Annotated in this window: 43 protein-coding genes (1 of these 43 running past the window's edge); 15 read left to right on the top strand and 28 right to left on the bottom strand. The window is 65.1% G+C overall.

Going from position 1 to position 57671, the window contains the following annotated elements; genetic code table 11:
* From ROY82_00215 to ROY82_00195, 5 genes are all read right to left on the bottom strand, one after another.
* Window positions 1–1036, bottom strand: partial view of a glycosyl hydrolase gene (locus tag ROY82_00215; GenBank protein ID MDT3680885.1) — the 5' portion only. The gene continues 416 nt to the left of window position 1, outside the view; the window shows 1036 of its 1452 coding nt (coding positions 1–1036); its start codon is at window positions 1034–1036; the stop codon falls past the left edge of the window.
* A gap of 939 nt (window positions 1037–1975) precedes the next feature.
* Entirely contained in the window at window positions 1976–5173 is a 3198-nt protein-coding gene (locus ROY82_00210; GenBank protein ID MDT3680884.1) for an NACHT domain-containing protein, read from the bottom strand.
* Window positions 5174–5424: 251 nt separating this feature from the next.
* Window positions 5425–7164: an ABC transporter substrate-binding protein gene (locus tag ROY82_00205; GenBank protein ID MDT3680883.1), complete on the bottom strand. Its 1740-nt coding sequence runs from the start codon at window positions 7162–7164 to the stop codon at window positions 5425–5427.
* A 180-nt stretch (window positions 7165–7344) separates the two neighbouring features.
* Complete coding sequence (locus ROY82_00200) at window positions 7345–8454, bottom strand: hypothetical protein (GenBank protein ID MDT3680882.1); 1110 nt, start codon at window positions 8452–8454, stop codon at window positions 7345–7347.
* Window positions 8455–8778: 324 nt separating this feature from the next.
* A complete protein-coding gene (locus ROY82_00195; protein MDT3680881.1) occupies window positions 8779–10158 on the bottom strand; it encodes an FAD-dependent oxidoreductase in 1380 nt (459 codons plus the stop codon).
* A 145-nt stretch (window positions 10159–10303) separates the two neighbouring features.
* Here ROY82_00195 and thpR point away from each other — a divergent pair, with 145 nt between their 5' ends.
* The 3 genes from thpR (at window position 10304) to ROY82_00180 (ending at window position 14292) form a co-directional block, all read left to right on the top strand.
* Window positions 10304–10852 carry an RNA 2',3'-cyclic phosphodiesterase gene (gene thpR, locus ROY82_00190; GenBank protein ID MDT3680880.1) on the top strand — a complete coding sequence of 183 codons (549 nt, stop codon included), beginning with the start codon at window positions 10304–10306 and terminating at the stop codon, window positions 10850–10852.
* Window positions 10853–11020: 168 nt separating this feature from the next.
* A complete protein-coding gene (locus tag ROY82_00185) occupies window positions 11021–13486 on the top strand; it encodes a hypothetical protein (protein ID MDT3680879.1) in 2466 nt (821 codons plus the stop codon).
* Between the two features lie 305 nt (window positions 13487–13791).
* Window positions 13792–14292, top strand: a complete 501-nt coding sequence (locus ROY82_00180) for a hypothetical protein (GenBank protein MDT3680878.1) — start codon at window positions 13792–13794, stop codon at window positions 14290–14292.
* 39 nt (window positions 14293–14331) lie between these two features.
* Here the strand turns inward: ROY82_00180 and ROY82_00175 are convergent, their stop codons facing one another.
* Window positions 14332–15252 (bottom strand): NmrA family NAD(P)-binding protein, encoded by a 921-nt coding sequence (locus ROY82_00175; protein MDT3680877.1) that lies wholly within the window; start codon window positions 15250–15252, stop codon window positions 14332–14334.
* Window positions 15253–15392: 140 nt separating this feature from the next.
* Between ROY82_00175 and ROY82_00170 the strand changes: the two genes are divergently transcribed.
* From ROY82_00170 to ROY82_00160, 3 genes are read left to right on the top strand one after another with little or no spacing between them, the layout of a single operon-like run.
* The gene (locus ROY82_00170; protein MDT3680876.1) at window positions 15393–15782 is read left to right on the top strand and encodes a response regulator; all 390 of its coding nucleotides are present in this window, start codon (window positions 15393–15395) and stop codon (window positions 15780–15782) included.
* Window positions 15783–17084 (top strand): HEAT repeat domain-containing protein, encoded by a 1302-nt coding sequence (locus ROY82_00165; protein MDT3680875.1) that lies wholly within the window; start codon window positions 15783–15785, stop codon window positions 17082–17084. It abuts the gene before it with no gap.
* 3 nt (window positions 17085–17087) lie between these two features.
* Window positions 17088–18476 carry a glycosyltransferase gene (locus ROY82_00160; protein ID MDT3680874.1) on the top strand — a complete coding sequence of 463 codons (1389 nt, stop codon included), beginning with the start codon at window positions 17088–17090 and terminating at the stop codon, window positions 18474–18476.
* A gap of 51 nt (window positions 18477–18527) precedes the next feature.
* Here ROY82_00160 and ROY82_00155 read toward each other — a convergent pair whose 3' ends face one another.
* The 6 genes from ROY82_00155 to ROY82_00130 all read right to left on the bottom strand — a co-directional run bounded on the left by ROY82_00155 (window position 18528) and on the right by ROY82_00130 (window position 21564).
* Window positions 18528–19136 (bottom strand): plasmid pRiA4b ORF-3 family protein, encoded by a 609-nt coding sequence (locus ROY82_00155; GenBank protein ID MDT3680873.1) that lies wholly within the window; start codon window positions 19134–19136, stop codon window positions 18528–18530.
* A gap of 83 nt (window positions 19137–19219) precedes the next feature.
* Entirely contained in the window at window positions 19220–19519 is a 300-nt protein-coding gene (locus ROY82_00150) for a hypothetical protein (protein ID MDT3680872.1), read from the bottom strand.
* 210 nt (window positions 19520–19729) lie between these two features.
* Window positions 19730–20137 carry a type II toxin-antitoxin system VapC family toxin gene (locus tag ROY82_00145; GenBank protein ID MDT3680871.1) on the bottom strand — a complete coding sequence of 136 codons (408 nt, stop codon included), beginning with the start codon at window positions 20135–20137 and terminating at the stop codon, window positions 19730–19732.
* A complete protein-coding gene (locus ROY82_00140; protein MDT3680870.1) occupies window positions 20134–20397 on the bottom strand; it encodes a hypothetical protein in 264 nt (87 codons plus the stop codon). Before ROY82_00140 ends, ROY82_00145 begins: the two co-directional genes overlap by 4 nt.
* A gap of 181 nt (window positions 20398–20578) precedes the next feature.
* Window positions 20579–21061, bottom strand: coding sequence for an RES family NAD+ phosphorylase (locus tag ROY82_00135; GenBank protein ID MDT3680869.1), 483 nt, complete (start codon window positions 21059–21061; stop codon window positions 20579–20581).
* Window positions 21058–21564, bottom strand: coding sequence for an MbcA/ParS/Xre antitoxin family protein (locus tag ROY82_00130; GenBank protein MDT3680868.1), 507 nt, complete (start codon window positions 21562–21564; stop codon window positions 21058–21060). The genes ROY82_00135 and ROY82_00130 overlap by 4 nt, the downstream gene beginning before the upstream one ends.
* Before the next feature lie 219 nt (window positions 21565–21783).
* Here ROY82_00130 and ROY82_00125 point away from each other — a divergent pair, with 219 nt between their 5' ends.
* The 3 genes from ROY82_00125 (at window position 21784) to ROY82_00115 (ending at window position 25592) form a co-directional block, all read left to right on the top strand.
* Window positions 21784–22512 carry a hypothetical protein gene (locus tag ROY82_00125; protein MDT3680867.1) on the top strand — a complete coding sequence of 243 codons (729 nt, stop codon included), beginning with the start codon at window positions 21784–21786 and terminating at the stop codon, window positions 22510–22512.
* Window positions 22513–22638: 126 nt separating this feature from the next.
* Window positions 22639–24132: an AAA family ATPase gene (locus ROY82_00120; protein MDT3680866.1), complete on the top strand. Its 1494-nt coding sequence runs from the start codon at window positions 22639–22641 to the stop codon at window positions 24130–24132.
* Window positions 24129–25592 carry a hypothetical protein gene (locus tag ROY82_00115; GenBank protein MDT3680865.1) on the top strand — a complete coding sequence of 488 codons (1464 nt, stop codon included), beginning with the start codon at window positions 24129–24131 and terminating at the stop codon, window positions 25590–25592. Before ROY82_00120 ends, ROY82_00115 begins: the two co-directional genes overlap by 4 nt.
* A 73-nt stretch (window positions 25593–25665) precedes the next feature.
* On the opposite strand, the gene ROY82_00110 is transcribed toward ROY82_00115, so the two are convergent.
* The 4 genes from ROY82_00110 to ROY82_00095 all read right to left on the bottom strand — a co-directional run bounded on the left by ROY82_00110 (window position 25666) and on the right by ROY82_00095 (window position 29507).
* Window positions 25666–26196 carry an RES family NAD+ phosphorylase gene (locus tag ROY82_00110; GenBank protein MDT3680864.1) on the bottom strand — a complete coding sequence of 177 codons (531 nt, stop codon included), beginning with the start codon at window positions 26194–26196 and terminating at the stop codon, window positions 25666–25668.
* Window positions 26193–26723 carry a hypothetical protein gene (locus ROY82_00105; protein MDT3680863.1) on the bottom strand — a complete coding sequence of 177 codons (531 nt, stop codon included), beginning with the start codon at window positions 26721–26723 and terminating at the stop codon, window positions 26193–26195. Before ROY82_00105 ends, ROY82_00110 begins: the two co-directional genes overlap by 4 nt.
* A 254-nt stretch (window positions 26724–26977) precedes the next feature.
* On the bottom strand, window positions 26978–28456 hold the full coding sequence (locus ROY82_00100; GenBank protein MDT3680862.1) for a hypothetical protein: 1479 nt from the start codon (window positions 28454–28456) through the stop codon (window positions 26978–26980).
* Window positions 28457–29102: 646 nt separating this feature from the next.
* Window positions 29103–29507, bottom strand: a complete 405-nt coding sequence (locus ROY82_00095) for a toxin-antitoxin system HicB family antitoxin (GenBank protein MDT3680861.1) — start codon at window positions 29505–29507, stop codon at window positions 29103–29105.
* A gap of 544 nt (window positions 29508–30051) precedes the next feature.
* On the opposite strand from ROY82_00095, the gene ROY82_00090 reads away from it, so the two are divergent.
* Entirely contained in the window at window positions 30052–30318 is a 267-nt protein-coding gene (locus ROY82_00090) for a hypothetical protein (protein ID MDT3680860.1), read from the top strand.
* A gap of 195 nt (window positions 30319–30513) precedes the next feature.
* Here ROY82_00090 and ROY82_00085 read toward each other — a convergent pair whose 3' ends face one another.
* The 6 genes from ROY82_00085 to ROY82_00060 all read right to left on the bottom strand — a co-directional run bounded on the left by ROY82_00085 (window position 30514) and on the right by ROY82_00060 (window position 38043).
* Entirely contained in the window at window positions 30514–31713 is a 1200-nt protein-coding gene (locus ROY82_00085) for an aminotransferase class V-fold PLP-dependent enzyme (protein ID MDT3680859.1), read from the bottom strand.
* Between the two features lie 252 nt (window positions 31714–31965).
* Window positions 31966–32394, bottom strand: a complete 429-nt coding sequence (locus tag ROY82_00080) for a DUF1810 domain-containing protein (protein MDT3680858.1) — start codon at window positions 32392–32394, stop codon at window positions 31966–31968.
* Window positions 32395–32579: 185 nt separating this feature from the next.
* Window positions 32580–34160 carry an amidase gene (locus tag ROY82_00075; protein ID MDT3680857.1) on the bottom strand — a complete coding sequence of 527 codons (1581 nt, stop codon included), beginning with the start codon at window positions 34158–34160 and terminating at the stop codon, window positions 32580–32582.
* Between the two features lie 229 nt (window positions 34161–34389).
* A complete protein-coding gene (locus ROY82_00070) occupies window positions 34390–35121 on the bottom strand; it encodes a phosphoribosyltransferase (GenBank protein MDT3680856.1) in 732 nt (243 codons plus the stop codon).
* A gap of 165 nt (window positions 35122–35286) precedes the next feature.
* Window positions 35287–36075: an inositol monophosphatase family protein gene (locus tag ROY82_00065; GenBank protein ID MDT3680855.1), complete on the bottom strand. Its 789-nt coding sequence runs from the start codon at window positions 36073–36075 to the stop codon at window positions 35287–35289.
* Window positions 36076–36123: 48 nt separating this feature from the next.
* Window positions 36124–38043, bottom strand: coding sequence for an ATP-dependent helicase (locus ROY82_00060; GenBank protein MDT3680854.1), 1920 nt, complete (start codon window positions 38041–38043; stop codon window positions 36124–36126).
* A 657-nt stretch (window positions 38044–38700) separates the two neighbouring features.
* On the opposite strand from ROY82_00060, the gene ROY82_00055 reads away from it, so the two are divergent.
* A complete protein-coding gene (locus ROY82_00055; protein MDT3680853.1) occupies window positions 38701–39531 on the top strand; it encodes a Fic family protein in 831 nt (276 codons plus the stop codon).
* Between the two features lie 183 nt (window positions 39532–39714).
* Here ROY82_00055 and ROY82_00050 read toward each other — a convergent pair whose 3' ends face one another.
* Window positions 39715–40281: a plasmid pRiA4b ORF-3 family protein gene (locus ROY82_00050; GenBank protein MDT3680852.1), complete on the bottom strand. Its 567-nt coding sequence runs from the start codon at window positions 40279–40281 to the stop codon at window positions 39715–39717.
* A gap of 395 nt (window positions 40282–40676) precedes the next feature.
* On the opposite strand from ROY82_00050, the gene ROY82_00045 reads away from it, so the two are divergent.
* Window positions 40677–41624 carry an HNH endonuclease gene (locus ROY82_00045; protein MDT3680851.1) on the top strand — a complete coding sequence of 316 codons (948 nt, stop codon included), beginning with the start codon at window positions 40677–40679 and terminating at the stop codon, window positions 41622–41624.
* 194 nt (window positions 41625–41818) lie between these two features.
* On the opposite strand, the gene ROY82_00040 is transcribed toward ROY82_00045, so the two are convergent.
* From ROY82_00040 to ROY82_00020, 5 genes are all read right to left on the bottom strand, one after another.
* Window positions 41819–42295 carry a YbhB/YbcL family Raf kinase inhibitor-like protein gene (locus ROY82_00040; GenBank protein MDT3680850.1) on the bottom strand — a complete coding sequence of 159 codons (477 nt, stop codon included), beginning with the start codon at window positions 42293–42295 and terminating at the stop codon, window positions 41819–41821.
* A 148-nt stretch (window positions 42296–42443) separates the two neighbouring features.
* A complete protein-coding gene (locus ROY82_00035; protein MDT3680849.1) occupies window positions 42444–42911 on the bottom strand; it encodes a hypothetical protein in 468 nt (155 codons plus the stop codon).
* Window positions 42895–43524, bottom strand: a complete 630-nt coding sequence (locus ROY82_00030) for a DUF433 domain-containing protein (protein MDT3680848.1) — start codon at window positions 43522–43524, stop codon at window positions 42895–42897. The genes ROY82_00035 and ROY82_00030 overlap by 17 nt, the downstream gene beginning before the upstream one ends.
* Before the next feature lie 273 nt (window positions 43525–43797).
* A complete protein-coding gene (locus ROY82_00025; protein ID MDT3680847.1) occupies window positions 43798–44646 on the bottom strand; it encodes a hypothetical protein in 849 nt (282 codons plus the stop codon).
* Window positions 44647–44778: 132 nt separating this feature from the next.
* A complete protein-coding gene (locus tag ROY82_00020; GenBank protein ID MDT3680846.1) occupies window positions 44779–45756 on the bottom strand; it encodes a WYL domain-containing protein in 978 nt (325 codons plus the stop codon).
* Between the two features lie 350 nt (window positions 45757–46106).
* On the opposite strand from ROY82_00020, the gene ROY82_00015 reads away from it, so the two are divergent.
* From ROY82_00015 to ROY82_00005, 3 genes are all read left to right on the top strand, one after another.
* Window positions 46107–51323 carry a DEAD/DEAH box helicase gene (locus ROY82_00015; protein MDT3680845.1) on the top strand — a complete coding sequence of 1739 codons (5217 nt, stop codon included), beginning with the start codon at window positions 46107–46109 and terminating at the stop codon, window positions 51321–51323.
* 136 nt (window positions 51324–51459) lie between these two features.
* Window positions 51460–54288 carry a helicase-related protein gene (locus tag ROY82_00010; protein MDT3680844.1) on the top strand — a complete coding sequence of 943 codons (2829 nt, stop codon included), beginning with the start codon at window positions 51460–51462 and terminating at the stop codon, window positions 54286–54288.
* A 3-nt stretch (window positions 54289–54291) separates the two neighbouring features.
* On the top strand, window positions 54292–57671 hold a 3380-nt coding region (locus ROY82_00005), incomplete at its 3' end, for an N-6 DNA methylase (protein MDT3680843.1).

The raw sequence follows: 57671 nt of genomic DNA, 5'->3' as shown, positions 1-57671 counted from the left end.
GCAAGAGCTCGAACGCCCGGTACACGGGCTTGGCGATGCCGTGGATGCTCAGCAGACCGAAGCCACCCTCGAAGGCCGTGCCGGGCATCTGGTTCTCGTCGAAGATGTCCGAGAAGGTCCACCAGCTATAGCCGTCCACGGTGTCGTCCACGCTCATGAGGATATTGGTCGCAAATGCCGCCGCGAACGGCTCGTCGTGCAGCTTGTCACGCGGGTTGGACGAGGTGCTCCACTCGGTGTAGTAAAGCGGGCGTCCTGCCGCTTCGCGCCGAGCGTCCAGCGCCCTCTCGCGCATGAAGCCGCGCGTGCTCTTGGCCAACTGGTGCTCGGTGTCGTCTCCCGGGCTGCCGAAGGCGTCGGTGGGGTACTGGTGGGTGGTGATGAAATCGGCCGCCAGGTCGTGCTTCTGGGTGAAGGCGACGAAATCCGCGACCCACTCGCCGTTGGCGGTTGCCGGCCCCCCTACTCGCAGGGCTCCGTCGACGCTCTTCATGGCCTCTACGGTGAGGCGATAGAGCGCGAAATAGTCTTCCTGCAGACCGGTCCCGAAGACGGTCAGGTTCGGCTCGTTCCAGACCTCGAAGTACCAGCTTCTGACTTCCTCCGCACCGTAGCGCTCGATCCAGTGGCGCATCGCCTTTCGGATCAGCGCCGTCCATTGGCGCGGGTCCTTCGGGGCGGTCACGTTGGCCCTGTAACTGAAGGCCGTCTTGGTGCCCGAGGCCAGGGCGTCCGGCATGAAGCTCAGCTCGACGAAGGGCTTCATGCCGATAGACAGCAGGTAGTCGAAGATCTGGTCGGCGTTGAAGAAGGAGTAAAGCGCCTTGTCGTCGCGGTGAACCACGATGTCCATCGGGTGCGTAAGCAAGCCATGAAAACGTACGTGGCGAAAGCCCAGTTCACGCCGGCAGCGCTCCAGCTGCGCCCGCCAATCCGCGCGCAGCGCGAGTGCCGCGTGGCCGCTGCCCACGGTGTGTTCCCAGACGTGGTTCAGAGGAGTCGTCTCTTCGTTGAGGCTGCAGGCAAACGTGGGCATCGCGCTCAACCTCGCGCCGAGGTAAGGCCGCTAGCACGGGGAGAGTGAGGAGGGCGGGGAAGCCGCGTTGCTTGTGGACTTGCGGTTTCAGGCCCATACGCTCGTCTGGTCCCTGTCCACGGCGTGCGCCGGGCCATGACAAATCCCAGCGTACTCTTGAAATTGGGCATTTGATGATCAATAGGGAGGTTCATACTCTGAGGCAAGGGTAAGTCCGGCGGCAACAGCTATCCGTGCAAGTCGCACATCGCGCAGTACGCACAACTAGCCGTTATCGGCCTACCGAGTGGGCCGCGCTTGGCCCCGAGGCTTCAACGCTATGTAGTCTCCGTCCATCACTTCTCAGCGACCGCCAAAGGTCAGGCCTCTAGCTTCGACTTCTCCGAGCACTAGTATTGGGTACATGTTCGATGGCGTCCCTGCCCCAAGCGGAGGATACTGACTGGGCGAGGATAATGGAACGCGCTTGGTGTCGGAAGTACTGTAATGCCGACCAGTTCATACAAGTATCTGAACGCAGCCTGGAAGGCTCCAGCGGAACCTCCAAGCGACGCCCGCCTTACATCCTGAAAACTCGCTCCCTAGCCTCAGAATCGTATCTCGATGCCATGCTCTATTCGCTCCGAACGAGTGAGAGGAGCCTCCGCCAGACCCAGTACGGTTCAACTAAAGATCGCGTTGCGGTGGTCCAGTCACCGTTCGCCACGCAGCTGGAGCTACGGGAGCGAGTGGATGCTCGTCGCCACGCGACATCAGTCGCGCATGAGGTTGAGTCGAACCGCATACTTACCCATGCTGGTAAACGTTGGCGGGCGCTCCAGGGGCCTTACGTTCGGGCGTTCAAGAATGACGCCCGACACGGTGCGTTCACCACACCCTGAGACGGTGCAGATAACCTCTGCCTCCGAGCACGTGCCCGACTTCCGCTTCCCCCAGCGATCAAGCGGGTAGGGAGGGTGTCGCCTGCGCCGCAGTCAACCGCCACATCAGGTCGCGCGCCAGGTTCATGACTGCGTCGACCTCGAGGCGCTTAGCCGCGGAGGGGGCGGGGGCGGCGACCCCCTCCAACCGCACCGGCACCGGCGAGGGGTAGTGGTGCAGGAGCTCGGTCGCCCAGCGCCGACAGCCGTAATTGGCGGCCGGCTGCGTGGCCGCCAGCTCCAAGAGCTCCTTGTCCACGGCGGCGGGCGCCACCAGGTACGCGGTCACGAAGGCGTCGAACGCGGCCGGCACGAACGTCAGATCGATGATGATGCGCAAGGCCGCCAGCAGTTCGCCTACTCCCGGGTTCGCGGCGTGGGTGCTTGAGCCGGCGTTCATCAGTGCCGCCACGCCGGCGCTCAAGAGGTTGTCGGTGACATCACCCAAACGTTGGCTGCGGATACCCCAGGAACTGCTTCGTGCGTCGCGGAACTTCCCGAGGTGAAGCTGCAACGCCGCAGCGTCACCCTCCGCCAAGTCGGCCCAGGCTAGTTGCTCACACACGTCTCGGTCGCCCATCATGGAGGCTGCAACCCGGCGCGCGAGCCCCAACTCGCCTTGCACGTCGTGCACGACGAACTTCAGCCGGTCGTGCTCCAGGTAACTGCGGAACTTGTGATCCTCCCAGGGCTTGCGGGTCAAGAGCAGGCTTGCCGCCTCGGACTGGTGCGCCCTTAGAGCTACGTAGTCGCCGAGTCCCGCCAGGTACTCACCGACCGCGTTGTGGAACATGCCAAGCATGTAGGGTCTGCGGCCCGCCCTTTGCTCGATCAGTAGCGCTTCGCAGCCGAGCTCCAAGGCCGCGGCGTCATCGCCGTACGTGGAGGAGAGAACAACACCGTAGTTGTGCAGCACAGTCGCCAGGTAGTAGAGGTTCTCGCTCTTGCGACAGGCGGAGATGGCCTCGCTCAAGAGGCGCGCACTCTCCGAAGGATCCGCAGTAACGAGGGTGAGGTTCGAGTAGCAGCCGCCAAGCAGCCGCTCGGTATCGTGTCGTTCCAAGAGCGGTAAGGCCTCGCTCCATGCCTTGCCGGCTGACGTCTCCTCACCCCGGTACGCGTTGGCGATTCCGAGAACGTGCAGTGCTGCCCCGGCATCAGCCGGGCTGCCGAACTCGTGAGCCAGCGTAACGGCGCGCTCAAGGAGTAGCACTGCCTCGGCCGGTTTGCTCCTGGCCATGAGCCGCCCCTTGGCCCGCAATAGCCGTGCCGTCAGCAACGATTCGGGGTTCGAACGCGCCAATGCCGCCTCCATCAAGCCCGCACTCTCCTCCACCGTGCGGCGGTCGAACAAGAAGCGCGAGAACATGTGGGTCATCCGCTCCAGCAAGTCGAAGCGGTCGGCGGCGATGGCCCACTCCCACGCGGTCCGGAGGTTGTCGTACTCCAGCTCGAGCTCCTCGAAGGCGTCGAATTGCCCACCGGCCATGTCGAAGGCGAGTTTCGACTCGAGCAGTCCAGCGAAGTACTCGGCATGCCTGGCTCGCAACTCGTCGGCTGCGGGCATGGTTGCGAGCTTCTCGAGCGAATACTGCCGCACCAGTGGGTGCAACTCGTAACGCCTGCCGGTTCGCCACAGCAGTGACCTGTCGATGAGTGCAGTGAGCCGCCTCAGGTCCAAACCCAGCACGGCAGCACCTGCAGCCCGGCTGAAGCCGCCCCGGAACACACTGCAGCCGGCCAACGCGCCGCGCTGGACCTCGGAGAGCAGACCCCACGACCGCTCGAAAACCGCCCGCAGGCTTGCGTGTCTCTCGGTCACGGCGGAGTCGGTACTCACCAACTCGTCCATGTCGCCTTCCAGCAGCTGCAGTAGCTCCTCGGGCGCCACGGCGCGCGTGAGGCCCGCCGCCAACTGGATCCCGAGGGGAGCACCCACGACCAGCCGGCAGAGGCCGAGGGCTGTCTCCAGGCTCCCTTCGTCCTTTGCGAGGCGAGGGTCGAGGCGCCGCGCAGTGAGGAAGTACAGGTTCAGCGCGCCGAACTTCTCCGGTGAGGCGAGTGCCTCCGAGGCCGACTGCGGAAGGGCGAGTCCCGCGAGCGGATAGAGGGTTTCCGCCGAGAGCCCTAGCGGTTCGCGAGAAGTAACCACCAGGCTAGTGGTCGGCGAGGCTTCGAGGAGCTCCGCTATTCGCCCAGCTCCGGCGGTCAGGTGCTCGAAACCGTCGAGCACGAGCAGCGACCGCCCAACGCCAAGCCGCTCGCGCAGGGCCGTCAACGGGTCGTCGCCCGTGCTGGTCGGCATCAACACGGCGACCAGCCGCTCAAGTACCCGTTGAGGATCGCTCAGCGCCTCGAAGGGAACGAAGAAGACCTGCTCGAACGTGCTGTGCTCCTCCAGGCGGCGCGCCAAGGCGAGCGCCAGGCTGGTCTTGCCCATCCCGCCCAACCCAGTGATGGTGATCAGGCGCGCGCCCTCCGCGAGCAGCCGTTCCAGCTCCGCCAGTTCTCGTTCTCGCCCGACGAACGCCGCCGCGCTGGTGGGTAGGCCGAGGGCACCGGCGTTGATCGGCGCGGCTCCGGTAGTGGGCGAAGCCGCCAAGACGATTCCGAGCGCAGCCGCCTCCCTCTCGAGGGTGGCGGCAACCGGATCGCCTAGCGCGTGGGCCAACCCGTGCAGACGCTGCATGAGTTGTGCATCGTCCTCGCCCGTTGAGGCCCAGGCCACCAGGGCCCGTTCGAACAACCGAGCAGTAGCACGCGAGTCTCCCGCCGCAAGGGTCTCTTTCGCGACCTCTAGCAGCGCGCGGACGGCCTGAGCCGCCAGCCGCTCGCGCGTCGAGTAGAGCCACTCCTCCAGCTCCACGTTGCCGGTATCGGTCTCCATGCCCGCCAGGAACGGCCCGGCGTACAACTCGACCGCAGCACGCCAGTCATGCTCAGCAACCGCGTCCCTGAGCTGCTGTGCGTCGCACTCCACGGTGGCCCACAGGCGCACGTCGTCGCCCTCCACCGCACCCGGCAACGCCTGGCGTAACTGCGACAACGCGACCGAAAGGCTCTGGCGCGGCCGCCCCGCGCCGGGCCAGAACAACTCGGCCAGGTAGCGGCGCTCCTGGGGTCCTTCGAGCGTCAGGTACGTGAGCAGCAGTAGCGGTTTCGGACGGCTGAACCCGGCTTCCGGCATGGCCACGCCCCCGAGGGTGCGCAGAAGCATGCGCCGAGTATAGGGGTACTGCGAAGCGGAATGGAAGCTGCGGGGACCATGTCTCCGGGCCGCTGAAGGCGCCGCCGGCTCGAACGCCGTGGGCCCCTGGACTCCCGTGGGTGAGCTCCGTGCAGGGTGAACTCCGTGCGCGTGAACTCAGTGCGCGGTGGACTCAGTGCGCGGTGAACTCAGTGCGGGGTGAACTCTGGCGGGGGAGGGGCCGAGGAGGTTCCTCTCCCCCGCATGCAAGCGTCTTCGGGCTATTCGGCTTTGACGAGGTCGGCCCAGCGAACCTCGGAGAACATCGGGTTCCTGTAGGCGCCCGAGACCTTGTCACTCACCACTAGAGCGTAAGGGAAGCTGGGGAGCAGCACGAACGGCGCGTCCTCGTAGGCGAGCCGTCCGACCTGCCTATACAGGTCATCGCGTTTCGCACTATCGAACTCGGTGCGCGCCTGGGCGATGAGGCGATCTATCTCCTCGTTCGCGTAGCCGAAACGGGCGGAAATGGAAGTAGACGACTGGTACCAGTCCGCCATGAAAGCGTACGCGTCCGGGAAGGTTGCGGAGCCCGCCGGGGTAGCCCAGGGCATCTGCATCTCCGCCCACACGCGGTCGGCCTGCTCCGGCGTGATCTCTTTGAGCTCGATGGTGAACTTCGGGTTCATGGCCTCGAGGGTCGCCTTGTAGGTCGCGCCGACCCAGTCGTCGGCCGGCACGGCGAGGCGCATGCCGTTCTCCCACAAGCGGCCGCCCCAAGCAGCCCGGCAGTGCTCTTCGGCCTTCTTCAGGTCGAACTTGTAGTGGGGGATGCCGGGATCGTAAGCGGAGAAGGAGGGTAGGAGGATCATGTTCGGATAGAAGGTGCCGTCACCGGCGTACTGCGGATCGTCCTCACCCGTGTCCCAGGAGTAGGCGAAGCACTTGCGGACGTCGACGTCCGAGAAGAAGTCGCGTGGGACGCCCGAACCGTCGAGTTCTCCGCTGCCGATGAAGGGGTTCTCCTCCCCTCCCATCTGCTGGTTCAGGAAGATGGCGCCCACCACCCGGACCCCGGAAGGCAGCGTCGGGTCACGCGCCGGGTCGAGCACCTTGACACCGGGTTTGCCCTCGAGGTCCGACAGTGGCGTGAAGCGCACGTCGATCTGGTCTGCAGCGCCCGAGAGGAGAGCCTCGATGCGGGCGTCCTCGTCCGGCACCACCTCGTAGACGATGGTCTGAATCTGTGGCCTGGCGCCCCAGTACTCCGGGTTCCGCTCGGCTACCAAACGCACTCCAGGTTCCCAACTAACGACCCGGAAGGCTCCCGTGCCGCCATCGTGGTTCTGCAAGTACCCCTCACTAAGGTCGGAACCGATCGAGTCACGCCAGGTAGCCTGCGTGCCGTCCCAGCCGCCGTTCGCGATGACCAATGCGCTGTCGACGATGGCGAACTGCGGGCTCATCAGGCCAGCGAACAGGATAGGATCCGGCACCAGCGAATGGATCGCTACGGTGTATTCGCCCAGGCACTCGACGCTGCCCGAGATCCGCTTCCAGTAGTCCGCGTAGGCCGCGTCGGTCCCGGCCTCCCCCAGCTCCGTCAACGCGTCGGTGGCCGTGCCGATAAGCGACTGGCCCACGAAACCGGGGTCGACGATGAGCGCCCGCTTCAGCGAGTAATCGACGTCCTTGCAACTGAACCCGTTGCCGCTATGGAACTTCACCCCCTCACGGAGGCGGAAGGTGTGCGTGCGCCCGTCATCGGAGAGCTCGTGACCCGTGGCCAGCGCCGGCCTGAACAGGATGGTGGCGCCCTCGTAGCCATAGAGGGTCTCGTAGACGTTCTCGATGACGCTCTGACCCCACGGCGAGTCGTAGTTGAGCGGGTCCAGCGTCTCAGCGTCGAACAATCGCTGGAACACGTAGGTCTGACCCACTGCCAGGCCCAAGGACAGCAAGGCCACCAATGGAATGAGCTTCGCTAGAAGAGCCGCCCGTTGCTGAACTCTGGTAGTCATCATCATCCTTCCTCCTCGGACGGTTCGAACTTGGTAGGAACCGTGAGAGGAGGCTAGGAAATAGACTGCTAACACCTGCTAAACGCCAACTAAACGACCACGGTTTTCTCTCCCGCCGGTGAAGCCTTCGGCTCCTGGTCGGTCGGCGCAGCCCAGCCGCAGTACGGCAGCGTCTCATCGCTACGGCATGCCGAGCAGCTTCTTGACGGTCAGAACCAGCATGTTGCCCGTCTCACCCGTGAAGAATGGTGCGGGTCCAAGGTACCTGCCCTCACCATCGAACACCAGCACGCCGAAGTCCTTCTCGCCGTAACCCCACGTGGTGACCGGATCATCGGGTCCACCGACCTCGTAGCGAACGATGCTCACCCCATCGGCCCAACCATCGTCAGGCCACACGGTGGTAGGCACGAACATGCCCTTAGGGGGTTCCCCGGTACTCAAGTAGTTCATGATGTCAGCGCCAGCGGCTTCTTCACCGAAGAGCTCGGCGTACTCCGCGAAAACCGCGCGGGGACCGTAGTCAACGTAAGGCGCGAAACCGTAGAACCCCTCAGCGATCGACTCCAGGCTCGGCTCCAGAAGGTAGACGCCCATGTCCGGCTGCTCGTCGAGCAGTCTCTTGACCGCCTTCTGCAAACCGCTCGACACGATCTCCCGGCAGAAGCTGCAATAACCGTCCCCGACGATCACAAGGGCGGGCGCGCCGGTGCCGAGAGGAACCACTGGTGAGGAGCGCGCCACTCCGCCGATTACCGGCAAGACGACGGCGTTGTCGTCGACCGCTTGCCAGTCGCCGCTGTCGGCGCGCGCAAGCTGGTGATCGAAGTCAACCCACTGCCGGCGGGTTTTCGGGCGCACCTTGTCTCGAACCATGCCACTCTCGTCCAGGAGATACAGGAGCGTGAGGTTGGTCTCGAAGGCATCCTTGAAGCTCGAGTCGGCGTCGAAGACGATGGGAACGTCATGCTCCTGAGCCCACGCTTCCACCGTTACGCGCGGTGAACTGGTCTCGACCACGAAGACCTGCAGGTTCTGGTACTTCCGTATCCAGCTGGTCGCAATCTCGGGCACCGCCTCGCAGAGCGGACACCCCTTGACCTTCGCGAAGATGACCACCGTTGGCAGACCCTTCTTTATGGTCTCTCCAGTAACGGTTTGGACCAGTGGAAAGTCCACGAGGGTGCCGGGGGCCACCTTGGCGCCAACCCTGTAGGCTTGGCTACTAGCCGCCCCAAGAAGGAGCGAGGCGAACAGGAAGGCCGTTACGGTCCAGCTACGAACGCGCATATGCATCCCCCTCATTACTTGTAGTACTTCTTACGTTGGACGCATTATGTGGACGATTGGGTCGAATGTCAAGACTGCCCAACCCCGGTACGAACTACTTTTGTGTTGCCGTGGGCTGCGGCGCACCGCAGGTATGAACGGCTACGTTCAACGGAACCCTGTTACACGTTCCGGGGAGCGGCACACGATACGGTTACTGCCGTGTGCGGGCAACGGACGCTCGAACTTCCAACTCATACTGATGTGGCTAGAGGGCTCACACTCCGGGAAACCGCGCTATCAGTTCGTCGTCCAAGCCCTGGGCCAACGGCTCCAGGGCAGTGATTACAGCGTCGAAATCGGTCGCTCCGACTCCCACGCCTTCTCCCCCGCGAGCCTCGCGGCAATGAGGATGGCGTCCCAAACGGGCGCGAACGGCGGGGCGTACGCCAGGTCGAGACCGCTGAACTCGGCGGCCGTCATGCCGTTCCACACGCCCACGGCAAGCGCGTCGATGCGTTTGCCGGACTCTGCCCCGCCGACGATCTGCGCCCCGAGAAGCCGCCCGCTGCCCCGCTCCGCCACCACGCGCACCGCTAGCGACTCGCTGCCCGGGTAGTAGTGAGCGCGGGTTCCCGACTCTATGGTGTTAGCCACTGCCGCGAAGCCCGCGGCTTGCGCCTCGCGAGAACTGAGGCCCGTGCGCGCGATCTCGACGTCACCGACGCGCGTGATGGCGGTGCCTATGACGCCCTCGAAACGCGCCGGCGTCCCGCTCAAGTTCGTGCCGGCCGTCCGCCCCTGCTTGTTGGCGTGCGTGCCGAGCGCCACCCAGACGGGCGCGCCGCTCACGCGGTTCAGGCTCTCCACACAGTCGCCCGCCGCCCACACGTGAGGCGTGCGCGTGGCCATGCGGGCGTCCACCGCGATGGCGCCGCTGGGTCCGAGGGGAACGCCCGCCCCCACCGCCAGGCTCACGTTCGGCCGGAAGCCGAGCCCGAGCACCACCAACTCCGCTGGAATCTCGCCCGAGCTGGTGGCAACGGCGCGCACCCAACCCTCACCATCCACCTCGAAACCAGTCGCGGTGACACCCAGGTGCACGCACACGCCGAGTTCCCGCAACGCGTCGGCCACCCGCGCGCTCATGTCGGGGTCCAACGTCGCCATCGGCTGCTCCAGCATCTCGATGAGCGTGACCTCGAGGCCGCGACCCACCAGCGCCTCAGCCATCTCCAGGCCGATGTAGCCGCCGCCGATGACCACGGCGGCCGGCGGAGTGCGTTCGCGGATGAGCGCGTCCAGCGCGACGGCGTCGGGGATGGTCTTGATGGTCGTCACGCCCTTGGCGTTCACGTTGGGAAGCTTCGGCACGATGGGCGAGGCGCCCGTGGCGATGAGCAGCTCGTCGTAGCTCTCCTGGTAGGTGCGCCCATCGTCCAGGGAGCGCACCGTCACCGAGCGCTCCTCGGGGTCGATGCTCAAGACCTCCTGCCGCATGCGCACGTCTATGCCGCTGGCGCGGTGCTCCTCGGGCGTGCGCGCCACCAACGCCTGCGGGTCGGTGATGAGGCCGCTCACGTGGTACGGCAGGCCGCATGCCGCGTAGGACGTGTACTCGCCACGCTCGAACACCACCGTCTCGGGCGGCTCCGCGCCGCGGCTGGCGCGCGCGGCGGCCGACATGCCGGCGGCGTCACCGCCGATGACGACAAGCTTCTTCATGCGTGGCCCGCGGATTCGCGTCCGGTTTCAACGACGGGGTAGATCGATGTCCGAAACATGCCTCAGGCTACACGCACGTGACGGGAATCAAGTCGCGAGAGCGCGCGCGACACCGCCTCGCCCTGCTTTGCGCCATGGTGAACGGATGGCTCGACTGTTCATCGCTGTTTCCATCCCCGAGAGCGTGCGTGCGAACCTCGCCCGGGTGGGCACCGCCGCCGACGTCAGGGGCGTGAAGTGGGTTAAGCCCGAGAACTTCCACCTCACGCTGGCCTTCCTGGGCGAGGTGGAGGAGCGGCGAGTTGCGGACGCCGAGGAAGCCGCTTACGTGGCCACCGAGGGCTACGCGGAGCCGCTGCGCCTCATCGCCCAGGGCCTTGGCGCCTTCCCGAACGAGGAGCGCGCGAAGGTGCTATGGGCCGGCCTCACGGGCGACGTGCCCGCGCTGATCGCGATGCGGTCTTCCCTGGCCGCCGAACTAAAGCGTTCCGGCTTCACGCTTGAGGAGAAGCGCTTCCGGCCGCACATCACGCTGGCGAGGTTCCGCGTGCCGCAACGGATGCCCGAGCGACTGCCGCGGCTGCAGGTGTTCGGCGAGTGGCCCGTGACTGAACTGCAGCTCATCGAGAGCCACCTCCAGCCTGCCGGCGCGCGCTACGTCGTGCGGGCCGATATCCCCCTGCTGGACGAGTAGCCTCGCCAGAGAAGCAGGCGAGGTCGTCCGGCGGCCAAGCCAAGCGGTTGGTTGCTACCGCAGCAGTCCGGCATGCCCTGGCCGACCCGCCACGAGGGCGTAACGCCCGCGTAACGCCCGGCCCCCTACGATGCCTCGACCTAGCCGACACCGGTCAAGGAGGAAGCGATGAGGCGTTTCGCGGCCCTGTCATTACTAGCGCTTGTTCTAGCCGCCTGCACCCAGACCCAACCCCCGATGCCAACCGGCCGCATAGTGGTGAAGCCAGGTTACGCGCTGCTGACGTCGCCGGGTGACTCGATCGAACTGTCGGCCGTGGTGCTCGACGGCAGCGGCAACACCACCGAAGACGAGGTCACCTGGCACTCCGACGCCGATGTCATTAGCGTCGACGACGCCGGAAAAGTCACCGCAGCCGGCTCCTTGGGATCCGGCTACGTCGTCGCTCGCGCCAAGGGCCTTGAGTCGGCGCCCGTTCTGATAGTAGTCGCGCAGCCGGTGCCAGGCGCCGTGCTCGTCTCCGACGATCAGGTAGCCGGAGAGATCGAGCCCGTCGACCCCGAGGCCGAATACGACCTCGGCTGGCAATACCAGGTCACGCTCACCGGCGTCGACGCCCTGCAGGCTGGGGACCTGGTAGTGGGCACAGGTGAATTGCCCGTCGGCGGCCGAGTAATTGCCAGCACGAAACAACCAGAGTCCAAACAGCTCGTGACGCTCGAGATCGTGACGCTAGATGCGCTCTTCGTGGCACTCAAGGTAAGCGAGAGCCTCGACCTGAGCCAGGTCGAGGCCGTCATCAACGACGAGATCCAGGAGGCGTACGCAGTGCGCGAGTTGGCGGACGGCGCCATGGAGTTCGTCGCGATCCGCGCCCCGCAGCCGACGCTCACCACCACTGAGGTCACCGGCACCACCGCGCTTGGCTCGTTCGAATGCACGACCGACACGACGTTCAACGTCGAACTCGCCGCCGCACCCTCCTTCACCCTCAACCCGTCCTTCAGCTTCGACATCGACTACGACCTTTCCGAGGGTGGCCTCAAGAAGCTGGCCGCCAGCGGCAGCGTCGACGCCGCCTTCAAGTTCGAACCGACCATCACCGCTGCGTTCGAGGGCTCACTCAAGTGCGAAGTTGAACTCTTCGTGATCCCCATCCCCATCGGCGGACCCCTGGCCTTCATCATCGGCGGGCAAGTCCCTGTCGGCACCGGCTTCGAGTTGACGGGCAAACTCGCCCTCGCGCAACTCGGACTGCAGACCAGCGCCACGGGCAAGGCGAGCCTCGAGATGGGCCTCACCTGCCCCGCATCGGGCGGCGACTGCACCAACTACGCCACCGGTGACGCCAGCCTGGAAGCGCAGGTAACACCGAAGTTCCCCGCCATCGACGAGCAGTTCCGCGTCGAAGCCGAGTTCTCGGCCTACGCCTTCGCCGACGTCGCCATCGGCACGCGCTGGTCCAAGAGGTTGCGCGTCCAGGCGCTGCGCTTCACCGCCAGCGCCAAACAGAAGCTCGACCTGGCCACCACCTACGCCCAGGCAGCCAACCCCGCCTACGCGTCCACCTTCGACCTAAGCCTGCTCGCCCAAGCCAAGATCGGCAAGGACATCGAGAAGGTCATCAAGCTCCTCAAACTGAAGGTCAACGCACTGTCTTTCGACCTCGTCAACGAGCCGCTCGCCCAATCGCCAAGAGGCACCTTCATCATCACCCCAACCAGCGTCACACCAGGCAGCGACGACGAACTCGGCCAACTTGCCACCTTCCACATCCAACTCGACCCAGTCACCTACCTGGGCATCGACTCCGTAGAGAAGATCGAGATCTTGTGGAAGAAGGAAGGAGGAGCCGGCGATTTCACCCTCGAGAACGGCCGCCCGAACTGCGTCGACGTCACCGCCGGCAGCGGGCAGACCACCTTCGAGTGCCAGACCGACTTCCTGCCAGAACACGAAGGCGAACAGACCTTCTACGCCTTCGTACACGCCAAGCTCTTCGGCATGAGCCTACCCGTCCCACTAGAAGTCGCCATTGACGGGAAGGCGACCGTGAACGTAGGAGAGGGCACCGTCGACCCGAACCTTTGCGAGAAGATCCTGGGTGAGGAGAGCATCCGGCTTGACGAGTACGGCGACGGCGTGGCGAGCGCTCCTTCGTACCGCAAGGTCTCAGCCCAGTCCAACAACGGCGGCGCGAAAACGGAGACCCATGACTTCATCGCCGTGGTCCCTGAGGACCGTACGCTCGTCGGTCAGGATGGCTACCTGCGGGTCAGGTTCAGGTACCACCTCGAGTCGAACGGACCGTCGGAGACAAGCCCAGCCGCGCGAGTGGGGCTCTACCCGCGCGCGAAAAGCGGGTCGTACTACACCTTCGAGCTCCGGGCTGGCGCCGAACCGCTCTCCGTCACCGAGACTATCGAGCGTGACGTTTACATCACCTTTGCCGTTGAAACCCCTTCCTACCTAACCAGTTCGAGCTTGAACATAAGGGCGGATACCTTCAGGTCCGGCGGCGGCCTGGTCAAGGCAGAGGCTGAATTGCTAGGCATAGTGAGTGTACTCGACAAGAACAAGGACCCGGTAGCCGTCGACATCATCTGCACCGCTTCGGGGACCGACTACCGCTAACGCGCGCTGGCACCAAGAGGCATGGACGAGGCTCCCGGGAAGCATTCCGGCCGTTCCGGCGGCTGGATGACGTGAGTGCAGCGGCTACCTGAATCCGTCACAAGATCGGAAGCCACCTCCACCCTGCCGGCGCGCGCTACGTCGTGCGGGCCGATATCCCCCTGCTGGACGAGTAGCCTCTGAGAGAAGCGGGCGAGTTAGCCCTTGTGATACCTTCTTCGGGGACTTTCCGGAGGAAGACGATGCAGGATCATCTGGTTGCACTCAGAGCAGATTATGAGCGCCAGGCCGGACGCTCGCTTGCCTTGCCGATAGCAGGCGCCGTCGTCTGGACGATAGTCGGTATTGCGGCGCTGTTCCTGCCGCAGCGAACGGCGAACCTCGTTCTGCTGTTCGGATCCGGCACCATGTTTCCTCTCGCCATGCTTCTCTCCCAGCCTCTTGGCGAGTCACTGATCGGTAATACCAACCCGCTTGCGAAGCTCATGGGGATGTCCGTGTTGATGGTGAACCTCCTCTGGGCCGTGCACTTCACGGTGGTGTTCTTGGACCCGCAGTACCTGCCGCTCACTTTGGGCATCGGCTTGGGGCTTCATTGGATCGTGTTCTCATGGGTCATCGGTCACCCCATCGGAACCATCCACGCGATCCTGCGGACGGGGCTCGTGACCCTGTTCTGGTGGTTGTTCCCGGAGAGCAGGTTGACTATGGTGTCGCTCGGGGTAGTCATCGCCTACGCCACGTCGATCTTCGTGCTGGCCACGCGGAAGCGCGGGATTCGTCAACCCGAGGTGGAGCCGGCGTGAGGCCGCCGGCTCCGGTGGCTACACGCGGCTCGCGCTCGTCTAGGAGGGCGCCGCCGCGAGCATCCTCTGCAAGAAGTCGTCGATGGTCCGTGGCCTTATGCCGTAGCGCTGCGTCACCTCCGGCGGCAAGCTCTCAGCCGGCGGCGTCGCGGCGGCCACGGCCAGCAAGTGCGTGAGCGCCCCGGCGGCCGGCTCCGCCACGGTCGTTACCGGCTGACCGATAGGAAGCCGCTCGACGGTGAGCGGGACGCCCGAGATGCGCGCCATCCTTGCGATGATCTCGCCATGCGAAGCCCTGTCGGTGGCGTACTCCATCACGGTGGTCGACTCTCCCGAGTCAGGCGGCCCCGCCAAGAGGATCTCGGTGAGCAGCTTGACGACGTCGCCCTCGTCGACGAACCACTTGGCCGCGTCGTGCTCGCCCATGAGTTGGATGCGCGTGCCGCCCTGGAGTTGCGCCCCTAGCACGAAACCGATCCAATCCTGCATGAACATCGCCGGCCGCACGAACGTGGCCGTCTGGCCGGTCGCGCGGATGGCGTTCTCGCCTTCCCACTTCGCGCGGATCAGTTCGGGAGCGTCGGGGCCGGTGCCGCGCGCCGACATGTAGACGAAGTGCTCGACGCCTGCCAGCTTGGCGGCTGCAGCCAACCCCGCGGCGCCGTTAGCGTCGATGGCCGCGGTCGAATCCGGAGGCGCCCGTTTGGTTCCGGACGCCGTCATCAGCACCGACTTGACCCCCACTAGGTGCGAGTCGAACGACTCCGGTCGCTTGAGGTCCGCCTCGACCAGCTCCGCGCCCAGCGCCCTGAGTTCGCCGGGGTCGGTGAAGCGCCCCGTGCGCCGCAACGGTGAGCTCGACTCCGGCCTTACGACCGCCCTCACCCGCTCACCCCTGGCCAGGATGGCCTTGGCGACCTGCCCTCCGAGAGATCCGGTTGCTCCGACGATCAGGTACATGAGCCTCCTCCTTCGCAACGATGATGTACGGGGCGAGGCTACGGACTCAGGCGTGACGCCGCCGTTACGCGGAGGGGAGCGGGTAGCTCAGCGGCGTCGTCTTCTCGTTCGCGAGCACACGCTGTAACATGCAGCAATCAATGAGCGAGGGTTACGCGGTGCCAAAGCGCGGCTTGTGGGTCGTCGATGATAGTTTGGCGTTCCGGCTGATCGTGCAGCAGGTGTTCGGGCGCGCAGGTTGGTCGGTAACGGAGTTCTCCAACCTCAACTCGGCGCTTGCCGCGCTTGCGGTAAGTCCTGCGGCCGACGTCGTGCTGCTGGACATCCACTTGCCGGACGGTAACGGGCTCGACCGCGTAGCTGACTTCGGGAAGCACGGGTTGGCGGTCGTCGTCGTGTCCAACTTGGTGCGGGCCGAACAGACACGTCGGGCGTTCGCGGCGGGCGCCGTCGACATCATCACGAAACCGGTGGACGTCAGTGTGTTGATGGCCCGCGTAGAGCGCGCGGCCGGCGCTGCCGAGGGGTGAATGCAAAGGCCGAGAGTAGTCGCCGTGTTCCTCTCGACGGTGATCGCGGCGGTGGCCGTGATGGCGACGATGGGCGGCTTGGTGCTGTGGTTCGGCGAGACGCTCAACCCGGTGCGGGCTTGGTGGTCACTCGAACTCGCCCTCGGTGGCGTCGCCGTCGCATTGGCCATCATGGCCGTCCTCCACGTTGGCCTACTGGCCGGCGAAGCGTTCTCGGCCGCCGCGGTCAGGCGCAGGGCCGGGGAGTGGGAACTGGCCTGGGTGCGCGGAGCCAGCGGCGAGGCGCAACCAAGCGTGCGAAGACGCGATCTCGTGGCAGCGAGCGAGGCGGCGGCGGCCGTGCTGCGCGAGTTGACGGGCGAAGCTGCGGTGGCGGTGAGGCTAGCGCTACACGAAACCGGAATCACTGCTAACGACATCGCCGTCGCGAGCCGCGTCAGGGGGAGCCGCGGGTGGCGACGGGCGGTAAGTGTGCATGGCGGCGGCTGGCCGTCGCGGCGCGCAACGGCCGCGCTGCAGCGCCTCGCGTGGCAGGCCCCTGCGGAGGCCCTACCGCTCTTCCTGCAAGCTGCGACCAGCAACGAACTCGCGCACGCTCGTGCAGCACTCTTGGGCACGTGCAGATGCTTGGGCGAAGCGCCGCACGAAAGTGACCTGGTAAGCGCGGTTATCGAGGTCATCACGGCGCACGTCGGGATGGCCGAGCGCGCCGGCGTTGCGCGCCCGTTCCTGGCGGGGGTACTCACCAACGCCGGCGACGGCACGCTCGCCGTGTGCGAGGAGCTGCTGGCCAGCGACCTCCCCGAGCCGATCAAGGCGGCGGCGTTGGACGCGCTCGCCATCATGCAGCCCGAGGGCGCGGTCGCGGTGGTCAGCTCGGCGCTCCTCGAAGGCTTGACCGGCGAGGCCCTGGCCGCCGCGCTACGCACGCTCGCCGCCATCGGGGTAGCACCCGAGGAGTGCCAGACGGTCATCTTGGCGGCCACCCACCACGAGGACGAAGGGGTGCGCGTTCAGGCGGCTCACGCCCTCGCTAGCGTTCCGCCGGAGAGCGGCCTGCCCACGCTTTGGCGCTTGCTGGGGGACACTTCGTTCGAGGTGCGCCTTGCCGCAGCAAAGGCTGCGCGTGACAGTGGCACGAAGGGGTGGCAGATGCTGCTGGCCGCGATCGAGTTGCACCCCGACCGGTTCGCGCGCGACTCGGCGCGGATCGCGAGTTGGGGCGATGGCGACCCGGCCGCTGCAGCGTCCGGTACTCCGCTGTCTGCCGCCGCAACACTGCCGGCGCAGGCTCAGGCCTGACCCGTGGTTCTTCCGCTGGCTTTGAAGCTGTTCGCGCTGCTCGTGTTCTTCCTGGTGAACACCGTGAACATCGTCGCGATCGTGTTGGCGGCGCGCACCATGCTGCTCTTCGGCGGCCGCGAGCGGACCCTCTCCGAGACCGTGTTGACCAGGGCCGAGGCGTATTTGCCGGTGAGCTTCCTCATCCCGGCCTACAACGAGGAGGCCACCATCGTCAGCAGCCTGAAGAGCCTGCTCGCCATGCACTACCCGGAGTTCGAGGTGATCGTCGCCAACGACGGCTCCAAGGACGACACGTTGGCGGTGCTGACCGGCGCGTTCGAGCTCGTTAGGGCCGAGCCGAGCCCAAGGCGCTTCGCGCCGCACGCGGACGTGCGCGCCGCCTACCGGAGCCGCTCGTACCCGGACCTCTTGGTGGTCGACAAGGCAAACGGGGGCCGAGCCGACGCGCTCAACGCCGCCCTCGAGCAGGCCCGCTACCCGTTGGTCGTGCTTACCGACGCCGACAGCTTGATAGATCCCGCGGCCTTGATGAAGATCGGCGCGCGGTTCATGGACGCGCCCGAACTGCGGGGCGTCGGCGGAACGATCCGCGTCGTCAACGAGGCGGACGTCGTGGGCGGCGCCGTCACGCGCCCGCGCAGTCCACGGAACTTCATCGCGCGGTGGCAGCAACTCGAGTACATCCGCGCATTCATGGCCGCTCGCACGGCGATGAGCGCTGCCGGCTGCCTCATCTCGATCTCGGGCGCTTTCGGGATCTTCCGCCGCGCCTCGCTCATCGAGGTCGGCGGCCTGCGGGTCGACACGGTCGGCGAGGACCTCGAACTCACCTTCCGCTTGCACCGTCACTACCGCGACCGGCACGAGGCGTACCGCCTCGAGTTCTTGCCGGAACCCGTCTGCTGGACCCAGGTTCCCGAAACCGCCAAGGTGCTGGGCGGGCAGCGCGACCGCTGGCATCGCGGCTTGTGGGAGACGCTGTGGCGGCACCGCGACATGCTGTTCCGGCCGCGTTACGGCCGCATCGGCCTCGTGGCTGTTCCATACGTCTGGTTGGTCGAGGGCATAACGCCCATCATGGAAGTCCTTGGTTACCTCATCATCCTGGTGCTCGCGATCCTCGGCGCCCTCGACGCCGCCTTCGTCTTGGCGTTCCTCGGCCTCACGGTCTTCTACGGCATGGTCGTGGGCCTCGCGAGCGCCGCGCTGGATCAGGCGTTGCCGCACTCGCCGCGCGGCGCCGGCGATCGTTACCGCCTGATGGTGGCCATCCTCACGGAGAACCTCGGCTACCGGCAATGGCTGGCGGTGGTGCGCGTCGTAGCCATGTTCAAGATCCGCTCGAGCCGCGGGAAGTGGGGCGTGATGACGCGGCGGGGCTTCGAGTAGCGCTCCGGCCCTGGGCAGCAGTACCGGCAGACCGCGCCGTTACGTACCCGATCAGTCCGACTGGAACGCAATGAAGAACCGCTCATAAGGATCGTCGAAGACCACCGCGCCTGCGTCGAACCGCTCGGGGTCGAACGGCCGGTTCGCCGGCGCCTGACCGCCTAGCCAAGTCAGGTACTCATCGCGTTCCTCGTGTTTCGGGTCGCGGATGATCTTCAGCAGCTCCTCGTAGCCGTGGGGGCCGCCGCAATCTTCCGGCGGACACGCTCGCTCCCCAGCCAGACACGTTGGATACCTGACGGCGGACTCTGCTAGCAGCACGCCCTCCAGGAGGATCTCGTGTCGCCAACCATCCCCGAAGTCGTACTCGTAAAGCGCGGTCGCGCCCGGCTCGGTGAAGTAGTCCGCCACGGCGGTTCGCCATCCCGCCAGCGTTCCTTCCATGAACTCGTCCGGAATCCCGATCTCCCACACCTTCCGCCCTCGCGGCTTCTTGATGCGGAAAACGTGCAGGTGCGAGTCGAACCAGCCCATCGAGTCCTGGATGGCCACGTGGAGGTCCCAGAACGAATACCCAGCGGGCGTCTGGATCCGCCGCCACACGGTAGGTTCGACGTCTAGCAGTGTCACGCGGAACTGATGGACCAGGTGCTTAGCCATGGGGTTCATAGTAGCCCTGAGGTCGTGCAACTCCACGTCCGCCGCTCAGGCCAGCGAGCGGGTCCAACGCCTCCTCCACGTCATCAGTCTCGATCGAGATGTAGTGGTTGCTGCCGATGCTGAAGCCGGCCGCCCACGAGTAAGTCATGTCGCTGCCCATCGGGGACACGCCAGCAGTAAGTAAGGGGCAGCGCTACGTACCTCACCCAATCGAGTTCCGCTTCCGCGACTCCGGTGGTGTCGCCGCCGCCGTCACGGATGGTGGGCAGGTAGCTGAACTCGCAAGCCTCACGGGCGTCACCCCGAAAGTCGAGGTGCGGGTTGACGGTCTTCACCAGCCGGCTGCTGAAGAGGCGGCCGGCATCCGCCTCCGGTGGCGCCAACTCTGTCTGCTGCTCCGCCCGTTGGGCCGGACCCGTTGCCCACGAGCCTCATGGCCACGGGCCCGTTTCCCACGGGTCCATTTCCCCGTGCCCATCGCCCTCAAGTCCTGACCTTGAACCAATGAAACTAGGAACACGCTAAGCCTGCAACCCCGGCTCCTCAACACGGACTATGCTCCTGGGATGACTCGTTCGCGGCCAGGGCCCGGCCTAGCCGCCCGATCGCAACACCACGACCGTCGTCGTGCAACCCGGAACGCCCGCTAATGCCTCGTCACTGGTGAGGAGGCTACACTCGAGCGCCTCGGCAAGCGCGAGGTAGAGCGCGTCGTAGACGGTGACGTTGTCCATCAACTGAACGGCTCGAGGTAGGAGCGCGGCCTGCGGGAAGCGTTCGATCGGCAGGTCGATGAGGTCCTGGATGGCTGCCGACGACCGGGCGCGGGACATCGATCCGCGCAGTGTGAAGCGCCGCAATACTTGCCCGACCTCCGCGTCGATCAGGTGCGGAGCGCAGACGACTTCGCGCGCTTGGAACCTCGCAGCTAGCGCCTCTCCCGCAGGGCCCGCGTTCCCGAGCAGCAGATCTATGAGGGCCGAAGCGTCGGTGACTATCAACGCGCGGCTCGCTCAGCCACCGCAACCTCACGCTCGCTTTCTCGCTCGGCCCGCACGGCTTCGGCGGGGGTCTCCTCGAGCAGCGGCCGCCCTCTCGCCGCTATACGCGCCAGCACTACGTCCACCGGGGGCGTGGCGACCGTACGCTCAACCTCGCGCAGGAGGTAGTCTGACAAGCTCATTCCTGCTCGAGCCGCTCGCGCTTTCACCTCACGGTGGAGTTCGTCGGGCACGTTTCGGATCTGAATCATCTTGCTCATGTGCGGCACCATAACACATGTTCAGCACATGTCGCCGCGGTGACCGAGAGCCGACGCGCGCCGATTACTGGGGCTCGCCCGGCCGCCCGGCAGTTCATGGCCATGACGTGCCCCTCGCGCCCAACGGCCGGCCATGAACGTACTGCAGGACCCGCTGTTCACGGTAGGTTCGGTGTCGTTCCTACTTCTTACGCTGATTCGCCTTGGCTGCGGCAATCAGCCTGCCGATAGGTTCGTCCCAGTGGAGCTCACCTAGCTGCTCGATGTTCGTCTCGTTGAAGCTTCGATGGTCGGGGTTGATGAGGAAGTTGTTGCTGTACGGCAGTCGGACGCTGGGAACGCGTAACGCGAGTGAGCGCCCGGTGCGGATCCATTCGTCACCGAACCGTTGGGTGGCGACCTTGTCTCTGATGTCGAGTCTTGGGTCGGTGTCGAGGGCGGTCTCGACGTCGCCCTCTTCGAGATTGAACGCGAAGATGCTGTACCAGTTCAGGTCGGCGAATGCGGACCATTGGCAGAGGATCTCCAGGGCAGCGAGTGCCAGGTGTTCGCTGGCGTACGCGGCTGCGTAGTCGTGTGTCCAGCGGCCCAGGCGGTTGGGGCTCGGCTTGAAGGGTGGATTCTTCGCTAGTTCGAAAGCGTGAACGAGTCGGTAGGCTTTCAAACGTAAGTGCCTGCCAGGAGCGCTTCGACCAGATCGTTGACTAGATTCCGGCCGTATTGGGTCTTGAGGAGCCGGCTGGGGGGTTGGTCGTCGAGCGCTGGATGGGGTGTTTTGAACCAACGCGTGGCGTTGGGGGGACCGATGGCAGCGGCCACATGTACGTACGTGTCGATGATGGCGTGGGCGCGGTCGAGCATGTCTCGGTCCAGGTTGTCGTTGCGGCTGAAACGGCTCTCACTAGCACCGAGGAGCGTACCGGCGTCTACACGGCGACAGTCGAGCAGCGTGGCGAGCTGGTCTCGGAGGTGCTTAGCGCCGGTCAGCTCAGAAACTTCCTCGCCTCGAAGGAGGAGGCCTGGTAGATCGTACGAGTCTATTCCCGTGAAGTCTTGGAAGACCTGGTTCGTGATGCGTGCGGCGGACCGCGGGCCGTTCTCGGCCATGGAGCGTTCGACGATGTCGAGCGCGTTATCCGTAACAGGCGCTGCGCTGGAGCTTGCCATGAACCAGCATACCTTGTGTGAGCAAGCACGTGCCTTGCGATAGCACGTCTTGGGGTGCGGGTCCCTTTAGGAGTTGTCGTCGTCATTACCTGACGCACCGGCGGCGTACGCTCGAAGCAAGTCGGCGGCATCGCCGTTCGTGAACAACGCATTGGCGCCAACGTAGCCCCTTCCTGATAACTGGAGTGGGCCCAATTCAGCGCGGTGAGGAGACACTCCATGCGGAAAATCGGAGTCGCGAAACAAGTATCAGCCATACTCATCATGTGCGTCCTAGCCAGCGCGGCGGCCGAACAGATCCCACTGGTGGATCAGGACGGTCATTACATCGCCTACATCGACACCGCACGAGACGACACCATTTACCTTTGGTCCGGTGAGCCCACCGCATACCTATATGAGAGCGGCAGAGGCGTTCTGATCTACTCGTTCTCAGGACAGCACCTGGGCTGGTACGAGGAAGGCATACTCCGCGACCTGAACGGCAACGCGGTGGGCGCCAGAGACGGCGTCCTGATCACACCGTCCCGGGTCGAGCCGATCAAGAGCCTGCAACGCATAGCACCCATCCGCGGAGTTCGCCAGATGGCGCGCATCAAGCCCATATTCAGCAACTACTACTCCAACCAGTCGCTCTCGGGCTTCCTAGCCGGCGCCACCACTCCCTCACCCTCGCTGCGCCCGCCGGGAACGCCTGACGCCGGCACGTACGCCGGCACCAACATGAAATGGTGGGTGAGCAGCGTGGGGAATGCTGGCAGAACTGTGACGCTAAGCGACGGAAGCCGCTGGGAAATCTACGGCATTGACCAGATACATACGATGCTTTGGTTGCCGGTCGATAACGTGACAGTAAGGCTGGCCAGGGGACCGATAGGCGCCTATCGGTACACGCTGCGCCACGAGCGCACTGGGCAGGAAGTGCTCGGCGAGTACCTGGGCAGGTAGGGGCACCTGGCTTTCTGCCGGGTGGAGCGGAGCCACTACCACCGGACTTGAGCAGGCGCGAGGAACTCGACGCGCGCGCCTGATAGGCTCGAGGAGCAGCGATTAGCCACTCGATCGAGGAGCGCCATGGATTCCCTAGTCGACCTGGTCTACACTCCGCCCGAGGCCTGGGAGGAAGCGGCGCGGCCCGCGTTCGCCGGCTCCCTCGCTCCGCGTTACTACCGCGTGGCCGAAGACGCTCTGCTCGACCCTCGCGGAGAAGGCGAGCGGCGCTTCCAACTGCGGATCAACGCCTCAACACAAGGCACCAACGTGCCGTTCGCGGCGTTGATCGGCCCGGATCAGGAGCGCTCCGGCCCGTACGGCGGCATGAGCTTCGTCATGTTCCCCGACAAAGAGGCGGGCGCCCCGGCGCTGATTGGCATGGTGGTCGGCACGAACGGCCTGGCTCCGGACGAGGAGATCTTGGGTCGGCCGGGCCACGCGCGCAAGGTGAAGGCCATAAGCACCTGGCTGCGGTCACGCGGCGCTAAGCACGCGTGGGCGAAGCAGGATCCGGTCCGTATCGACGTGCCCCTGCCAGCCTCGTTGGGCGGTCCGCTCGCGCCGTGGAAAGCGGCAACCGACCGTTACGGGCGAGTGCTCTACGCGGCCTTCGCACCCCCGTCCGAACGCAGCGCGGCGGGTGACGAGCTAGTGCGCGATGCGTTGACGGCGTTCATCGACTTGTTCTTCGCGGAGCGGGGCATCGAGGTGCTCACGGCGGCGCGGCAGGATAGCGAGCGGATTCGTCGCGCTTGGCTCGCGACCACCCTGCCAGATATCACAGGTCAGGAGGTCGCCGAGATCCTCGAACGACGCAAGTACGCCGTGCTGGAGGGCCCACCCGGGACGGGCAAGACCGAGCTTGCGGCCAACTTGCTGCGGGAGCATTACGCAGGCAATGGCCGCGTCATCCAGTTCCATCCCGGCACCACTTACGAGAGCTTCATCGGCGGCCTCGCGCCCCGCGACGGCGGGGCGATGGGCTTCACCTTCGCACCGGCCGCCGGACACTTGATGGAGGCGGCCATTGCCGCAGGCAGGAGTAACGCGCCCTACTTGCTGGTGGTGGACGAAGTCAATCGCGCGGACCTTGCCAAGGTCCTGGGAGAAGCGATCTACCTGTTCGAACCGGGCCGACACGAGCGGGAGGTGACGCTTGCGCACGAGTTCGACGGCGTGGGCCGCACCCTGCGGTTGCCGCCCAACTTACATCTGCTCGGCACCATGAACAGCGCTGATCGCAGCATTGCGATTTTGGACCTTGCCGTACGCCGCCGCTTCGCGTTCTTGCAGCTGTGGCCGCAGTTACGGGTGGTTGAGGAGCACGCCGGCACGCAGCTGCAGCGGGCATTTCACGACCTGCTGATGGTGTTTCTGGAGCACGCCTCCGAGGACGCTTTCACCCTCATGCCCGGCCACGCCTACTTCCTGGCGAAGGATGGAGCGGCCGGTCGCGCACGCCTGCAGACCGAGATCATCCCCCTGCTGCGCGAGTATCTCCGCCAGGGTTACGTGGCCGGTTTTGCCGATGAGATCCAGGCCTGGATAGATTCGAATGAGGAGTCCGCCGCTTGAGGCGAGCCCAACGGGCAAAGCTGCGCGTCTACGAGCGCCGCCGCATCGCCAGGTCCGTAAGCGGCACCCGTGAGTTGCGTGACTCCTCGCGCCAGTTCATTCCCGCGCTCGACTGGTTAGGAGGCAGCGGCGGCGACGCACGCGGCAACGCGGAACGCCGCGCTGAAGACCTCGTGCGCCTCAACCGCGGTCTCCTCCAACACTTGCGGGTCGACGCGGAGGTGGGCCGGGTGCGCGGCGAGCCCGGCCTGCACTTGAGCACCGGAGTCCGTGTGGGCGCCATCCCGCTCCGGTCGCCCGTTACCGGCCGCGCCGATTTCGGGTTGATAATCAACCCCCGATTCCCCTGGTCCGGCCTGGGGGATGTCCTCGCGCATACGGGCTTCAGGATCGTGCCGGACCTGCTACCGCTGCCCGAACTGCCGCACTCCGAACGGCGCATTCCGCCGTGGGTGTTGACGTCCGTCGTGCTGCAGCGCCTCGAACGGTTGCTCGAGGCCACCGCTCGCCGCTTCGAGACTGTCGAAGCCGACCTGCGCGCGCCGCGTGGCACCGTCGATTGGGCGGCTTACGCGACCCGGCGCTTCCCCGTAGGGCGAGCCCTCGATGTCCCGTGCAGCTTCCCGGACTTGCGCGACGACGAGCAGCTTCGCTCCGCCATCCATTGGACCGTCCGGCGCCACCGCGAGGCGCTACTGGCGGCACCCGCCGGCGGGCTGGTAGTGCGACAGCTCCTCGCCGTCTGCGAACGCTTGCTCGCCCATCTGGCCGGCAGCCCACCGCAACCCCCCGACGCGAGACTCCGCGCCGCCTGGCACCGCCTGCCCTTCTCCCCGGCGGCATTCAAGGAGGGCCTCGACGCCATCGACTGGACCGTCGACGAGCGCGGCTTGGCCGGCCTATCGGACCTAGCCGGTCTCTCGTGGCGCTTGGACATGGATGTCTTCTTTGAAGCGTGGCTGGAGACGGCCGCCGCATGGGCGGCGACCCGGACGGGCGCAACTCTACGTAGCGGCCGCACGGAGCAGACGCGCGTACCGCTCGACTGGTCACCGCCCGGTGCCGGCTCGCAACGCTCGCTCCTGCCCGACGTGGTGTTGTCGAGGCCAGACGTGGTCGTCGTGCTCGACGCGAAGTACAAGCAGCACGCCGAAGAGATCGACCGACTCGGCTGGCGCGCCGCCAGCGACCGCCTGCGCGAGCAGCACCGTGACGACCTGCTACAGGCGCTGGCCTACTCGACCCTGTTCGACGCGCCGCGCGTGGTCACGCTGCTCGCCTACCCGTGCGGAATGGACCGGTGGCGCCGGCTTGCGGAGCGTGGCCGGGAACTGGTCCGCGCCCGGGTGCGGACCTCGCCGCGGAACGTAGAAGTGGGGTTGTTAGCCGTGCCGCTCGGGGGAGATCCGGGAGTGGCAGGCCGGGTGGTGGAGGGCGTCGTGAGGGAAAGCGCGGCGTGATGAGGAACCACATGGGATTTCCCGTTCCCTGATCGGTTGTGCCGATGAGCCACGCTTGCTTGGCGCCAATGTCTTACGGCGTAAGACGCCTGACGTGCTGGAGGATGCGAGGGTGGGGACGTCCGCCGAGGCTGGCAAGTTGGCCGGTGACGCCAGGTCGGTGTCCGAAGAGGATAACGACCCGACTGTTTATCGGTTCGAGTTCGAGACCGCCGTTCACGCGGTAGAGAACCGCGCCGCCTGGTTCGAGGGCTGCTGAGGTGGTAATCATGCCCTGGCTGCCCGCGTTGCGGAGGCGTTTGGCTTCGGCTCGGCACTCAGCGTAGGTTCGCATTCCTCCGGTGAGAACGCCTTCCTCGAGATTGGGGGCGTCGAGGTGAACGTCGTCGACGTGCACGACCCACATGGCTTGCTCGGTCAGGCCCTCGAGGTCTTCCGGGCTGGTTATCTCCTCATGACGCAGTAGCTCGGCCCAAGCTCCCTCGGGTGTGGTGGCGAAGTAGTGGACGGGCCCCTCTCCGACATCGTGCCACCGTGCGGGCGGTTGTTCGTCACTTTCCCACAGGAAGGAGTAGGCGGGGTGCGTGAGGCGGTATAGAATCAAGTAGCGGGCATCCCGATGAGCGCTTTAGCTAGTTGTTCTACCTGCCGAGCACCGTCACTTTCAGAGGTCCAAGCCTTGTCGGCTAGGAGCGCGTCCTTCGGGCCCTTGCCGTCGAGTGCTGTGCGGGGCCGCTCGAACCAGCGACGCACGCCGAACTCGTTGTAGGTGCCGGTGAGGTATCCGACGACTAGGGCGAGCCAATGGATGCGGTCCACCACGGGTTCGGGAGGATTGCGTTCGCCCCTCGCGTAGCGCTGGACGCTGCTCGGGGAGATCTGCAGAAGCTCCGTCAGCTGTTCGTTGTCGAAGTACTTGAGTAGTGCGTTGATCTCCCGGCGGGGCGCCGGGTTCTGGCCCAGAGCGTCGTAGACCGCTTCGAGGTAGGCGCCGACGCCCGGACGCTCTCCAGGGGGGCGTTCCAAGGCGCGGTTGAGGGCGGTGATCGCTGTCGAGCCTATGTCCTCTTGCCGGAGGGACTCGAGGAGGATCTCGAGGCCCTTCTCGATATCCGGCTCCCGTTGCGGCACGAATCCCATGGCCTCCCCTCGGTGCAGCGTGCGTAGAGCTACCGGAATCTCCTCTAGACGGAGCGTCGCGCGCTTACTGGGTGCTTCCTGGAAAATTGGCACGACCCATAATACTCCCGTTCTAGGTCCGACGAACTGCCGCGCCCACGGGTTCCCCGAAGAGTCACGGCTTTTGGAATCCGGAAGCATCTCCGGGCCGCGGTCGGACCGACGGGAGCGCTGATACCCACATTGTAACTAACAAGCCCCCTCCCTCACCGCACCTCGAACGACAGGTGGAACGCGGGCAGCTCCTCCCCCGGGTGATCCTGCCAGTTGAGCATGGGGAGCTGCAAGAAGGTGCTGTTCGCCCCGGGCAGCAAGGAGGCGTCTTGACCCGGCTCGAGCCGTGGGGGTGGTGGCGCTCCGGGCGCCGTGACCACCCCACGGTAGATCGACGGGTAGATGTCCAAGAAGTGAGTGCCCACCCGGCCGGGCGCCTTCAGGTGGACAGTCACGTCCCCGTGGCTGTTCACCCCGCAGCCGTAGCCGAGGTAGCCGTTGTTCATGACGAACGCGTAGATGTTGGCGGTATCGCTCCAGCCGACTCCCTTGACCGTAACGGTGATGTCGCCTCCGGGAGCGACCACGCTGGGGCTCACCGCCGTCACGCTCGGGGTGATCGTGTAAGACGCCACCGCCTTGGTGTCGCCCTGCGTCGCTTCAATCGTGTGATGCCCACCCAGATCGTCCGGGGTCGGAATCACCGTATCGAAGGTGCCGTCGTCCCCCACCTGCACCGAGCCGAGGTCAACGGTGGCCGTGACCAGGCCGGAGATGATGTCGTTCCCGCGCGTGGTCGTCCAAGTCAACAGCGCGTTGCCGCCGGCCGAGAAGCCCGAACCGTGTAGCTTTATGAGGCTCCCGACCGTGCCGGAGGAGTAGTCGAGGCTCAGTGTCGGACCCTCGGAACTGCTTCCTTGACCCGATTGCTCTCGGGGCAACGATTGTGCGCTCACATCGCGAGGCGTGACGGCGGGCCCAGGCGTGATCTCGAACGTTTCCCCCATGACGGTAGGGATCTGTGGGTTATAGATGGGCGCCTGCTGCTGGTTGAGATACGGAACCGGATGCGTTCCCGACAAGACTTGCAGCGTGTGGAGGCCGATAGCGCCCGAGGCCGGGACCACGGCCACGGAAGTGCCCTTAGTTGATACGGCGGACATCCAACCGGTGTGAGAATCGTCGTAAAGCAAGTGCCAGACAGCCTCCCAGAACCCGTAGCCAACGCCCGTCAACGTGACGGTGATCGGCGTGCCGACCGGCCCCGAGGTCGGCTCGATGCTCAACTCGGGCACCACTGTGAAGCCCTGCCGTGCAACCTTGGCGCCGCCTGAGAGCACGAACACGTTGTGCATGTAACCGAAGTCCTCCGGCACCGTGAAGGCGAAGGTGGCGCCGCCGTCAGCACCTATCACTGCCTCGCCGAGCGTGGTGAGCGTCGCCTCTGCAGTAATGCCCAAGAAGCGACCGTCCGGATCGACATTCCACTGCGCAGCCGCGCTCTCCCAGGCGAGGGTGACGGTAGTTCCCGGCTCGAGCCCTGTCGCCACCGCCGTAACGTGCGTGCCGACGGAACCGTCGACGGGGTCGAAGTTGAGCTTGCCCTGCGCGAACGCGAGGCTCGATCCCATGAGCAACAGGCAGCAGAGCGCGAACAGGCGGTTCGCTGCAGCACGACAGTTTTTTCCCATGCGTGGATGATAGAGGGAAGGAGGTTGGGCACGCTAGAGGGCCGTCACATCCGTCCTTACGTGTCCTTTCAATTTGTCCCTACTCGCGCGGGCAGTCCGGTAGCGGGCCGTGTGCTTGTCGAGCACGAGCCAACCTGTTCCTACTCTCGCGGGTAGTTCAGGGCCGCGGGACACGGAGTCTCTCTCGGCGGCGGCCAGACTTCCGGTGTCGGGAGGAGACGACGCTCCACTCCTACACCGCAATGAGCTCGGCAGGAGGACCGCGAAACGGCAATTAATGTGGTTGGGGGCGCAGCCGCGACAACCACCCAGGGCAATGCTCGGCAACGAAATCCGAGATCTCATCGGCGGTCGTCCCGAGACCCGTCACGCGGGACCAATCGCCTACCAACAGTTCGAAGAACTGACCAGGCGCGTCCTCGACGTAATCCTTGAACGGCGTCGATGACGCACCGGCAGAATCGTGCATTAGGTCCATGCGCGTTGGCCAGTCCTTTGCGGATAACCCGGACCCCTCCAACTCAAGAACGCTAGCCAACTCGTGCCCGTGGAGGAAGCCGTCGAGAAGCTCGACGAGAACCGAGCACAACGACGACCGAGGACACAGCGCAACCCCTCGACGTGCCCCAAGACCAGGTAACGAGTTCTATCGCGTAACCTCCGGAAGTCGCTGAGGCTCACGCTCTACTCGGTCCAAGGCGTCCGCCTTCGCGAGGCCAGCCGCCAAGTAGTACACGACGAGTTGATTCTGCGAGACACCCTCCCCAGCTGCGCGTCGCGCCAGTTGCGCGTGCAAGGAGCGAGGAAGCCGAACGCGGAACTCACCGCTGGGAAGTTCCTCATCAGGGACCCCCTCTGGCGCCGGCAAGGGCCAGCCCTCATCAAGGTACGTCTCAACTGCAAGCTCAAGAGCGATCCGCACCTCTGCGATGGCCTCCTCACGGGTATCGCCGAACGCCGACACGCCTGGAAACTCCGGACACACGGCGAGGAACGTGCCGTCCTGCTCGTAAGCGAAGAGATGGATGCTGTATCGGTCGATCTGATCCACGGCTACCCGTCCTGTCCTCATTGCACATCGATGTGTTTCAACACCTGCCGTACTTGGTAAGCCTTCGCCTTCCCGTTCGACATGGGCTGAAGGTTCACCGTCTCCTGAACACCCGGCGCCCTGTAGATACGGTGGCTACCCCTCGTCCGGGCCAATGCGAAGCCGAAGCACTCGGCGAGACGGCAAAGCTCCTTGAACGTGACGCTAGCTTGGGAGTTTCGTGCCTTGTCAAGCAGCTTGTCGCATTTCCCCATGCTCCCCTATCACGTCAGGAGGTTGATGGTACCGCATCCGGTACCATCCGACAACCCTTCCCACCCACCCCGGGTACGAAAGACTAATGAGTCAACCACCCCAACCCCGGTACGATTTACTTTTGAGATGACTCGCCCTTGTTGCTACGCCTCGACTGAACACCCAACGCTCAGACCGCAGCAGGCCTCCAACAGTGAAACTGAGTGGCACTGCTGGTTCTTGCGCACTTGCGTCAAATGAAGGGGAATCGATAGAATCGCACAACACAAAATTCGAGGAGGATAGACCGTTGTCCAGATTTCCTGTTCTTACGGCCGTGTCGAACATCTTGCGTTTCGTTGGCTGGGTTCTCGTAGGCCTGGGCGTGATCGCCGCTTTCGCGGGTGGATTTTCGCCCGGCCTACGCTTCGGCTTCCTCGGAGGTTTCGAAACCCTGATCTTCAGCCTTGTCATCGTTCTCAACGGTCTTTTTATTGTGGCCGCCGGCGAGAGCATCGGGGTCCTCTTCGCCATTGAAGCCAACACGCGTAAGGCGGCGCAGCAAGTTACCGAGTAGCTGTCGGCACTGCCCGTTCCGGCGGCGGCTCGATGCGGCGTGCATTTGGTTCGAGCGGCCGATTTGTCTCGAGACTTGGTGCTACCCGCACCAACTGCCGCACGATCGCCACGCCGCACAACCGGGGTAGCATCGCCAGCAGGAAGAAAACGACATGCTACGCCTTCGGGCGCTCTGCCTTGGCAGCGGAGCCACTTAGCGCAACAGACCGAGCACGCCCAACGCCGCCGCCAACCGGTCGAAGTCCTCCACGCCCACGTACGCTTGCACGGAGATGCGCGCGTACAGTTGCCCGCGCAGCGAGGTTATCGCCACCTCGACGCCCATCTCCCGCAGCCGGCCGGCCAGCTCCGCCGCCTCTGCGTCACCACCGCTCCGGTTGAGGGACACCGTCCGCAGTGGCAGACCCGTCGCTACCGGCATGGGCGAACCCAGCGCGTCCGCCAGCCGGCCGGCGCCGAGCTCGAGCACCGCCGCGTTGCGCTCTCGCAGCCGGTTGAACGTCATCCCAAGATGCGCGGTCGGGAAGTCGAGGGAAGTCGGGAGCGCGAGGTAGGCCGTGGCGTCCTGCGTACCCAAGTAGCTGAACGACGCAGGGAAACCGCGCGCCGCGCCTGCGCTGGCCACGAGCGGCCGTACCCGCTCGCGCCACTGCGGCGCCACCACGAGCGCGGCCGCGGTCCGCGCCGCGAACGCCCACTTGTGGAGGTTGCCGAGCCAGAAGGCCACACCGGCAGGCACGGGCGCGTCGATGAGGCCGGGGGCGTGCGCGCCGTCGATGAGGATGGGAACCCGGTCCCCCAGTTCGGCGCACACAGCCTCCATCGGCAACCTCAGGGCCGAAGCCGAAGTGATCTGGTCGAGAACCACCAAAGCCGTGCGCTCGCTCAGCGCACGCTCGAGGGCCGCGACGAGCGCAGAGGCGAACTCGGGCTCCGTCAGGCCGTTCGGGTCCGGTAACTCGACGCACCGCGGCACGGCGCCCCTGTCCGCACACTCGCGAGCGATCGCCGCCTTGACCCAGGCATAGGCGTGGTCCGTGTAAACGACTTCGGATCCCGGGGGCAGCCGCAAACTCGAGAGCGCCACCTGCACCGCCTCCGTAGCGTTCTGCACCAGCACGAGGCCGTCTGGGTCGGTCTTGAGCCACTCGGCCACGAGGCGCCTGACGGCGTCGATCTGGACCGCCAGCTCGGTGCGGTAGAACCGCTCGGGGCTGCGCTCCACGGCCTCGGCCGCGTGGCGCTGCGCCGCCAGAACAGGCGTGGGCACCGCGCCGTACGAACCGTGGTTCAGATGCACGACCTCAGGATCGAGCAGCCACAGCTCCGGCTTTATCGCCTGGGTGACGAGGTCATCGGACGCGGGTTGGCCTCCGCGTGAACTATGCGGCATGAGGGTCAGTATGACGCAGGGAGGCGGGGCCTCTCCGAGTCCGGCGATCACCAGGGCCAGTGATCACGGGACTTGAGAGTGGGAGATTCATAAGTGCTCCGTCCCAAGGCTTGGTCGCAAACGCGGACAGCTTCGGTGACTACGCCGCTACGCTCGTTTAGCCTTCAGCCTGAGGCCCCTGGCCCACAGCAAGGCCGGCACCACCGGCCGGGACGGCACCACGTCCGACAGGAGAGTCCATCCGTTTGGCGTTCACGCGGTGGTTTCACCCGACCAGCTCGCAAGGATCGCCATCGTGGCTGCGTCATGCAGGCCTTGATAGAACTTTTCCAGCACCTTGTCGAACACGTTCCCTGGACCTGCAACGGACGCGAAGAGCGTCATGCTCGACCGCAACTTCAAGTCGTCTGGTGAGCCGAAGATCTCTAACGCGGCTAGCCCAGTCGTTGCGAGCAGCAGGTTGGCACACTCAACCAAACGCTCACCGAGTACTGGGTGGTCAAGGAAGGCGCGGGCTTCGGCACTGGACCGGATGGCGTAGAACTCCGAAGTAGGGCTGTGGCCCAGCCCGGCGGCCTGCGGGAAGATGAACCACATCCAGTGAGTGCGCTTATGCCCGGCGGCTAGTTCGGAGACCACCGAACCGTACGTGTCGGCCTGGGCGGCGAGGAAACGGTCCAACTTGAACTTATCGTGCACTGGGAGACCCTCCAGTCTTGATACCAGCTCCCCTCTCGCAAGGGAACCAGCGCGCATCTTGGTCACAGCGTGCCATGCTGGCCAGTTCCCCAGGTGGTCGACGGCCGCCCGAACTCCTCACCGTCGAGCGCTTTCGTGGCCGGAGGCGGCCCCCCGGCCGCAGCGGCTCACACCGCCGCCCCAGGTTGCAGTTCCACCGTGGCCAACAGCCGCGGGACGCGCCGCGCCATCGTCGCCTGCTCGAAGGCGTAGGCGTAACGCAGCACCTGGGCATCGCGCCACGCAGTACTGAAGATGGAGAGGCCCCACGGCAGGCCGTGAACCGTACCCGCCGGCACGGTCGCGTGAGGGTAGCCTGCCACCGCGGCAGGGCCGGCAGCCGAGCCGCCGGGCCGCTTCGGATCTCCGAGTACCTGGTCTATGAGGCTGGCTGGGCCCATCGTCGGGCTGATAAGCGCGTCGAGGCCGTGCTTAGCGAGTAGCCCGTCGATGCCATCCTCGCGGCACATGCGGCGGCCGGTGGTAAGGGCCTCGAGGTAAGTGGACTCCGTGAGCGGCCCCTTCGCCTGCGCCATAATGAGGAGTTCCTGGCCGAATAGGGGCATGGAGCGACCGGAGCTGGCAAGGTTGAACTCTATTAGTTCCTCGAGCGTCCTGGGCTGCCCACTTTCAGGCAGGCCACCCAGGTAGGCGTCGAGGCCGTGCTTGAACTCGTAGAGCAGTACTTCGGTCTCGGCATCACGCCACTCGCCGAGGTGTGGCATGGCTAAGTCGTCGACCAAGTGCGCGCCGGCGGCCCGCAGCACGCCGAGCAGGGCCTCGAACTGCCGCTCCACCTCGGGGTGAGCGATCACGAACCCCCGCAGTATGCCCAGCCGCACGCCCTCTAGCCCGTCGAGCCGCAACACCTCGACCGGATCGATCAGACCGCTAGCCGGAACGTCGGCAGTGGCCGGATCGCGCGGGTCGGACCCCTGCATGGCCGCTAGCAACAGCACAGCGTCTTCCACCGTACGCGCCATTGGGCCGGCCGTGTCCTGGCTGTGAGCGATGGGGATGATGCCGGCGCGTGAGACCAGTCCGACCGTCGGCTTGAAGCCGACGACCCCGTTCGCCGAGGCGGGCGCCACGATGGAACCGTCGGTCTCGGTACCAACGGCCCCAGAACAAAGGCTGGCGGCCACCGCCGCGCCGGAGCCGCTGGACGAGCCGCTCGGGCTGCGGTCCAGCGCGTAAGGGTTGTGGCACTGACCGCCACGGCCGCTCCAGCCGGAGACGGAACGCGTGGACCGGAAGTTGGCCCACTCCGACATGTTGGCCTTGCCAAGCAGTACCGCGCCTGCCGCTCGCAACCGCGCGGCCACGCCGCTGTCTTGCTGGGCGAACGACTCGGCGAGTGCCAAGGAACCGGCGGCGGTGCGGGTAGCATCGGCGGTGTCGATGTTGTCCTTGAGCAGGATGGGTACGCCGTGGAGCGGCCCCCGCGCTCCCTTGGCACGCCGCTCGGCATCCAACTCGCGGGCGACGCCCAGGGCATCGGGATTCGTCTCGATGACGGAGCCCAGGCGCGGGCCGCCTTGGTCCAGCGCTCGGATTCGCTCGAGGTAGGCACTCACGACCGCTTCCGAGGTGAGGTTACCGGCGCCCAGCTCTCTACCGAGCTCGGCGAGCGATCGCTCGAACACTACGCGGCCGAGCTCGCGGGTGGCGTCGCCTTCCGCCTCGGGTCCCAACGAAGAACGCTGCATGATCACCGAGTCTACCGTTGCTCGTGAGAGACGGCAGCGCCGCCGGGGTCATCTTCAACCCGCTTCGTTCGACCTTCATCGGGTCACGGCCGGCGTGGGGCGAGGTCCGTGCCGGCGTGGGGCGAGGTCCGTGCCGGCGCGGGGCGAAGTCCGTGCCGGCGCGGGGCGAAGTCCGTGTCGGCGTGGGGAATCAGTCGCTCACGACGGTGCGCTCGCCGCACGTAGCTGGTCACGTCACTTCGCCGCTGAGGCCCCGCCTCACCCAGCCGTCCGGCACGGCCGTGAGCAGCGGGGTGTCGAACACCCCAACGACCTTCGCCGCCCGATCGGGTCCCAAGGTACGGGCCCAACGATCACCCTGCCGCATGACTACACCGCAAGCCAACACTTCGGCACCCACCGACTCGACCAAGCGCCAAGGTAAGTCGAGCGTCGTGCCGCTGCTCACGACGTCATCGACCAACACGACACGACGGCCACGCAGGAGCGGTGCCAGGTTCGGGTCGAGGTAAACGCGCTTGGCATCATCCGGAGCCGTAATCGACCGCACCGTCGCCGACAGCGCCTCCTCATACCAATACTTACGCGAGTAACCAAGCGGCACTATCCGCTCGAGACGCAGCTCCTTGGCGACCACAGGAGCAAAAGCCAGCCCGAGCGTTGGCATGCCAACGACCACCTCCGGCGAGTAAGGCGCCAGGAAGCGGGCGAGCATCTCGCCCAGCGCCTCGACTACCTCGAGGGAAGCGTGGTTGCTGATAAGCGACGCGACGGCCAGCGCCTGGTCGGCCGCGACTTGCCGGATGGGCAGAACCAGGAAACGCCCATCGGGGAGCCTCGCCGGGTAACCGTAACGCCACGGACCGTCACCGCTGCGCACCCCCTCTGGCAGTTCCTCTTCGTGCACGAAGCGCTGCCAGTAATCAGTGGTCGGTTCTGTGAAGTGCCCCTTCGTTGTCATCCGGTCGGCATGCTACCTGACTGTTGCGGGCGGCAGACCTGACTAGCGGCCACAGTGCGCCGCAACGTGAGCGTCGTCGAGAGGAACACTGTTGGAGTAACGCAAGAAGGCACGAGGGCCGACCCCGCGGTATGGACTACCTTCGAGTTGGCGAGGGCCGCGCCGCTACCAGCTGTCCGGCAGCGCCAGCATGGTGAGCAGCTCGTCGTGAATGAGGCCGTTGCTCGACACCATGACGGCGCTGCCCAACTCGTACTCTTCACCATGCTGGTCGGTCACCCGGCCACCGGCTTCGCTAAGTATGAGGATCCCCGCCGCAACGTCCCACGAATGGAGCTTCAGCTCCCAGAAGCCGTCGGTCTGGCCGGAGGCCACCATGCACAGGTCCAGCGCCGCGGAGCCCGCCCGCCTGACGGCCCTGGCCTGCCGCACTCCACGGCCGAAGGCAGGAAGGTTGACATCGATATCCTTCTCGATGGCGTTGAAGCCCGTCGACAAAACCGACCTATCGACGCTGGAAGTGCTACTTACCTGGATGGGCGCACCGTTCATCTGCGCACCCTTGCCGCGTACGGCGGAGTAGAGCTGACCCCGTACGCTGTCCAGGATCACACCCACTTCCAACCGACCCTCGACCTCGAGCGCGATAGAGACGCTGTAGAAAGGGAAGCCGCTGGCGTAGTTCGTGGTGCCGTCGAGCGGATCCACTATCCAGCGGTGACTGGCGTCGGCGCCCTCGTGCTCTCCCTCCTCCTCGCCGAGGACGCTGTGGCTCGGGTACGCGGCGGATATGACCTCTCTAACGCGCTCCTCGCTCAGCTTGTCGACCTTGGTGACGATGTCGGCGTAGTTCGCCTTGGTGTCGACCTGCTTGTCGCTGTCCGCCGCGTGGAACCGGTGGATGGCGGCCGCTGCCTGGGCCGCTTTGATCGCTACGGTTAGGTAAGGGTTCATATTCGGGCAGTATAGATGGGTTGCGCAGAGCGGTTGAGGGCCAGCCCGTCAACCCCACTCGTCCAGATCAACTAGCGGCGCGGGCCTTCTCGTCGACAACGTCGCCTCACCAACATGATCCATCAACGCGTCGGGCACCTCCTCTAAGAACGCGGGCGCCGCGCCGCTCGTTTGGAACCCCACATAACCGCCCCGGGAGTTGCTCAACAACAACTCGTCCTGCGCGCGTGTGATGGCGACATACAGAATGCGGCGCTCCTCCTCTACTTCCGCCTCGCTCCCAAGGCTACGCACGAACGGGTACATCCCGAACTGCGCCTGCGGGATGAACACACGCTTTCCCTCCAACCCTTTGGCGCTATGTACGGTTATCAGGGTCACGACGTCGCCACCTGACGTGCTCGCCTGCGTGCCGTGAATCGGGTCGAGCGTGTACGTCTCGATGAAATCGTTCAGGTCGCTGCGACGCTCAGCGAGGCTTACCATCAGCTTCATGTCGGGCCGGCGCTTCGGCCACTCCTCCTTGTACTGCTGCTCGAACGTGGGCTCCATCGTCGCCAACGCCGCGGCTAACGCCCGACCGGGTTCGGTGGGGTGTTGCGCCACTGCGCGGATTGGCGCCAGCACCTCTAGCGCGCGCCGGTCGAGTTCCTGTTCGATCACGAGTCGCGCCTCGGCGATGGTGCTGCACTCCATCAGCCTCGACACCACGCGGTCGGCCGTCACATCACCCACGCCCCTGAATAGCGTCAAGTAACGCATCCACGCGAGCTCGTCCCTGACGTTGGTGGTGGCACGCACCAGCGCCAACAGGTCTTTGGTGTGAGATAGTGCGAACAGGCTCGTGCCACCGATCACCACGTGTGGGATGCCCTTCTCCACCAAGCTTGCCTCGATCTCCCGCGCCGCGCTCATGGTGCGCATGAGGATCTTGTTCGTACCGAACGCGTCCCCCGCGTTATGCGCCTGCAGGATGGTATTCGCTACCCAGTCGGCCTCCTCGAAGGCCGACGCGAAGTGCCGCATGACAGGCTTCTCGCCCTCGCCGCGAGTGCCAACCAGGTGCTTGTCGTAGTCAAGGGGGCTCTGCTCGAGCAACCAGTTCGCCATGTCGAGGATGCGTTGGCCGCTGCGGTAGTTCTCCTCCAGCCTTAGGACCGTGCCGCCCAGCACGCGCTTCGTGAATGAGTGGATCGACTCGAAGTCGGCCCCTCTGAAACCGTAGATGCTCTGCCCGTCGTCGCCCACCATGAAAACGCGCGTGTGCGGCACCAGCGCGTCGATGATCTTCCACTGCAACGGGTTAAGGTCCTGCCCCTCGTCGATGAGAACCTCGTCGTACCGCGTGGCGACCTTCTCGGCCAGCTTAGGGTCTTGCGTCAACGAGTCGGCCAGAACTTCGAGGATGTCGTCGAAATCCAAGTAGCGGCGCGACTTCCTGTACTCGTCGTACCTCAGCACGGCAGCCCCAACGAACTTGGTCTGCTCGCCGCCGAGCTCAGTGAACTTCTCCAGGTACGCCTCGACGGACACGAGCGTGCTGCGCGCATAACTCACGTAGTCAAGCACCTCGGCAGGGGAGGGGAAAAGCCGCAACTGCCCCTTGGGGATGAGTTGAACCTTGATGCGCCTCAGCACCTGCAGCTGATCACCGCGATCGATGATGGTCCACTCGTGCGGCTTCACGGGCAGGTCGCGGCGCGCGTGCATCAGGTGGATGGCCCACGCGTGGAACGTCCCCGCGAAGAGGCCATGGTGGCGGGTCCCGATGCGGCTGCGCATCTCCTGAGCCGCGCGGCGCGTGAACGTCAGCAGCGCGATCCTGGCCGGGTCGACACCGTCCCCGATTAGGCTCCGGGCGCGCTCGATGATGGTGAACGTCTTGCCGGTGCCGGCGCCCGCCAACACCAACGCGTGCCCGCCACGCCACTCGATCGCGGCACGTTGCTGCGCGTTAGGGGAGTACACGAGCGCCATCCGTTGCGGCCATCATCGCCCGTTCCAGCGCGAGGTGCGCCGGTAGAAGCCACAATCGGGAGAGCGAGTCCTAAAGGAGGAAGCGCGTTCTTAAAGGACGGAATACCTTGAGTACGCGTGTGTCCGGAGGGTCCAACGAGCTCGAGAGATGCTGCCATGCAGTACCGGGTCGACGATATCCGCCGCAAGCCAATGACCGACTCCGCTTCGGTGAACTGCTTTGGTGAAGGCCAGCTTTCACATGGCCATAAACCTTGTCCATGGTAAAGGCAGCCGTTACTATGTAGCCATGAACCGCCTGTACGCAAGGCAGCGTTTCCTATGACGCTCGCCGATCCCGCCGATCGTGCCGGCCGCTATGTCCGGCAAAGGTGGATATCAGGCATTCTTGCCGGCGCCGCTGCCACCTGATCCGCCCATTCGAATAGAGGGTGAACTTCAAGCTCTGCTCTCCCAAGCCGACCGTGCACTGGGTCGACTCGATGGTTCAATCCTGACCCTGCCGCATCCCGATCCCTTCGTTGCTATGTACGTCCGCAAGGAGGCGGTGCTATCCAGCCAGATAGAGGGTACACAAAGCTCGCTCCAGGACGTGCTAACAGCGGAGGCCGCATCTTCTCGGCAGCTCATCCGGATGACGTTGACGAGGTGTTCAACTACGTCAATGCCATGAACTACGGGCTCGAGCGGCTGGCTACCCTACCGGTATCGGTGCGGCTGATACGAGAGATCCACGATCGGCTACTAGCCGGTGTCCGCGGGCAACACCTGTCGCCCGGCGAGCTGCGCACAAGTCAGAACTGGATTGGTCCCGGCGGCTGTACGCTCGATCAGGCGACCTTCGTGCCTCCTCCACCGCATGAATTGCCCCGTCTGCTGGGCGAACTTGAAGATTTCCTGCACGACGAGTCGCCGCTGCCACTCTTAATTCGAATCGGCCTAGCCCATGCCCAGTTCGAAACCATCCATCCTTTCCTCGACGGCAACGGCCGGATCGGGCGGCTGCTGATCACATTCCTGCTGTGTGAGAAGCAGGTTCTGTTAAAGCCGGTACTGTATCTCTCGCATTATTTCAAGCGCCATCGCCAGGAGTATTACGATCATCTGCAGGCGGTGCGGGACCAGGGCGCCTGGGAGCAGTGGCTGATCTTCTTCTTAACGGGCGTCTACGAAGTAAGCCAGCAAGCCACCGAGACGGCCGGCCGCATCCTGTCGTTGCGCGAGCGCCACAGGCAGCTCATCGCCGACGCTCTTGGCCGCGCGGCCGGCAACGGACATCGTGTGCTAGAACATCTCTACCAGCATCCGATCGTGGCCGTGACCGAAATCCAGGACCTGAATGAGACGAGCTACCCCGCTGCCAACAATCTGGTCGCGCAGCTCGTCGCGCACGGCGTGCTGCACGAAATAACCGGACAGAAGCGTAATCGCCGTTTCATCTATAGCGAGTACGTCGAGCTGTTCTACGATGAGAGTTAGGGGAAGGCCCCCGCATGAACGGTGAGGTCGGCGAACGAGAGATCCAGACGCAGAAACGAGTACTGGAGTTCTTCGAAGACGCCCTTGGGCACGCCTACCTGGGCAACCGAAAGCGCCGATCAGGATAGCTACCGAACCGTGGGCAAGGCGGCGAAACACGGGCTAAGTGTGGCGCGCGAACCGTCAGACAACACCAAGCGCCGCGTTGATCTCCTCTAGGCTGAACGCTTCAGGGTCGAACGAGTCATCCACCCACTCGAGGTACTCAGCGTGTTCCTCGTGTTCCGGATCGCCGAGCACGGCCAACAGGTTCATGTACCCTCCAATGCCGCCACAATCTCCGGGTGGAGCGCTGCGTTTGCCCTTGATGCACCTGGGGTACTTAGTCGTAGGATCGGGCTCGAAGATCTTCTCCAGCACGATCTTGTGCCGCCAACCGTCACCGAAATCGTACTCGTACATCATCGTATCTTTAGTTTTCTTGAGAATTGACCCTATGGTGTAGGCCCTCTCATCCCGAACGCCACGTGGCCATTCCGGATCTTCGACGCCGTACTCGTGACCGCCGGCAGTGAACTCATGCAGGTGGTAATCCCACCAGTAAAACGCTACCTGCAACAGATCGTGAAATTCGGCCAGCGTCATGCCGGCTCGAACTTGCAGAGTGCGCCAGATGGGCGGCCTGATCCCTTCAAGGGTGACCTTCAGCTGAAAAACAGGGCCACCTGTGGGCGTTAGATCTTCGGACATGTCCTAATTGTAGGCGAGGACTTGGCCCAGGAACCAGCCTCTCGGATGAGGCCCAGCGTCGGTCGGGTCGGCGCCCGACGCTAGGTCGCCTGCGATCGCGAGGAGGTTTACCTCGTTCTTGGTGATGAATACCCGCTCCACGGGCCAGCGCAGCACCGAGAACCGCTCCCGAATGCACCAAAGTCATCCAGCGGATATTCGTGACACTGTCCAGGGGAAACCTGGTTTCCCTCGGTTGGGGGACATCCAATTTCCCGAAGTACAGTTGGGTTGCACCGCGCGATCGGGGGCCGCGGTTGGCGAGACCGCTGCTCGCCGGCCGGAGTGAAGCTCGGTTCTCGGCCGGCCACCACACACCTGAAAACCGCTAATATCGCCACAGGAAGCCGCCATCCATGAACCTGTTCCTGGGCCTTACAGACCACGATTGGTACACGTACCTGCGCGACCTCGCGCCGGACGAGGTCAACTTCTGGTGGCCCAGCGCCGGCCAACCGTTCAAGTCGCTCGAACCGGGCGAGCCGTTCCTCTTCAAAGCCAAGAGCCCCTACTGGTCTATCGTTGGCGGCGGGTTCTTCGTCCGGTACGTGACGGCGCCCGTATCCCTGGCCTGGCAGGCATTCGGCGAAGCCAACGGCACGCCCGACGCGCACACGCTCCTAGCGAGGATGCGTAAGTATCGCCGTGACGACTCACCCGACCCAGAGATCGGCTGCACCATCCTCACCGAGCCGTTCTTCTTCCCCGAGGAGCTGTGGGTGGACCCGCCCGCCGACTGGGCCAGGAACATCGTGCGCGGCAAACGGTACTCGACCGCCGACGAGATCGGGGCGCGGCTCTGGGACACCGTCGTGGAACGCCTGGCAGACCCCCGCACCAAGACCGGGCCAACCATCCAGGAACCCACGCAGGGCGGCCTCTTCGCGGCCGACCAACGTGCGCGGTACTCGGAGCCCAGGCTCATCAGGCACCGCCTCGGCCAAGGCGCCTTCCGCTTGAGCGTCCTGGACGCGTACGACAAACGCTGCGCCGTCACCGGCGAACGCGTGGTGCCCGTCCTCGAGGCCGCCCACATCAGGCCCTACGCCAACGAAGGCCCCCACCTCGTAACGAACGGCCTGACCCTCAGAGCCGACATCCACCGCCTGTTCGACCTCGGCTACGTGACCGTCGACAGCAACCTCAAGTTCCACGTCTCGAGCCGGCTAGACACGGAGTACGCGAACGGCAGGGACTATTACCGCTTCCAGAACCAGCCATTAAGCGTGGTGCCCACGCGCCAGGAGGACAGGCCAGGACGCGAATACTTGGAGTGGCACGGGGACGTGGTGTTTCGGCCTTGAGGCGAGGGCGGGAGGAAGTTCTGAAGCCGAGTCGTGGGCGTTAGCCATGCCAGGCCGTTGCCCATGTCAGAAGACTCCAGGTGAGAAAACGACAAACGCCCTCTGAAGACGCCGAAGGCAAAGTTCCTTAGCCGGCTTGTCACGACGAGCCGAGGGCGACGCATGACACTGGCCACACCGGGCCAGCTCGACCGTCAGCCGATCTGGTAGGTACCGATCAGCCGGTTCATCCCCAGCAGGTGCGGCTCGGCAGCACGCAAGAGCCCCGCAAGATCGAGGCCCGCCTCGAACTCGGTGTCGGTGTCCAGGGCCAGCACCCAGAAGTAGTAGTGGTGAGGCCCATGGCCCGGGGGCGGCATCGGTCCGCCGTACCCCGTGCCGCCGAAGTCATTGCGGCCCTGCGTACCCTCTCGGGTTCCTTCCGCCAGGTTGGTCGTGGATGCGGGCAGGTTGTAAAGCACCCAGTGCACGAAGCCGTAACTCCCGTGCTCTACCTTTGGCGCGTCTGGATCGTGGCAGAAGATCGCGAACCACTTGGTTCCCTCTGGAGCGCCCTGCCACGCGAGCGGTGGAGATGCGTCGTCCCCTTCCCCCGTGTAGCGCTTAGGGATAGCGCCTAGTGACCCGAAGGCCCTGCTGGTCAACTGCATCTTGGAAGGTGCGAATGCCATGCTTCGATTGTAGGGGATCGTGGACGGGCCGGGCAGTGAGGAGCCCACCGCACGGACCGACGGCACCGCGGGGCACCCAACCGACCGGCTGCTCGGCGTAGATCGGCACGATGATGTCTAGCATCGGACTCGGCGGTACGGCGCTCGCTCAGCCCCCTCCGAACTGGGTCGAAAGATCCTCGCGCGACTTGTAAATCCGGAGCTCCCCGTGCCCTCCGCGCTTCAGCACTGAGGCGGACGCTGGCCGCGAGAGCTTCGCAATGAAGGGCGCCGGATGCTTCGCCACGAATCTCTGGATCGATGAATGCGCCTTGACGAAGTTGTGTGCGAGTTCGTCCGCTGGGACGCTCCCGCCTACGATCACGATCAGCCGAAGACCCGCGGCGAACACCGCGTGCAGTTCGGTTGGTGTGCTTCCGATCCGCTTGTCACGCGTAATCGCGACGAGTCCCCAGGCTGCTACTTGGGTGATCCACTCCTCGTCTGGAGTGTCAGGCGAGAAGATCTCATCGTGCACGCGCGCTGGCAGTCCGTGCTTGCGCAGAATGCCGGGGAACACAATCCGCCCTAGGCTTCGATCGACGAAGAACTCGAGCGGTTCAGGCGGCTTCTTCAAAGACGATTGCGGCACGGATCTGGGCCGTCGTTAGGCCGTAGTCTTCAGCGAGGAAGTGCTCGTCCTCACCGGCGTTCATACGCTCGGCGATCACGGTTGTCTGAATACCGGTGCCTGCTATCACCGGTTGCCCAAAGCCCCGGCGCGGGTTGATCGAGATGGGGCGGTCGCCATCCTCGCCAAGGAACACCGTTGACGCTCGCGGGAACGGGAAGAACTCCGTGGGTGTGAAGAGCTGGTCGAGAGTTACCCGCTGCAGGTGCGCCTCGAAATAATCCTCGAGTGCGATCTGCTGGGTGCGCCGCAGGTGCACGACGCGGCCGTACTGCTCGATGAAGATCTCTCCGAACGCCGTCCCCAGGCTGTCTAGCAGAAGGGGCCTTCCAACGCCAAGGCGCTCCGCCGCCACGTCGAGTGCCTCACGTACAGCACTCATGGGCACCTCGTGGACGCGCCGCAGCGCAAGCAGCATGTGCGCTTCGATGAGGTTGTTGAACGACAACAGCTTCGGAACCTCGCTTGCCGGGCGGATCAAGGGATCGAAGTGAGAGCGGCCAGCCGTCGTCTCGTATGGACGGCCGAAGAACCACGTGCGGAGCGTGGAAACATTCATACGCAAGTACCGCGCGGCCTGCGTAGGGCCGTAGTTCGGTACCTCACGCGGGTCCGGCAGGACGTAAAACGCTGGTTCCATCTCGGTGACAGTCAGGATGGGCTCCTCCTACTACAGGATGCTACATCGGCGCGTTGAAAGTACACCCGCGTGGGCAATTGCCGAGGGGCGGTACTCCCCTCTGAGGGAAGATGTGTCTGAGGGCAGCTCTTCGAATAGCGCCATCTGCACCGGAACCGCAACGGTTCCTACGCACCTCGCAATCATACGTACTCACCGAAGCTCCAAGTCCGCCAAGATCCCCGCGTGATGACTGGAATTCAGCCTGAACTCATGCAAGTATTCGCAAGCAACCGGCTTGAAGACCTCCGAAGCGAAGACATGATCGTAACGGTAGCGCGACACCTTGTTCGTCGCCTCCCAACTGAAAGCCTCCCTCTCATAGCCATGCAAGCCACGGAACACGTCATACATGCCGTACTTGCCAAGGCCCTGAATAACGTTGCGCTCAGCCGCAAGCCAACGGTCCCTCAAGACCGGCCTCAACGCCGCAGGGCACGACTCCTCCCAGTAACCCACCTCCCCATCAGGCCGCTCGAAACGCGGCGTATTGAAATCACCAGTCAACACCTTAGGAAGCTCCGGCGACTCGGCCAGGCCGGCAAAAACACCTTCGAAAGTCTCCGTCTTCTTCGCCAACCGATCAGCACCAGCCTCCCTGTCCTTCCGATAAAGTGTGATGCCAGTCGAAGCGTTCGGCACGTGAACCGTGTGAACCGCGAACTTGCCGCCCGGGCCCGCCACCACCGCCGACAGCGCTCGCTCCGGCCAAGGCAAATCCCAACGCGTTGGATCCAGAACCTCGAAAGGCCAGCGGCTAGCCAACAGCAGGCCATCGAGCCGAAAGCCGCCGTCCAGCGCCACACCGAACCTATCAGCCAACTCGAAACTGTCAACCACCTGATAGCCGCGCTCGGCCAGGCCACGCCGCCAATAACCAACTTGCTGACGCCGCATCTCCTGAAGCGTGACGACGTCCGGCGCCAAGTCACCCAGCCGACTAAAGAAACGCGGGTAGAGCCTCGTTCCGCCATCGGTTGCGTTCAGCGATAACAACTTCACACGGCTTCCTCCCTAGTGTTTCTAGGACCACCGTAGCCGCGGTACGCGACAAGTAATGACGCGGTGTGACGTCAAACCAGGGACTTCGCCTCCCCGGAGGCAGGTAAGTCTGCTTGATTGTGCTCGCCTCGGTTAAGAGCTAGTCCCGCCGTACTGGCGAGCGGCCTCGCCCAGCCGACTCGCCACGTACGCGCGCAACTCAACGGGCTCGAGAACCTCGACCTGCTCGCCCCAACTGAGCAACCAGGGAATCAAATCGATAGGGATGCCGTGCTTATCTACCCCAGCAGTGAGCCGTAAGAAAAGGTCACCCTCCTCGCTGATCTCCTCCACCACGGCCGCCCGCACGAAGCTCTCGTCCAAGTGGCGCGCCCCCTGCTCCGAAATCCGGATCAGCACCTCGATCTTCTTGCCACCGACGATGCCCCAGGCGTGCTCCAAATAGGCACTGGCATCGAATTCTGCTGGGATCTGATACTGCTCATCGGTCAACGAGGCGTTCGATATGCGATCAATCAACAGAGTCACCTGATGCTTGAAGTGACTGCGTTCCAACCCGATGACGTAGGTCAGCAAGTTGATCGGGCTCACCTCGACGAAGTAGGTCTCGAACACGTAAGGATGCGGCTTGCCACTACCGATGGGAGCCGTATAACTGAACTTCATCACCCGACCACTGAACCAGGCCTCGGCCACCAGCTCGAGGTTTCGCTGGCTAGGCTCGCCGGTCTTCGACTTGTGGCGCTCGAGACTACGCTCCAATTGCAGCCGCGCCGGCTCGGGCAAGCGTGTTGCCAGCTTCCGTAGCGCGCTCCGATAATGCCGCTCGTTCGACCTGGTGTGATGCAACAACAGTCGAGTCGCGCTGTGCACAGCCAGCGCTTCGACCCGGTTCAGTTCTCCACTACGGTCGACCTTCGGCAGGCTATAGCGGCCGCGTTCATCGCGGTTCAACTCGGGAAAATCCGAACTAAGCTCGTTCAGGTAGCGCTGGATCTTGCGCTGGCTGAGGTCCAACTCGCCAGCCAGGTCCCGGCTCGACATCGGACGCGACCTGAGAAGGTCGATCAACCGCTGGAGGTTCTGAGCCTTTGTCAGGCTGCGCGCCATGAGGTCATGCTACCGGTGGAGGCCAGGCTAGGTTCAATCGGTGATCGCAACACCTCGGAGGTCACCCTCGCGCCAAATACGCGTTCAAGATGCAACTACTGCGCTTGCCTCGGTGGAGTGCTCGAGATTGCCTGTCCTTCGAGGTAATCCTGATCACGCCAAACGCATGACATGCGCCGTCCAGCCGCTCGTGGCCTGCGGACCTTGCCGAAGTCCGCCGCAGCATGCCAGCACCGCAGGAAGCGCGACTATCGGCTACCAGACGTAAGAATGTGCGATGTCTCCCCCAAGACTTCGAGGCATTCCAGGTAGGCTATCTGAGCGATTGCGCCAGTTGCATCGGGGGACAAGTGGACATCTTCAACTTCCGCAACCTACTCACCCGCGACTACTCCGAGTATGCGCGCAGCTTCATCCACGTCACGACGCACGATGTTGCAAACAGAGTGCAGAAAGCCTTCGATACCCAGGAGCTCTGGCCCGAGCCCCTGGTGCAGCTGAACCCGGCCTTTGCTACCGGCGCCAGCGTGCCGGACCTCGTCAAGGGCGACAAGCTTCATCCGCTGTGCGCGGACGTCTTCCGTCACGGCAAGAGCGAGACGGAGTACGGCGTGCCTCTCGATCTGTACAAGCATCAAGTGGAAGCCATCGACATCGCGCGAGGCGGCGACAACTACGTCGTCACGACGGGCACGGGTTCGGGAAAGAGTCTTACGTACATCATCCCGATCGTCGACCACGTGCTTCGACATGGGTCCGGCAAGGGCATCCAGGCCATCGTCGTGTATCCCATGAACGCGTTGGCGAACAGCCAAGCGGGTGAGCTCGAGAAGTTCCTGGGATTCGGCTTCGGCAGCACGCCGCCGGTTACTTACAACCGCTACACGGGTCAAGACGACGAGGAAACCCGCCGGCGCATCAAGGAGAACCCTCCGGACATCCTGCTGACCAACTACGTGATGCTCGAGCTCATCCTCACGCGGGGACGGGATGAGTCCCTCGTTCAGTCTGCGTCGGGCTTGAAGTACCTGGTGTTCGACGAGTTGCACACGTACCGCGGTCGCCAGGGTGCAGACGTAGCCATGCTGATCCGCCGCGTCCGCGACCGCATGGGCGGGCCCGACCTGCAGTGCATCGGTACGTCGGCCACCATGGGTAGCCGCGGCGGCATCCGCGAGCAGCGCGAGGAGGTGGCGCGCGTCGCCACCAAGGTGTTCGGTGACGACGTGAAGGCCGAACACGTGGTCGGCGAAACCCTCCGACGCATCACGGCCCCCATCGACCTCGATGACGCCAGCCTGCCCGAGCGGTTGGCCGCCAGCGTGCAGGCCGTCGAGTCGCTGATCACTAAGCCGTTCTCGGAGTTCGTGCAGGATCCATTGTGCTCGTGGGTGGAGTCGACCATCGGCGTGCGGGTGGACGAGGAAACGGGCACGCTCGTGCGGCAGACGCCGCAGCGCCTCACCGGCCCGGACGGCGTTGCTGCCGCGCTCGAGCATCTCACGGGGCTCCCAACGGGCAGTACAGAGGCCCCGTTGCAGCGCTTGCTTACTGCCGGGTACGACATCGTGGACGACCCGGCCAGCAACCGGCCGCTGCGGGCGTTCGCGTTCCGGCTGCACCAGTTCTACAACCGGGGCGACACCGTGTACGCCTCGCCCGAACCACCAGGCGAACGGTACGTGACGTTGCGGGCACAGAAACTGGTGCCAGGGGAGCCCCAGAAGGTGCTGTTGCCGCTGGCGTTCTGCCGCGAATGCGGGCACGAGTACTACACCGTGTGGCGAGCGCAGGACGAGGGCGGCCTGAGGTTCACGCCGAGGCGCCTGGGTGAGGTCCGTGGCACGGGTGACGCCAGCGCCGGATATCTCTACATGAACGCGGAGCGGCCATGGCCTGCGAAGGACTCACTCGAGGAGTTTCAGGCATTGCCGGAGGATTGGCTCGAGGAGAAGAACGGCGAGCTGCGCGTGAAGTACGACAAGCGCGAGCGAGTCCCATCGCCCGTCAGCCTACTGCCGGACGGTCGGCCGGGCGTGGGAGGCGCTGCCTTCCAGTTCGTGCCGGCGGCGCTGAACTTCTGCCTGAACTGCGGCGTGTATTACCCGTCAAGCGGCAACGAGTACTCGCGCGTCAGCGTGCTGGGAACAGGTGGACGAGCAACCGCAACCACCGTCTTGTCGCTCTCCGCCATCCGGCAGTTACAGGCTACGGACGACCTGCCCGCGAAGGCGCGGAAACTGTTGAGCTTCACGGACAACCGTCAGGACGCCAGTTTGCAGGCGGGGCACTTCAACGACTTCGTGGATGTCGGCATGCTTCGCGGCTCGCTGTACAAGGCGGTGCGCGACGCGGGCGATGCAGGTCTCGGCTTCGACGCAGTCGCGCCGGCGGTGTTCCAGGCGCTCGACATGGATCTGTTCGAGTACGCCGCCAACGTTGGTCAGTTCGTGGGCACCGCCATCCGGAACGATGCGGCGAAGTCGCTGCGCGAGGTGTTGTCGTACCGCATCTACCGCGACTTGGAGCGGGGCTGGCGCCTCACCGCGCCTAACCTCGAGCAGGTCGGGTTGCTTGAAATCCGCTACCCGGATCTGCTGGACGCCTGCTCGCAGGACGCCTTGTGGGCGGACACACACGAGGCTCTCGCAGGTGCCAACGCGCAGCAGCGCTTCGACGTCGCCAAGGTGCTACTGGAGCACTTCCGCCGCAACCTTGCCATCGACACCGAGTGGCTCGACCCGGCCTTCCAGGAGCAGGTCCAGACGCGCAGCCGCAACTTCCTTAAGGGCCATTGGGCATTCGACGAGAACGAGAAACTGGAGTACCACACGACCGCGTACCCGCGCTCGCAAACCAAGCTCGAACGTGGCAAGAATATCTACGTGTCCGGCCGCAGCCAGTACGCACGTTACCTGCGGCGCTTGGCGACCTTCCCACACCTGGACGCGAAATTGACCGTCGAGGACTCCCAGACCATCATCAAGATCTTGCTCGAACGACTCGCCAACTACGGATTCCTGGCGGTCGTGCACCCTGGCACGAAGGAGGGGCAAGTCCCCGGGTACCGTCTGCGCCCCAGTGCTCTGAGGTGGCATGCGGGGGACGGCACCCACCCGTACGACGACCCGCTCAAAGCCGTGCGCGGCGAGGAGGAGGATGGGCACATCAACGTCTTCTTCCGGCGCTTCTATCAGGAGACGGCGCTGCACCTGGGCAACCTCGAGGCGCGCGAGCACACCGCGCAGGTGCCGAGCGAGTGGCGCGAGGAGCGCGAGGAGGAGTTCCGCGAGGGGCGCCTGCCGGTGCTGTACTGCTCCCCGACGATGGAGCTTGGGGTAGACATCGCCGAGTTGAACATCGTGAACATGCGCAACGTGCCTCCCACCCCTGCGAACTACGCACAGCGCTCGGGCCGTGCCGGCCGGAGTGGGCAACCAGCATTGGTGTTCACTTACTGCGCCACGGGCAGCGGACACGACCAGTACTACTTTGCTCGGCAAGACCGCATGGTGGCGGGTGTGGTGGAGCCACCGCGCCTCGATCTCGCCAACGAAGACCTCGTGCGTGCGCACGTGCACGCCGTGTGGCTGTCGGAGACGAAGGCCGACCTTGGCCGCTCTCTGCGCGACGTTCTGGTCATCGACGAACCCGCCCTGCCCGTCCGGGAGCAACTGCGCGCAGACCTGGAGAACCCACAGGCTAGGTTGCGGGCGGCCACGCGTGTCGCGAAGCTGCTCGAGCGGGACGAAGAAGCGTTCGCGAATGCGCCTTGGTACCACCCGGAGTGGTTGAACGACACACTGCGCAACGCCGCGGAGAACTTCGACCTGGCCTGCGACCGCTGGCGCGAGCTGTACCGCAGCTCCACCGCGCAGTTCCACGCTGCCAACGCCGTCATCGCCGACGCCACCAAGAGCGCGGGGGAGAAGACGCAAGCCAAGCGCCTGCGCGGCGAAGCCGAGAACCAGATGGGACTACTCACCGACACGGGCAAGGCGATGCAGAGCGACTTCTACTCCTACCGTTACTTCGCCAGCGAAGGCTTCCTACCGGGCTATTCGTTCCCGCGCCTGCCGCTGGCGGCGTACATCCCCGGCCGGCGCCTTGGCGCGGTGCGTGACGAGTTCGTGCAACGCCCGCGCTTCCTGGCCATCCACGAGTTCGGGCCGCGCGCGCTCATCTACCACGAAGGCTCGAAGTACCGCGTCACCAAGGTCAATCTCGCGCAGGACAACGAAGTGGAGGGCCTCGCCAGCGGCCGTGCCAAGCTGTGCAGAGTTTGCGGGTACCTGCACCCGCTCGTCGGCGACCCCGGCCCGGACACGTGCGAGCATTGCCGCGCGCAACTCGACCACACCCTGGTCGATCTGCTGCGCCTGCAGAACGTCTCCACCACGCGAGTGGCGCGCATCAACAGTGATGAGGAGGAACGCCAACGCCTCGGTTACGAGGTCATCACGGCCGTGCGCTTCGCCACCAGCGATGGCCGACCCGTCACCCGCGCCGGCACTGTCAAGGGCGCCGATGGTGCGGAATTGGCCAACGTGACCATCGCGCCCGCCGCCACCCTGTGGCGCATCAACCTGGGTTGGCGCCGACGCGAGAACAAGCACGCCTACGGCTTCCCACTCGACCTCAAGAGCGGCAAGTGGGCCAGTAACAAGGAAGCCGAAGGCCTCGACGAGGCCGACAACGACGCTGCCGCCGAAGGCTTCAAGCAGGTTAAGACCGTCATCCCCTACGTCGACGACACGCGCAACGCCATGCTGTGGGAACCGGGCGGCAACCTGCACCTGGACGAGGCGCAGTTCCACACGCTACGCGACGCGCTCAAGACCGCCATCCAAGTCGAGTACCAACTGGAGGAGAACGAGCTCGCCGCCGAACTTCTCCCCGGCACCCCGGACACTCCACCGCGCACCATCCTGCTCTACGAGGCCGCCGAGGGCGGCGCCGGTGTGCTGCGACACCTGCTGGACGAACCCACCGCCGTGAGCCGCATTGCCATGCGCGCGTTGGAGATCTGCCACTTCGACCCCATCTCGGGCGAGGACCAAGACCACGCCCCGCACGCCGCCGAACGTTGCGAGGCCGCCTGCTACGACTGCCTTATGTCCTACAGCAACCAGATGAGCCACGCGTTACTCGACCGGCACGCCATCCACGAGCACCTCATGGCCCTGACCGCTGCGCGCACCGAGGCGTCCAGCACGCATCTACCGCGCTCAGAGCAACTCACGCGCCTCCGGCGCCTGTGCGAATCCGACCTCGAACGCAACTTCCTCGACCTACTCGAGCGTCGCGGGCACCGCCTGCCCACGCACGCGCAGCAACGCATCGAGGACGCCGGCACCCGCCCCGACTTCGCCTATCTAACCGACAGCATCAAGGCCGTCATATACGTCGACGGCCCACATCACGACCACCCCGAGCGACAGATGCGCGACTGCGAGTTCGACCAACGCCTCGACGACCGCGGCTACACCGTCATCCGCTTCCACCACTACGACGACTGGCCCCGGAAACTCGAGGAGTACGCCTGGCTGTTCGGACCCGCGCGATGACCATTCGCCGACTCAACCGTGCCCGCGCGATGACCGTCCACCGCCCCAGTCGTGCCCACGCAACGACGGCACGCCGCCCCAACCGAGCCCCCGTGAGCGCCTCAGCAGCCACAGGCCCACGAAACGGAGATCCAGCGTGACGTTCGAAACCGGTAGCCTCGTCCGTACCCGTGGCCGCGAGTGGGTGGTGCAACCCGACAGCACCGACGACTTCCTCGTCCTGCGCGCGCTCGGCGGGCGGGCAGAGGAAACCACCGCCGTCTACCTCCCCCTCGAACGCGACGACGTCACAAGCGCCACCTTCGCCCTTCCAACTGGCGACGACCTGGGTGACGCTCGCAGCGCCGGCATGCTACGCGACGCTGCCATGCTCACCGCACGCGCCACCACCGGGCCGTTCCGCAGCCTCGGGCGCATCGCAGTGGAACCGCGCCCCTACCAACTCGTGCCGCTCCTCATGGCGCTCAAGCTCGACCCCGTACGACTCCTCATCGCGGACGACGTCGGCATCGGCAAGACGATCGAAGCGGCACTCGTCGCTCGCGAGCTGCTCGACCGGGGCGAGATCACGCGCATCAGCGTCCTTTGCCCACCCCACCTGGCCGAGCAGTGGCGTGACGAGCTCGCCGAGCGCTTCCACATTGCCGCCGAGCTGGTGCTGCCCAGCACCGTGCGCAAGCTCGAACGCGGTCTGCGCCTCGGCGAGAGCGTCTTCGACCGGCACCCCTTCACCATCGTCAGCCTCGACTACATCAAGTCTGAGCGGCACCGCGACGAGTTCCTGCGCGGCGCGCCCGAACTCGTCATCGTCGACGAGGCGCACACCTGCGCCGACCCCGGCACCGTCGGGCGCAGCAGCCAACACCAACGCCACCGGCTGCTGCGCGACCTCGCGCGCGACCCCACGCGCAACCTCCTGCTCGTCACAGCGACCCCCCACAGCGGCAACGAGCACGCCTTCCGAAGCCTCCTGAGCCTCCTCGAGCCAGCCTTCGCGCAACTCCCGGAGGACCTCAGCGGTCAGCACAACCAGCAGGCGCGGCGCGCCCTCGCACGACACTTCGTGCAACGCAAACGCGGCGACATCCGCAGCTACATGGACGCCGCCACGCCCTTCCCTGAACGCGACGACGCTGACGTGCCCTACACGCTCAGCCCCGAGTACAAGGGCCTCTTCGAGAAGGTTCTGGCATATGCCCGCGAGACACTCGACACCGGCGACGGCAGCCACCGGCAACGCGTGCGTTGGTGGAGCATGCTCGCGCTGCTGCGCGCCCTCGCCAGCAGTCCCGCCGCCGCCGCCAGCACTCTACGCAACCGCGCCGTCGTCAGCGAGACCGAGTCCGCCGCGGAGGCCGATGAGCTCGGGCGGCGCACCGTCCTCGACCAAGTAGACGACGAGACCAACGAAGGCATCGACGTCACCCCCGGCAGCCAAGAGACCGACGACGACGCCAGCAACCACCGCAAGCGCCTCCTCGCCTACGCCCGCGAAGCCGACGCGCTTGGCGGCGAGCACGACAACAAGCTCTCCACCGTCATCAAGCTCGTGAAGGATCTGGTCAAGGACGGGTACGCGCCCATCGTCTTCTGCCGCTTCATCCCCACCGCCGAGTACGTCGCCGACGCGCTCCGCGGCGCCATGAACGGCGTGGACGTCGCCGCCGTCACCGGCAGGCTGGTGCCCGAGGAACGTGAAGCGCGGATCCTCGACCTCGCCAAATCCGAAAAACGCGTGCTCGTCGCGACGGATTGCCTCAGCGAAGGCGTGAACCTGCAGGCCGCCTTCGACGCCGTCATCCACTACGACCTCAGCTGGAACCCCACGAGGCACGAGCAGCGCGAAGGCCGCGTCGATCGCTACGGCCAACCTCAACCCAAGGTCCTGATGCGCACGATGTACGGCACCGACAACCAGATCGACGGCATCGTGCTCGACGTGCTCATCCGCAAGCACAAGACCATCCGCACCAGCCTCGGCATCAGCGTCCCAGTGCCCGCCCAAAGCGACGAACTCATCGAAGCCATCTTCGAAGGACTGCTCCTGCGCGGCCTCGACCGCGGCCACGCCCAGCAAGCCGCGCTCTTCGACGACCTCGACGAGTACATCAAACCCAAGGCGGCCGACCTTGGCCGTAAGTGGGACGCCGCCGCCGACCGCGAACGACGCTCCCGCACCGTCTTCGCGCAGGAAAGCCTCAAACCGGACGAGGTCATGCGCGAACTCACGGCCGCCCAAACCGCCCTCGGCGGCAAGCACCTGCTCGAGCGCTTCCTCACCACCGCCGTCCGCGCCCACAAGGGCATAGCCACCCCTACTCGCCACGGCGCATTGGACCTCGACCTCAGCAGCGCCCCCACCGCTCTCAAGGACGCCATCCACGCCGAGCACACGCGCATGCGCGCACGCCTCGGACCACCAACCAGACCCGGCGAGACGCTTCTCACCCGCACCCATCCGTTCACCGAGGCGCTAGCCACGTACGTGCTCGACGCCGCCCTCGACGAACACCTTGAGAGCACCGCCAAACGGGCCGGCGTCATGCGCACCCACGCCGTCGAAGTCCGTACGACTCTCCTGCTCGCCCGGTTCCGCTACCACCTCACCACCACCCACGCCGGCCGCACCTGGCAGACTCTCGCCGAGGACATCGCCCTCCTCGCCTACCAAGGCGCCACCGAGAGCGCTACCTGGCTCGAAGAGGACGCCACCGCCGCGCTCCTCGCCGCCACCCCGGGCGGCAACATCGACCCCGGCCAGGCCCGCGACTACCACCAACGCTTCCTCGACGGCGCCAACGCCATCAACCCCCACCTCAACGACACCGCCGAGGCGCACGCGCAGGCGCTGCTGGAGGCGCACCGCCGCGTGCGCGAAGCGGCGCGCGCAAAAGGCCTGCGGTACCAGGTCGAACCGCTCCTTCCCGTCGATATCCTCGGCGTGTACACCTACCTTCCCGCCTAGGTCATGGCCCGCCACCACGACTTCACCACCATCCGCACCGAAGGCGCGCTCCTTCCCCCCGACCTCCTCAGACGCCTCCGCGACACCGACAAAGACCTCCCCGGCCTCACTCCCGACGCCTACCACCTCATCGGGCACACCCGGCTCAGCGAAGCCATCAGCGAAGCCTGGAACAAACTCCAAGGCGCCTGGGCCGCCTTCCAAGCGGCCCGCGCCACGATTCCCCCGGGCAACCCCGGCACCGCCACCACTCGTGACCGCTGGCTCCTCCCACTCTTCCAAGTCCTCGACTACGGTCGCCTCCAAACCACCACCGTTCGCGAGTTGGGCGGCAAGACCTACCCCATTAGCCACGCTTGGTCGCACGTCCCCATCCACCTCGTCGGCTGCAATATCGACCTCGACACCCGCACCGCCGGCGTTGCAGGCGCCGCCAGGCAAAGCCCCCACGGCCTCATCCAGACCTACCTCAACGCCACCGACGAAAGCCTCTGGGGTGTAGTCAGCAACGGCCTCAAACTCCGCCTATTACGCGACAACCACACCCTCACCCGCCAGGCGTACCTCGAGTTCGACCTCGAAGCCATGTTGGCCGGCGAGGTCTACGCCGACTTCGTCCTGCTCTACCTCACCCTCCACCAAAGCCGCCTCGAAGCCGACAAACCCGAGAACACCCTCCTCGAACAATGGACCCGGGCCGCTCAAGAACAAGGCACCCGCGCCCTCGACCGCCTGCGCGACGGCGTTCACGCAGCCCTCACCACCCTCGGGCAAGGCTTCCTCGAACACCCCGCGAACACCAACCTCCGCACCGACCTCACCAAGGGCACGCTCACCCCCCAGCACTACTACCGGCAACTCCTCCGCGTCATCTACCGCTTCCTCGTGCTCTTCGCCAGCGAAGACCGCGATCTCCTCCACCCACCAACCGCCAGCGAAGACGCCAGACGCCGCTACACCTACTACTCCACCCGCCGCCTCCGCGACCTCGCCGACGCCATCCCCGGCGGACGCCACCCCGACCAGTACCAGCTCCTCAAACGCACCTGGCACTGGCTCGGCAGCGACGGTGCCTCCGACCTCGCCATCCCTGCCCTCGGTGGCTTCCTCTTCAGCCCCGGTGCCACCCCCCACCTCGACACCGCCGAGCTCACCAACCGCAGCCTCCTCACCGCCATCCGCCACCTCGCATACACCCAGGTCAACCACGCCCGTTACCCCATCGATTACAAGAACCTCGGCGCGGAAGAACTCGGCAGCGTCTACGAAAGCCTCCTCGAACTCCAGCCCCGCCTCGACCCCGACCCCAGCCACTTCACCCTCGAAACGCTCACCGGCAACGAACGCAAGACCACCGGCAGTTACTACACCCCCACCAGCCTCATCACCCTGCTCCTCGACAGCGCCCTCGACCCCGTCCTCGACGAAGCCATGCGCAAGGACGACGCCGAGAAGGCCATCCTCGAACTCAAGGTCGTCGACCCCGCCAGCGGCAGCGGTCACTTCCTCATCGCCGCAGCCCACCGCATCGCCAAACGCCTCGCCCAAGTCCGCACCGGCGACGACGAGCCCACCCCGCAAGCCACCCGAGCCGCCCTTCGCGACACCATCACCCACTGTCTCTACGGCGTGGACCTCAACGACATGGCCGCCGAGCTCTGCAAAGTCGCGCTCTGGCTCGAAGCCCTCGACCCCGGCAAACCCCTTACCTTCCTCGATCACCACATAAAGACCGGCAACAGCCTCATCGGGGCACCCCACACCAAGACAATCCCCCAACTCCTCCAAGACGGCATCCCCGACAACGCCTACATCGCCCTCCTCGGCGACGACAAGCAAACCACCAACGCAGCCAAGCGTCGCAACCGGGAAGAACGCGGCGGACAAAGCAGCCTCTTCGCCAACCAAGACGCCGACCCCGGCGCCGCAGTTGCGCGCTCCCTCCGGAAACTCGAGGCCACGCCCGACGACGACATCGAAGCCACGCGCGCCAAAGAAGTCGCCTACCACCAGCTCGAGGAACAACAAGGCTTCACCCGCGCGCACGCCATCGCCGACGCCTGGACCGCCGCGTTCTTCTGGCCCAAACGCCCGGACCAACCCACCCCCATCACCACCAACGACCTCCACGACCTCGCCAACGACCACACCCTCACCAGCGACCGGCAAGCCGTCATCGGCGATCTACGCGACCGACACCGCTACTTCCACTGGGGCATCGAGTTCGCCGACGTCTTCCACCGCGAACACCCGGGCTTCGATGTCGTCCTCGGTAACCCGCCCTGGGAGCACACCGAACTCAAAGAGCAGGAGTGGTTCGCCAGCCGAGACCAAGACATCACAAACGCACCTACCGGTGCCGCCCGCAAAGCAGCCATCGACCGCCTCGAACACGAGAATCCGAGTCTCCACCGCGCATTCTTGGAGGCTAAGCGCCGGCATGATGGAATCGCGCACTTCATAGCGAAATCGGGTCGCTACCCGCTCTGCGGGCGGGGTCGCATCAACACGTACGCCGCTTTCGCCGAACTCGACCGCGACCTCACCCGCGCCACCGGACGCGCCGGCTTCATCGTCCCCAGCGGCATCGCCACCGACCACACCACCCAGCACTACTTCCGCGCCATCACCGAGAACCACAACCTCGTGAGCCTCTACGACTTCGAGAACCGCCGCAAGGTCTTCCCAGCCGTGGACAGCCGGGTGAAGTTCGCCCTCGTCACCCTCAGCGGCTCCGCGCGACCCATCCAAGAAGCCTGGTACGTCTTCTTCGCCCACGAACCCACCGACGTGCTCGACGCCGACAAGCGCTTCACCCTCACCGCAGACGACATCAAACTCCTCAACCCCAACACGCGCACCGCACCCACCTTCCGCACCCGCCGCGACGCCGAGATAACCAAACGCATCTACCAACGCTTCCCCGTCCTCATCAACGAAGAAACCGGCGAGAATCCCTGGGACATCACCTTCAAGCAAGGGCTGTTCAACATGACCAGCGACTCCGGACTCTTCCGCACCCGCGACCAGCTCGAAGCGCAAGGGTATGAGCTCGACGGCAACATCTTTCGGCAAGGTAATGGGACTTACCTGCCTCTTTACGAAGCGAAGATGATTCACCATTTCGACCACCGCTTCGCTACGTACGAGCGCGACGGCAGAATCCGCGACACGACACTCGAGGAGCACCAAGATCCGAGCTTCGCGCCGATGCCGAGGTACTGGGTGGAGGACGTGGAGGTCGAGGAGCGGCTCGTGAAGCGGGACCGGGATGGGAACGTGATCTGGCGGTGGGAGCAGCCTTGGTTGTTGGGGTTCCGCGACATCGCCCGCAGCACGGACGAGCGTACGGCCATCTTCTCGCTTATCCCGCGAGTGGCCGT

The organism is Truepera sp. (genome assembly GCA_032027045.1).
GTDB lineage: Bacteria > Deinococcota > Deinococci > Deinococcales > Trueperaceae > JAAYYF01.
The sequence above is the reverse complement of the archived record's forward strand: the minus strand, read 5'-3'. Positions and strand labels throughout refer to the sequence as shown.

Bases quoted from the DNA above. Each gene is read 5' to 3' on its own strand.
- ROY82_00120 (MDT3680866.1), top strand. From the start codon at position 22,639: ATGGATTCCCTAGTCGACCTGGTCTACACTCCGCCCGAGGCCTGGGAG.
- ROY82_00050 (MDT3680852.1), bottom strand. From the start codon at position 40,281: ATGTCCGAAGATCTAACGCCCACAGGTGGCCCTGTTTTTCAGCTGAAG.
- ROY82_00075 (MDT3680857.1), bottom strand. From the start codon at position 34,160: ATGCAGCGTTCTTCGTTGGGACCCGAGGCGGAAGGCGACGCCACCCGC.
- ROY82_00165 (MDT3680875.1), top strand. From the start codon at position 15,783: ATGCAAAGGCCGAGAGTAGTCGCCGTGTTCCTCTCGACGGTGATCGCG.
- ROY82_00155 (MDT3680873.1), bottom strand. From the start codon at position 19,136: ATGGCTAAGCACCTGGTCCATCAGTTCCGCGTGACACTGCTAGACGTC.
- ROY82_00045 (MDT3680851.1), top strand. From the start codon at position 40,677: ATGAACCTGTTCCTGGGCCTTACAGACCACGATTGGTACACGTACCTG.
- ROY82_00125 (MDT3680867.1), top strand. From the start codon at position 21,784: ATGCGGAAAATCGGAGTCGCGAAACAAGTATCAGCCATACTCATCATG.
- ROY82_00140 (MDT3680870.1), bottom strand. From the start codon at position 20,397: ATGAGCAAGATGATTCAGATCCGAAACGTGCCCGACGAACTCCACCGT.
- ROY82_00195 (MDT3680881.1), bottom strand. From the start codon at position 10,158: ATGAAGAAGCTTGTCGTCATCGGCGGTGACGCCGCCGGCATGTCGGCC.
- ROY82_00130 (MDT3680868.1), bottom strand. From the start codon at position 21,564: ATGGCAAGCTCCAGCGCAGCGCCTGTTACGGATAACGCGCTCGACATC.
- ROY82_00040 (MDT3680850.1), bottom strand. From the start codon at position 42,295: ATGGCATTCGCACCTTCCAAGATGCAGTTGACCAGCAGGGCCTTCGGG.
- ROY82_00020 (MDT3680846.1), bottom strand. From the start codon at position 45,756: ATGGCGCGCAGCCTGACAAAGGCTCAGAACCTCCAGCGGTTGATCGAC.
- ROY82_00170 (MDT3680876.1), top strand. From the start codon at position 15,393: ATGAGCGAGGGTTACGCGGTGCCAAAGCGCGGCTTGTGGGTCGTCGAT.
- ROY82_00205 (MDT3680883.1), bottom strand. From the start codon at position 7,164: ATGACTACCAGAGTTCAGCAACGGGCGGCTCTTCTAGCGAAGCTCATT.
- ROY82_00030 (MDT3680848.1), bottom strand. From the start codon at position 43,524: ATGAATGTTTCCACGCTCCGCACGTGGTTCTTCGGCCGTCCATACGAG.
- ROY82_00185 (MDT3680879.1), top strand. From the start codon at position 11,021: ATGAGGCGTTTCGCGGCCCTGTCATTACTAGCGCTTGTTCTAGCCGCC.
- ROY82_00210 (MDT3680884.1), bottom strand. From the start codon at position 5,173: ATGCTTCTGCGCACCCTCGGGGGCGTGGCCATGCCGGAAGCCGGGTTC.
- ROY82_00065 (MDT3680855.1), bottom strand. From the start codon at position 36,075: ATGAACCCTTACCTAACCGTAGCGATCAAAGCGGCCCAGGCAGCGGCC.
- ROY82_00100 (MDT3680862.1), bottom strand. From the start codon at position 28,456: ATGGGAAAAAACTGTCGTGCTGCAGCGAACCGCCTGTTCGCGCTCTGC.
- ROY82_00085 (MDT3680859.1), bottom strand. From the start codon at position 31,713: ATGCCGCATAGTTCACGCGGAGGCCAACCCGCGTCCGATGACCTCGTC.
- ROY82_00200 (MDT3680882.1), bottom strand. From the start codon at position 8,454: ATGCGCGTTCGTAGCTGGACCGTAACGGCCTTCCTGTTCGCCTCGCTC.
- ROY82_00175 (MDT3680877.1), bottom strand. From the start codon at position 15,252: ATGTACCTGATCGTCGGAGCAACCGGATCTCTCGGAGGGCAGGTCGCC.
- ROY82_00070 (MDT3680856.1), bottom strand. From the start codon at position 35,121: ATGACAACGAAGGGGCACTTCACAGAACCGACCACTGATTACTGGCAG.
- thpR (MDT3680880.1), top strand. From the start codon at position 10,304: ATGGCTCGACTGTTCATCGCTGTTTCCATCCCCGAGAGCGTGCGTGCG.